At 62.3% G+C, this 56,079-nt stretch carries 56 protein-coding genes and 2 pseudogenes (1 of these 58 only partly in view); 26 read left to right on the top strand and 32 right to left on the bottom strand.

Annotated elements, in window-relative coordinates:
- The 7 genes from trbK-alt to intI1 form a co-directional block, all read right to left on the bottom strand.
- Positions 1–51: the 5' end (the start) of a putative entry exclusion protein TrbK-alt gene (trbK-alt, locus tag MOE34_RS05070; protein ID WP_029074216.1), read on the bottom strand. It extends 216 nt beyond the left edge of the window; only the first 51 of its 267 coding nucleotides appear in the window; the start codon lies at positions 49–51; the stop codon falls past the left edge of the window.
- 14 nt (positions 52–65) lie between these two features.
- Positions 66–842, bottom strand: a complete 777-nt coding sequence (gene trbJ / locus MOE34_RS05065) for a P-type conjugative transfer protein TrbJ (RefSeq protein ID WP_029074215.1) — start codon at positions 840–842, stop codon at positions 66–68.
- Positions 839–3,331 carry a conjugal transfer protein TrbE gene (gene trbE / locus MOE34_RS05060; RefSeq protein WP_029074214.1) on the bottom strand — a complete coding sequence of 831 codons (2,493 nt, stop codon included), beginning with the start codon at positions 3,329–3,331 and terminating at the stop codon, positions 839–841. Before trbE ends, trbJ begins: the two co-directional genes overlap by 4 nt.
- A 13-nt stretch (positions 3,332–3,344) precedes the next feature.
- Positions 3,345–3,626: a VirB3 family type IV secretion system protein gene (locus MOE34_RS05055; protein ID WP_029074213.1), complete on the bottom strand. Its 282-nt coding sequence runs from the start codon at positions 3,624–3,626 to the stop codon at positions 3,345–3,347.
- Complete coding sequence (locus tag MOE34_RS05050) at positions 3,626–3,958, bottom strand: TrbC/VirB2 family protein (protein WP_029074212.1); 333 nt, start codon at positions 3,956–3,958, stop codon at positions 3,626–3,628. The genes MOE34_RS05055 and MOE34_RS05050 overlap by 1 nt, the downstream gene beginning before the upstream one ends.
- Positions 3,955–4,950 carry a P-type conjugative transfer ATPase TrbB gene (trbB, locus tag MOE34_RS05045; RefSeq protein ID WP_242221577.1) on the bottom strand — a complete coding sequence of 332 codons (996 nt, stop codon included), beginning with the start codon at positions 4,948–4,950 and terminating at the stop codon, positions 3,955–3,957. Before trbB ends, MOE34_RS05050 begins: the two co-directional genes overlap by 4 nt.
- Before the next feature lie 581 nt (positions 4,951–5,531).
- Entirely contained in the window at positions 5,532–6,545 is a 1,014-nt protein-coding gene (intI1, locus tag MOE34_RS05040; protein WP_000845048.1) for a class 1 integron integrase IntI1, read from the bottom strand.
- Positions 6,546–6,795: 250 nt separating this feature from the next.
- Between intI1 and qac the strand changes: the two genes are divergently transcribed.
- The 8 genes and pseudogenes from qac to MOE34_RS04995 all read left to right on the top strand — a co-directional run bounded on the left by qac (position 6,796) and on the right by MOE34_RS04995 (position 13,219).
- Positions 6,796–7,128: a quaternary ammonium compound efflux SMR transporter QacL gene (gene qac / locus MOE34_RS05035; protein ID WP_015059047.1), complete on the top strand. Its 333-nt coding sequence runs from the start codon at positions 6,796–6,798 to the stop codon at positions 7,126–7,128.
- A gap of 85 nt (positions 7,129–7,213) precedes the next feature.
- Complete coding sequence (gene dfrA32 / locus MOE34_RS05030; protein WP_032084013.1) at positions 7,214–7,687, top strand: trimethoprim-resistant dihydrofolate reductase DfrA32; 474 nt, start codon at positions 7,214–7,216, stop codon at positions 7,685–7,687.
- A 192-nt stretch (positions 7,688–7,879) separates the two neighbouring features.
- Complete coding sequence (gene ere(A), locus MOE34_RS05025; protein ID WP_032084014.1) at positions 7,880–9,100, top strand: EreA family erythromycin esterase; 1,221 nt, start codon at positions 7,880–7,882, stop codon at positions 9,098–9,100.
- Between the two features lie 84 nt (positions 9,101–9,184).
- A pseudogene (locus tag MOE34_RS05020) lies at positions 9,185–10,023 on the top strand (AadA family aminoglycoside 3''-O-nucleotidyltransferase).
- Positions 10,024–10,139: 116 nt separating this feature from the next.
- The gene (locus MOE34_RS05015; RefSeq protein ID WP_000679427.1) at positions 10,140–10,487 is read left to right on the top strand and encodes a quaternary ammonium compound efflux SMR transporter QacE delta 1; all 348 of its coding nucleotides are present in this window, start codon (positions 10,140–10,142) and stop codon (positions 10,485–10,487) included.
- On the top strand, positions 10,481–11,320 hold the full coding sequence (gene sul1, locus MOE34_RS05010) for a sulfonamide-resistant dihydropteroate synthase Sul1 (protein WP_000259031.1): 840 nt from the start codon (positions 10,481–10,483) through the stop codon (positions 11,318–11,320). Before MOE34_RS05015 ends, sul1 begins: the two co-directional genes overlap by 7 nt.
- Positions 11,321–11,447: 127 nt before the next feature.
- Entirely contained in the window at positions 11,448–11,948 is a 501-nt protein-coding gene (locus MOE34_RS05005) for a GNAT family N-acetyltransferase (protein ID WP_000376623.1), read from the top strand.
- A gap of 506 nt (positions 11,949–12,454) precedes the next feature.
- Complete coding sequence (locus MOE34_RS04995; RefSeq protein ID WP_001389365.1) at positions 12,455–13,219, top strand: IS6-like element IS6100 family transposase; 765 nt, start codon at positions 12,455–12,457, stop codon at positions 13,217–13,219.
- Between the two features lie 281 nt (positions 13,220–13,500).
- Here MOE34_RS04995 and MOE34_RS04990 read toward each other — a convergent pair whose 3' ends face one another.
- The 14 genes and pseudogenes from MOE34_RS04990 to MOE34_RS04930 all read right to left on the bottom strand — a co-directional run bounded on the left by MOE34_RS04990 (position 13,501) and on the right by MOE34_RS04930 (position 26,430).
- Complete coding sequence (locus tag MOE34_RS04990; RefSeq protein ID WP_242221574.1) at positions 13,501–13,968, bottom strand: CopG family transcriptional regulator; 468 nt, start codon at positions 13,966–13,968, stop codon at positions 13,501–13,503.
- A 10-nt stretch (positions 13,969–13,978) separates the two neighbouring features.
- On the bottom strand, positions 13,979–15,967 hold the full coding sequence (locus MOE34_RS04985) for a conjugal transfer protein TraG (RefSeq protein WP_029074209.1): 1,989 nt from the start codon (positions 15,965–15,967) through the stop codon (positions 13,979–13,981).
- A 131-nt stretch (positions 15,968–16,098) separates the two neighbouring features.
- Positions 16,099–17,055 (bottom strand): LysR family transcriptional regulator, encoded by a 957-nt coding sequence (locus MOE34_RS04980; RefSeq protein ID WP_035830405.1) that lies wholly within the window; start codon positions 17,053–17,055, stop codon positions 16,099–16,101.
- Between the two features lie 54 nt (positions 17,056–17,109).
- Complete coding sequence (floR, locus tag MOE34_RS04975; RefSeq protein WP_029074208.1) at positions 17,110–18,324, bottom strand: chloramphenicol/florfenicol efflux MFS transporter FloR; 1,215 nt, start codon at positions 18,322–18,324, stop codon at positions 17,110–17,112.
- A 315-nt stretch (positions 18,325–18,639) separates the two neighbouring features.
- Positions 18,640–19,602 carry a LysR family transcriptional regulator gene (locus tag MOE34_RS04970; protein WP_029074207.1) on the bottom strand — a complete coding sequence of 321 codons (963 nt, stop codon included), beginning with the start codon at positions 19,600–19,602 and terminating at the stop codon, positions 18,640–18,642.
- A gap of 12 nt (positions 19,603–19,614) precedes the next feature.
- The gene (rlmN, locus tag MOE34_RS04965; protein ID WP_207896397.1) at positions 19,615–20,610 is read right to left on the bottom strand and encodes a 23S rRNA (adenine(2503)-C(2))-methyltransferase RlmN; all 996 of its coding nucleotides are present in this window, start codon (positions 20,608–20,610) and stop codon (positions 19,615–19,617) included.
- A 369-nt stretch (positions 20,611–20,979) separates the two neighbouring features.
- On the bottom strand, positions 20,980–21,351 hold the full coding sequence (locus MOE34_RS04960; protein WP_242221572.1) for a TetR/AcrR family transcriptional regulator: 372 nt from the start codon (positions 21,349–21,351) through the stop codon (positions 20,980–20,982).
- A gap of 104 nt (positions 21,352–21,455) precedes the next feature.
- Entirely contained in the window at positions 21,456–22,577 is a 1,122-nt protein-coding gene (locus tag MOE34_RS04955; protein WP_230999696.1) for a DUF3363 domain-containing protein, read from the bottom strand.
- Positions 22,578–22,910: 333 nt separating this feature from the next.
- Positions 22,911–23,363 (bottom strand): annotated as a pseudogene (locus MOE34_RS25555) (hypothetical protein); the annotation flags it as partial.
- Positions 23,364–23,823: 460 nt separating this feature from the next.
- On the bottom strand, positions 23,824–24,756 hold the full coding sequence (locus MOE34_RS04950) for a lytic transglycosylase domain-containing protein (protein WP_242221570.1): 933 nt from the start codon (positions 24,754–24,756) through the stop codon (positions 23,824–23,826).
- Positions 24,753–25,088 (bottom strand): DUF736 domain-containing protein, encoded by a 336-nt coding sequence (locus tag MOE34_RS04945; RefSeq protein ID WP_242221569.1) that lies wholly within the window; start codon positions 25,086–25,088, stop codon positions 24,753–24,755. The genes MOE34_RS04950 and MOE34_RS04945 overlap by 4 nt, the downstream gene beginning before the upstream one ends.
- 33 nt (positions 25,089–25,121) lie before the next feature.
- Positions 25,122–25,667, bottom strand: a complete 546-nt coding sequence (locus tag MOE34_RS04940; RefSeq protein ID WP_242221567.1) for a S26 family signal peptidase — start codon at positions 25,665–25,667, stop codon at positions 25,122–25,124.
- The gene (locus MOE34_RS04935; protein ID WP_242221564.1) at positions 25,664–26,164 is read right to left on the bottom strand and encodes a DUF2840 domain-containing protein; all 501 of its coding nucleotides are present in this window, start codon (positions 26,162–26,164) and stop codon (positions 25,664–25,666) included. Before MOE34_RS04935 ends, MOE34_RS04940 begins: the two co-directional genes overlap by 4 nt.
- Positions 26,161–26,430 carry a helix-turn-helix transcriptional regulator gene (locus MOE34_RS04930; protein ID WP_242221562.1) on the bottom strand — a complete coding sequence of 90 codons (270 nt, stop codon included), beginning with the start codon at positions 26,428–26,430 and terminating at the stop codon, positions 26,161–26,163. Before MOE34_RS04930 ends, MOE34_RS04935 begins: the two co-directional genes overlap by 4 nt.
- A 467-nt stretch (positions 26,431–26,897) precedes the next feature.
- Between MOE34_RS04930 and MOE34_RS04925 the strand changes: the two genes are divergently transcribed.
- Entirely contained in the window at positions 26,898–27,185 is a 288-nt protein-coding gene (locus tag MOE34_RS04925; RefSeq protein WP_242223825.1) for a DNA -binding domain-containing protein, read from the top strand.
- A gap of 140 nt (positions 27,186–27,325) precedes the next feature.
- On the opposite strand, the gene MOE34_RS04920 is transcribed toward MOE34_RS04925, so the two are convergent.
- The 5 genes from MOE34_RS04920 to MOE34_RS04900 form a co-directional block, all read right to left on the bottom strand.
- Positions 27,326–27,955, bottom strand: a complete 630-nt coding sequence (locus MOE34_RS04920) for a DUF2285 domain-containing protein (RefSeq protein WP_431522414.1) — start codon at positions 27,953–27,955, stop codon at positions 27,326–27,328.
- Positions 27,894–28,112 (bottom strand): transcriptional regulator domain-containing protein, encoded by a 219-nt coding sequence (locus tag MOE34_RS04915; protein ID WP_242221560.1) that lies wholly within the window; start codon positions 28,110–28,112, stop codon positions 27,894–27,896. The genes MOE34_RS04920 and MOE34_RS04915 overlap by 62 nt, the downstream gene beginning before the upstream one ends.
- 253 nt (positions 28,113–28,365) lie before the next feature.
- Positions 28,366–29,037: a DNA methyltransferase gene (locus MOE34_RS04910; RefSeq protein WP_258124732.1), complete on the bottom strand. Its 672-nt coding sequence runs from the start codon at positions 29,035–29,037 to the stop codon at positions 28,366–28,368.
- A gap of 331 nt (positions 29,038–29,368) precedes the next feature.
- The gene (locus MOE34_RS04905; protein ID WP_242221558.1) at positions 29,369–29,782 is read right to left on the bottom strand and encodes a TetR/AcrR family transcriptional regulator; all 414 of its coding nucleotides are present in this window, start codon (positions 29,780–29,782) and stop codon (positions 29,369–29,371) included.
- A complete protein-coding gene (locus MOE34_RS04900; RefSeq protein ID WP_242221556.1) occupies positions 29,712–29,906 on the bottom strand; it encodes a helix-turn-helix domain-containing protein in 195 nt (64 codons plus the stop codon). The genes MOE34_RS04905 and MOE34_RS04900 overlap by 71 nt, the downstream gene beginning before the upstream one ends.
- A 21-nt stretch (positions 29,907–29,927) precedes the next feature.
- Between MOE34_RS04900 and MOE34_RS04895 the strand changes: the two genes are divergently transcribed.
- Together MOE34_RS04895 and MOE34_RS04890 are read left to right on the top strand one after the other, a co-directional pair.
- A complete protein-coding gene (locus MOE34_RS04895; RefSeq protein WP_347342750.1) occupies positions 29,928–30,689 on the top strand; it encodes a pentapeptide repeat-containing protein in 762 nt (253 codons plus the stop codon).
- Between the two features lie 2 nt (positions 30,690–30,691).
- Positions 30,692–31,414 (top strand): pentapeptide repeat-containing protein, encoded by a 723-nt coding sequence (locus MOE34_RS04890; RefSeq protein WP_242221554.1) that lies wholly within the window; start codon positions 30,692–30,694, stop codon positions 31,412–31,414.
- 109 nt (positions 31,415–31,523) lie between these two features.
- Here the strand turns inward: MOE34_RS04890 and MOE34_RS04885 are convergent, their stop codons facing one another.
- The 3 genes from MOE34_RS04885 to MOE34_RS04875 all read right to left on the bottom strand — a co-directional run bounded on the left by MOE34_RS04885 (position 31,524) and on the right by MOE34_RS04875 (position 35,379).
- The gene (locus tag MOE34_RS04885) at positions 31,524–32,048 is read right to left on the bottom strand and encodes a VOC family protein (protein ID WP_242221552.1); all 525 of its coding nucleotides are present in this window, start codon (positions 32,046–32,048) and stop codon (positions 31,524–31,526) included.
- A 72-nt stretch (positions 32,049–32,120) separates the two neighbouring features.
- Positions 32,121–34,574 carry a membrane-bound PQQ-dependent dehydrogenase, glucose/quinate/shikimate family gene (locus MOE34_RS04880; RefSeq protein ID WP_242221551.1) on the bottom strand — a complete coding sequence of 818 codons (2,454 nt, stop codon included), beginning with the start codon at positions 34,572–34,574 and terminating at the stop codon, positions 32,121–32,123.
- Positions 34,575–34,659: 85 nt separating this feature from the next.
- Positions 34,660–35,379, bottom strand: a complete 720-nt coding sequence (locus MOE34_RS04875; protein ID WP_242221550.1) for a TetR/AcrR family transcriptional regulator — start codon at positions 35,377–35,379, stop codon at positions 34,660–34,662.
- A gap of 512 nt (positions 35,380–35,891) precedes the next feature.
- Between MOE34_RS04875 and MOE34_RS04870 the strand changes: the two genes are divergently transcribed.
- The gene (locus MOE34_RS04870; RefSeq protein ID WP_242221549.1) at positions 35,892–37,091 is read left to right on the top strand and encodes a succinylglutamate desuccinylase/aspartoacylase family protein; all 1,200 of its coding nucleotides are present in this window, start codon (positions 35,892–35,894) and stop codon (positions 37,089–37,091) included.
- A gap of 83 nt (positions 37,092–37,174) precedes the next feature.
- Here the strand turns inward: MOE34_RS04870 and MOE34_RS04865 are convergent, their stop codons facing one another.
- Entirely contained in the window at positions 37,175–40,513 is a 3,339-nt protein-coding gene (locus MOE34_RS04865; RefSeq protein ID WP_242221547.1) for a caspase family protein, read from the bottom strand.
- Between the two features lie 202 nt (positions 40,514–40,715).
- Between MOE34_RS04865 and MOE34_RS04860 the strand changes: the two genes are divergently transcribed.
- The 5 genes from MOE34_RS04860 to iolB all read left to right on the top strand — a co-directional run bounded on the left by MOE34_RS04860 (position 40,716) and on the right by iolB (position 47,288).
- Positions 40,716–41,579 carry a MurR/RpiR family transcriptional regulator gene (locus MOE34_RS04860; protein WP_242221545.1) on the top strand — a complete coding sequence of 288 codons (864 nt, stop codon included), beginning with the start codon at positions 40,716–40,718 and terminating at the stop codon, positions 41,577–41,579.
- 75 nt (positions 41,580–41,654) lie between these two features.
- On the top strand, positions 41,655–43,577 hold the full coding sequence (locus MOE34_RS04855; protein ID WP_242221543.1) for a bifunctional 5-dehydro-2-deoxygluconokinase/5-dehydro-2-deoxyphosphogluconate aldolase: 1,923 nt from the start codon (positions 41,655–41,657) through the stop codon (positions 43,575–43,577).
- 24 nt (positions 43,578–43,601) lie between these two features.
- On the top strand, positions 43,602–45,452 hold the full coding sequence (iolD, locus tag MOE34_RS04850) for a 3D-(3,5/4)-trihydroxycyclohexane-1,2-dione acylhydrolase (decyclizing) (protein WP_242221541.1): 1,851 nt from the start codon (positions 43,602–43,604) through the stop codon (positions 45,450–45,452).
- Positions 45,453–45,566: 114 nt separating this feature from the next.
- The gene (gene iolE, locus MOE34_RS04845) at positions 45,567–46,484 is read left to right on the top strand and encodes a myo-inosose-2 dehydratase (RefSeq protein ID WP_242221539.1); all 918 of its coding nucleotides are present in this window, start codon (positions 45,567–45,569) and stop codon (positions 46,482–46,484) included.
- Between the two features lie 9 nt (positions 46,485–46,493).
- Positions 46,494–47,288 (top strand): 5-deoxy-glucuronate isomerase, encoded by a 795-nt coding sequence (gene iolB, locus MOE34_RS04840; RefSeq protein ID WP_242221537.1) that lies wholly within the window; start codon positions 46,494–46,496, stop codon positions 47,286–47,288.
- A gap of 227 nt (positions 47,289–47,515) precedes the next feature.
- Here the strand turns inward: iolB and MOE34_RS04835 are convergent, their stop codons facing one another.
- Positions 47,516–48,544, bottom strand: a complete 1,029-nt coding sequence (locus MOE34_RS04835; RefSeq protein ID WP_242221535.1) for an extracellular catalytic domain type 1 short-chain-length polyhydroxyalkanoate depolymerase — start codon at positions 48,542–48,544, stop codon at positions 47,516–47,518.
- A 230-nt stretch (positions 48,545–48,774) separates the two neighbouring features.
- Here MOE34_RS04835 and MOE34_RS04830 point away from each other — a divergent pair, with 230 nt between their 5' ends.
- The 4 genes from MOE34_RS04830 to MOE34_RS04815 all read left to right on the top strand — a co-directional run bounded on the left by MOE34_RS04830 (position 48,775) and on the right by MOE34_RS04815 (position 52,256).
- Entirely contained in the window at positions 48,775–49,998 is a 1,224-nt protein-coding gene (locus MOE34_RS04830) for an acyl-CoA dehydrogenase (RefSeq protein ID WP_242221533.1), read from the top strand.
- Between the two features lie 119 nt (positions 49,999–50,117).
- The gene (locus MOE34_RS04825) at positions 50,118–50,474 is read left to right on the top strand and encodes a hypothetical protein (RefSeq protein WP_242221531.1); all 357 of its coding nucleotides are present in this window, start codon (positions 50,118–50,120) and stop codon (positions 50,472–50,474) included.
- 120 nt (positions 50,475–50,594) lie between these two features.
- The gene (locus MOE34_RS04820; RefSeq protein ID WP_242221529.1) at positions 50,595–51,023 is read left to right on the top strand and encodes a PilZ domain-containing protein; all 429 of its coding nucleotides are present in this window, start codon (positions 50,595–50,597) and stop codon (positions 51,021–51,023) included.
- Positions 51,024–51,134: 111 nt separating this feature from the next.
- On the top strand, positions 51,135–52,256 hold the full coding sequence (locus MOE34_RS04815; protein WP_242221526.1) for a pyridoxal phosphate-dependent aminotransferase: 1,122 nt from the start codon (positions 51,135–51,137) through the stop codon (positions 52,254–52,256).
- A gap of 63 nt (positions 52,257–52,319) precedes the next feature.
- Here the strand turns inward: MOE34_RS04815 and MOE34_RS04810 are convergent, their stop codons facing one another.
- Entirely contained in the window at positions 52,320–52,589 is a 270-nt protein-coding gene (locus MOE34_RS04810; protein ID WP_242221524.1) for an SEL1-like repeat protein, read from the bottom strand.
- Positions 52,590–53,032: 443 nt separating this feature from the next.
- On the opposite strand from MOE34_RS04810, the gene MOE34_RS04805 reads away from it, so the two are divergent.
- From MOE34_RS04805 to MOE34_RS04785, 5 genes are all read left to right on the top strand, one after another.
- Positions 53,033–53,371: a DUF2147 domain-containing protein gene (locus MOE34_RS04805; RefSeq protein ID WP_242221522.1), complete on the top strand. Its 339-nt coding sequence runs from the start codon at positions 53,033–53,035 to the stop codon at positions 53,369–53,371.
- A gap of 286 nt (positions 53,372–53,657) precedes the next feature.
- Positions 53,658–53,822, top strand: a complete 165-nt coding sequence (locus MOE34_RS04800) for a hypothetical protein (protein ID WP_170299440.1) — start codon at positions 53,658–53,660, stop codon at positions 53,820–53,822.
- 31 nt (positions 53,823–53,853) lie between these two features.
- Complete coding sequence (locus tag MOE34_RS04795) at positions 53,854–54,030, top strand: hypothetical protein (RefSeq protein ID WP_170299454.1); 177 nt, start codon at positions 53,854–53,856, stop codon at positions 54,028–54,030.
- Positions 54,031–54,151: 121 nt separating this feature from the next.
- Positions 54,152–54,472 carry a YnfA family protein gene (locus MOE34_RS04790; protein WP_242221520.1) on the top strand — a complete coding sequence of 107 codons (321 nt, stop codon included), beginning with the start codon at positions 54,152–54,154 and terminating at the stop codon, positions 54,470–54,472.
- Positions 54,473–54,532: 60 nt separating this feature from the next.
- Positions 54,533–56,035 carry an AMP nucleosidase gene (locus tag MOE34_RS04785; protein WP_242221518.1) on the top strand — a complete coding sequence of 501 codons (1,503 nt, stop codon included), beginning with the start codon at positions 54,533–54,535 and terminating at the stop codon, positions 56,033–56,035.
- Positions 56,036–56,079: the final 44 nt, after the last annotated feature.

Below are 56,079 nucleotides of genomic sequence, written 5' to 3'. Positions count from 1 at the left end.
AATCGCAACGAACACCACGGCCCCGAGCCGGGCCAGCATCTTGCCGTCCATGGCGAGCCTCCCGGTCAGTTGTTGCCGTTGTTGAACATCTGCGCGTTGCCCGGCAGGTAGCCGGTGCCGGGTGTCAGGAACCGCTCGCGCTGGATGCGGCCCTGTTCAGCAGCGGTCGCGCGCTCGGCCTCGGTCAGCGCGTCGGCCCGGCCATTGGCCGAGATGACCGCGATCAGGTCGGAAAGCTGCTGCGACTGGAGGGCGAGAAGCTGGTTGCCGGCCTGCGTGGCTTGCAGCGCGCCGGTCGCGCCTTGGCTCTGGCCGACCAGCGCGGCCATTTCGGCGCGGTTGCTGTCGATATTGCCGACCGCTCCCGCCTGCACGCGCATGGCGTCCTGCAAGCTGCCGACCGTGTTCTCCCACCGGCTGCGCGCATCGGCGACAAGCTGGGCGTCGGTCGCCGAAAGCGAGACATTGCCATATTGCTTCTGGAACGCTTGGTCGATCTGGCCGACCTCGAAGGCGATGTTCTGTGCCTGCCCGAGAAGCTGCTGCGTGCGCTGGACGCTCTGCTGGAGCTGCTGGAGCGAGGAATATGGCAGGCTCGCCAGATTGCGGGCCTGATTGATGAGCATCTGCGCCTCGTTCTGGAGGCTCTGAATCTGGTTGTTGATCTGCTCCAGCGTGCGCGCGGCGGTAAGCAGGTTTTGCGCATAGTTGGTCGGGTCATAGACGATCCGGCCGAAGCCGAATTGTGCATGGGCCGGGCTTGCCAGCATGGGCGAAAGCGCGACGGGCATGGCGAGCGCCAGCGCGAGGGCCGAGGCCCCAACGATCTTGGGATAGGTCATGGAAGAATCTCCTGTGTGGGGTGGCTATCGAGCGGGGCCGGCGCGGCGGATTCCGGCCGGTCGGCAAGATTGGTGAGGTTCGGGATCAGGTCGGCCGCCCAATCGACGCCGCGCTCGCGCAGCCATGCGGCGAGGAAGCCGTCGCGGCCGCGTTCGGCGACGATCTGCGCAATGAGGGTCTGGTCGGATTTGGCGGATGCGGCGCAGAGGGCGAGGCCGACTTCGGACAGGCCAAGCTCGAACAGGCGATTGCCGCGCCGTGACTGGCAGTAATAATCCCGCTTGGGCGTGGCCCGTGCGAGGATTTCGATCTGCCTGTCATTGAGGCCGAAGCGGCGATAGATGGCCGTGATCTGCGGCTCGATGGCGCGCTCGTTCGGCAGCAAGAGTCGCGTCGGGCAGCTCTCGATAATCGCGGGCGCGATGTTGCTGCCGTCAATGTCGGACAGGCTTTGTGTGGCGAAGATGACGCTGGCGTTCTTCTTGCGCAGCGTTTTCAGCCACTCACGGAGCTGGCCGGCGAAACCCTCGTCGTCCAGCGCAAGCCAGCCTTCATCTATGATGAGCAGCGTGGGGCGGCCATCGAGCCGGTCGCCGATACGATGGAACAGATAAGCAAGCACGGCAGGGGCCGCGCCGGTCCCGACAAGGCCCTCGATCTCGAAGGCTTGCACGTCCGCCGATCCCAAATGCTCTGTCTCGGCGTCGAGCAGCCGGCCATAGGCACCGCCGACGCAGAACGGACGGAGCGCCTGTTTCAGATCGTTGGATTGCAACAGCACCGCAAGGCCGGTGATGGTCCGTTCCTCGACCGGCGCGGAAGCGAGCGAAGTCAGCGCCGTCCAAAGGTGTTCCTTGACCTCGGGCGTGATCGCCAGCCCCTCGCGCATGAGGATGGCCGCAATCCAGTCCGCCGCCCATGCGCGTTCATAGGTGTCGTGGATGCGGGCAAGTGGCTGGAGCGAAACGGACGCCTCATCTCCTTCCGTGAGGCCACCGCCCAAATCGTGCCAATCCCCGCCCATGGCGAGCGCGGCGGCGCGGATGCTGCCGCCGAAGTCGAAGGCGAAAACCTGCGATCCCGCATAGCGCCGGAACTGCAAGGCCATGAGCGCCAGCAGCACGGATTTGCCCGCGCCGGTCGGGCCAACGACAAGGGTGTGTCCTACGTCGCCGACATGGAGACTTAGCCGGAACGGGGTTGAGCCTTCAGTCTTTCCAAAGAGCAAAGGGGGTGCACCGAAATGCTCGTCCCGTTCCGGCCCCGCCCACACCGCTGAAAGCGGGATCATGTGGGCGAGATTCAAAGTGCTGATGGGCGGCTGGCGGACATTGGCGTAGGCGTGTCCGGGCAGACTGCCGAGCCATGCGTCAACCGCGTTGACGCTCTCGGGCATGACGGTGAAGTCACGGCCCTGAACGATCTTCTCGACCAGGCGCAGCTTCTCTTGCGCCACGCGCGGGTCGGCATCCCATACGGTGACGGTCGCCGTGACGTAGGCCATGCCCGCCACGTCTGCCCCAAGCTCCTGCAACGCCATGTCGGCGTCGAGCGCCTTGTTCGCCGCGTCGGTGTCCACAAGGGCGGACGCCTCGTTGGTCATCACCTCTTTCAAGATCGCCGCGATGCTCTTGCGCTTAGCGAACCATTGGCGACGGATGCGGGTCAGCAACCGGGTCGCATCGGTCTTGTCGAGCAGGATCGCGCGCGTGCCCCACCTGTAGGGGAACGGCAGCCGGTTCATCTCGTCGAGCAGGCCCGGCATCGTTGCGGTCGGGAATCCCACGATGGTCAGGACGCGCAGATGTGTGTCGCCAAGGCGCGGCTCCAGCCCGCCAGTCAACGGCTGGTCGGCGAGCAGCGCGTCGAGGTGCATCGGCACCTCGGGCACGCGCACGCGATGGCGGTTGGTTGAGATGGTGGAATGGAGGTAGGTCAGCGTTGCGCCGTCATCCATCCAACGGCACTCGGGCATGAAGCCGTCGAGCAGCGCCAGCACGCGGTCGGTGCGGTCGATGAAGCCGCGCATCAGCTCCCACGGGTCCACGCCGGTTTTCTCGCGGCCCTCATAGAGCCATGCCTCAGTGCGGGCGGCTTCCTCGGCCGGGGGCAGCCAGAGGAAGGTGAGGAAGTAGCCGGACACGAAATGCGCGTCCGCTTCCTCGAAACCAGCCTTCCGTTCCGCATCGACCAGCGCCGACGCGGCATCGGGAAAGCGACTATCGGGATAGGTCGCCGCCTCGCTGCGCTGTGCCTCGACGAAGATGCTCCAGCCGGAGCCGAGACGGCGCACGGCGTTGTTGATGCGGCCGGCGACGGCGACCAGCTCGGCCGCGACGGCGGAATCCAGATCGGGGCCGCGAAACTTCGCGGTCCTCTGAAAACTCCCATCCTTGTTCAAGACGACGCCGGAGCCGACCAGTGCCGCCCATGGCAGATAGTCGGCGAGTCGGGTGGCGGTGCTGCGGTATTCGGCAAGGTTCATCATCGACGCGCCTCCCTCACACCGCCAGATGGCCGGGGATGCGCAGATGCCGCCGCCCGACCTCGACAAAGAGGGGATCGCGCTTTGCCGCCCACACGGCCGCGAAATGACCGATGGCCCAGATGGCGATGCCGACCAGCCAGAGGCGCAGGCCGAGGCCCACGGCCCCGGCCAGCGTGCCGTTCAGAATCGCGATGGAGCGCGGTGCGCCGCCGAGCAAAATATGCTCGGTCAGCGCCCGATGGACCGGGACCGTGAACCCCGGCACCGCGTCGAGCTGTTCGAGGCCGCCCGCCATCAGATGAGCGCCCCGCCGCCGAACGAGAAGAACGACAGGAAGAAGCTCGACGCCGCGAAGGCGATGGACAGGCCGAACACGATCTGGATCAGCTTGCGAAAGCCGCCGCCCGTATCGCCGAAGGCCAAAGTCAGGCCGGTCACGATGATGATGATGACGGCGATGATCTTGGCGACCGGCCCTTCGATGGACTGGAGGATGCTTTGGAGCGGTGCTTCCCACGGCATCGACGAACCGGACGCATGGGCGGCCGGGGCGAGCATGAAGCTGATGACAAGGGTGGATGCGGCGGTCGCGGCGAAGCGATAGCCGCGCGAAATCGTGCGGATCATGAAGATTCTCCTGTGCTGGTGGGGATTGCCAAAGGGATGGGATGCGTGATGCGGTAGTCGCCGTCCGGTCCCAGCCCTTCGACGCGGGCGAGTTCGGCCAGCCGGCGCGCGGAACCGCGCCCGGAAAGGACGGCAACGAGGTCGATTGTCTCGGCGATCAGGGCGCGCGGGACGGTGACGACAGCCTCTTGGATGAGCTGTTCAAGGCGGCGCAGCGCGCCGATGCCGGTGCCTGCATGAATGGTGCCGATCCCGCCCGGATGGCCCGTGCCCCATGCTTTGAGCAGGTCGAGGGCTTCCGATCCGCGCACCTCGCCGATAGGGATGCGGTCGGGGCGCAGGCGCAGCGAGGACCGGACCAGATCGGAAAGCGTCGCCACGCCGTCTTTCGTCCGCATGGCGACAAGGTTGGGCGCGGCGCATTGCAGCTCGCGCGTGTCCTCGATGATGACGACGCGATCCGCCGTCTTCGCCACCTCGGCGAGCAGCGCATTGGTCAGCGTGGTTTTGCCGGTGCTGGTGCCGCCCGCTACCAAGATATTGGCGCGGGATGCGACGGCTTCGCGCAGCGTTTCCGCCTGATCGGTGGACATGATGCCCGCCGCCACATAGTCGTCGAGCGTGAACACCGCGACGGCGGGCTTGCGGATGGCGAAGGTCGGGGCAGCGACCACGGGCGGCAATAGCCCTTCAAACCGCTCCCCGCTCTCGGGCAGTTCGGCCGAGACGCGGGGGCTGCGGGCATGAACCTCCGCGCCGACATGATGCGCGACTAGCCGAACGATGCGTTCGCCATCGGCGGCGGACAGTCGCTCGCCCGTGTCGGAAAGCCCTTCGGATAGCCGGTCCACCCAAAGGCGACCATCCGGGTTCAGCATCACCTCGACCACGGCCGGGTCTTCGAGCAGCCGGGCAATGGCTGGGCCGAGCGCGGTGCGCAACATGCGCGCGCCGCGCGCAATGGCTTCCGGCTTTTGGTGATTGGTGGTCATGTCGGCCCCGTTTCTTCATGGGGCGCGACAGGCGATCCCCGGATCGGGGTCGATTAAGAGAGGCCGAAATCCGGCCGGTTCAACAAGTATCTAGCTGCGTGCGGTGATCGGCGGCGAACGGCGGTAAATAGGATGGGTGGCATCTAAGATGGGGTGGAGAATGGAATGGCAGCTTCCGGGCCGACAGAGGGTGAAGCGGTCGTTCAGTGTCGCAAAAATCTGTCGCGCAAGTTAGATTTTCATGCCTGATTGTCGCGACAGCTTTTTCCCTACAAAATCAGCGCCGGCGATTTTGTCGCAAAACTTAGGATATATGCGACGAAGCGGACAAGTACCGTGCCCTGTATGACGTGGCAAAGATCGCGTTTGACGACGATTTTGTCGTTTTCAGAAGACGGCTGCACTGAACGTCAGAAGCCGACTGCACTATAGCAGCGGAGGGGTTGGATCCATCAGGCAACGACGGGCTGCTGCCGGCCATCAGCGGACGCAGGGAGGACTTTCCGCAACCGGCCGTTCGATGCGGCACCGATGGCCTTCGCGCAGGGGTAGTGAATCCGCCAGGATTGACTTGCGCTGCCCTACCTCTCACTAGTGAGGGGCGGCAGCGCATCAAGCGGTGAGCGCACTCCGGCACCGCCAACTTTCAGCACATGCGTGTAAATCATCGTCGTAGAGACGTCGGAATGGCCGAGCAGATCCTGCACGGTTCGAATGTCGTAACCGCTGCGGAGCAAGGCCGTCGCGAACGAGTGGCGGAGGGTGTGCGGTGTGGCGGGCTTCGTGATGCCTGCTTGTTCTACGGCACGTTTGAAGGCGCGCTGAAAGGTCTGGTCATACATGTGATGGCGACGCACGACACCGCTCCGTGGATCGGTCGAATGCGTGTGCTGCGCAAAAACCCAGAACCACGGCCAGGAATGCCCGGCGCGCGGATACTTCCGCTCAAGGGCGTCGGGAAGCGCAACGCCGCTGCGGCCCTCGGCCTGGTCCTTCAGCCACCATGCCCGTGCACGCGACAGCTGCTCGCGCAGGCTGGGTGCCAAGCTCTCGGGTAACATCAAGGCCCGATCCTTGGAGCCCTTGCCCTCCCGCACGATGATCGTGCCGTGATCGAAATCCAGATCCTTGACCCGCAGTTGCAAACCCTCACTGATCCGCATGCCCGTTCCATACAGAAGCTGGGCGAACAAACGATGCTCGCCTTCCAGAAAACCGAGGATGCGAACCACTTCATCCGGGGTCAGCACCACCGGCAAGCGCCGCGACGGCCGAGGTCTTCCGATCTCCTGAAGCCAGGGCAGATCCGTGCACAGCACCTTGCCGTAGAAGAACAGCAAGGCCGCCAATGCCTGACGATGCGTGGAGACCGAAACCTTGCGCTCGTTCGCCAGCCAGGACAGAAATGCCTCGACTTCGCTGCTGCCCAAGGTTGCCGGGTGACGCACACCGTGGAAACGGATGAAGGCACGAACCCAGTGGACATAAGCCTGTTCGGTTCGTAAACTGTAATGCAAGTAGCGTATGCGCTCACGCAACTGGTCCAGAACCTTGACCGAACGCAGCGGTGGTAACGGCGCAGTGGCGGTTTTCATGGCTTGTTATGACTGTTTTTTTGTACAGTCTATGCCTCGGGCATCCAAGCAGCAAGCGCGTTACGCCGTGGGTCGATGTTTGATGTTATGGAGCAGCAACGATGTTACGCAGCAGGGCAGTCGCCCTAAAACAAAGTTAGATGCCAGATTTGGCGTTGCGTATGCTCACAGAAAATCGACAGCCGCAAGACTGTTTTTGGCAACTCATAGCCACCACTATTTATCCTTCATACCGTAGAGGAGATTGCACGTGAAGAACTGGCTCTTTCTGGCTATTGCAATATTTGGTGAGGTCGTCGCAACTTCCGCACTGAAGTCCAGCCATGGATTCACCAAGTTAGTTCCTTCTGTTGTAGTTGTGGCTGGCTACGGGCTTGCGTTCTATTTCCTCTCTCTCGCAATCAAGTCCATCCCGGTCGGCATTGCTTATGCTGTTTGGGCTGGCCTCGGCATCGTACTTGTGGCAGCTATCGCTTGGATCTTCCATGGCCAGAAACTAGACTTGTGGGCGTTCGTTGGCATGGGACTTATCGTTAGTGGCGTCGCCGTTCTAAATCTGCTATCCAAGGTCAGCGCACATTGATCGGGCTGGCATCTAACAATTCATTCAAGCCGACGCCGCTTCGCGGCGCGGCTTAATTCAGGTGTTAGCCATATCGGGAGTTAAATTGAAAATTTCATTGATTTCTGCAGTGTCAGAAAATGGCGTAATCGGTAGTGGTCCTGATATTCCGTGGTCAGCAAAAGGTGAGCAGCTAATCTTTAAGGCGCTCACATACAATCAGTGGCTTCTTGTTGGAAGGAAAACATTTGACTCTATGGGAGTTCTTCCAAATCGCAAATATGCAGTAGTGTCAAAGAATGGAATTTCAGGGTCAAATGAAAACGTCTTGGTTTTTCCTTCAATAGAAAATGCTTTGCAAGAACTATCTAAAATTACAGATCATGTATATATTTCGGGTGGGGGGCAAATCTATGAAAGCCTTATTGAAAAAGCAGATATAATTCATCTATCTACTATTCATGTTGAGGTTGAAGGTGATATTAAATTCCCTATATTACCTGAAGGTTTCAACTTGGTTTTTGAACAGTTTTTTGTGTCTAATATAAATTATACATATCAAATTTGGAAAAAAGGCTAACAAGTCGTTGCAGCACCAGTCGCTCCGCTCCTTGGACAGTTTTTAAGTTGTGGTTTTATGGTTTTGCTGCGCAAAAATATTCCATAAAACCACAACTTAAAAACTGCCGCTGAACTCGGCGTTATGCTGTGACCCGGGTTGTTGGCGAAGCGAACGTATGGCGATTAAAGTAATAAACGCAAAGGTAAAATAATGACGTGGAGAACGACCAGAACACTTTTACAGCCTCAAAATCTGGACTTCAATGAGTTTGAGATTCTTACTTCCGTAATTGAGGGCGCCCGAATTGTCGGCATTGGCGAGGGCGCTCATTTTGTCGCGGAGTTTTCACTGGCTAGAGCAAGTCTTATCCGCTATTTGGTCGAAAGGCATGATTTTAATGCGATTGGTTTGGAATGTGGGGCGATTCAGGCATCCCGGTTATCTGAATGGCTCAACTCAACAGCCGGTGCTCATGAACTTGAGCGATTTTCGGATACCCTGACCTTTTCTGTGTATGGCTCAGTGCTGATCTGGCTGAAATCATATCTCCGCGAATCAGGAAGAAAACTGCAGTTAGTCGGAATCGACTTACCCAACACCCTGAACCCAAGGGACGACCTAGCGCAATTGGCCGAAATTATCCAGCTCATCGATCACCTCATGAAACCGCACGTTGATATGCTGACTCACTTGTTGGCGTCCATTGATGGCCAGTCGGCGGTTATTTCATCGGCAAAATGGGGGGAGCTAGAAACGGCTCGGCAGGAGAAAGCTATCTCAGGGGTAACCAGATTGAAGCTCCGCTTGGCGTCGCTTGCCCCTGTACTGAAAAAACACGTCAACAGCGATTTGTTCCGAAAAGCCTCTGATCGAATAGAATCGATAGAGTATACGTTGGAAACCTTGCGTATAATGAAAACTTTCTTCGATGGTACCTCTCTTGAGGGAGATACTTCCGTACGTGACTCGTATATGGCGGGCGTAGTAGATGGAATGGTTCGAGCGAATCCGGATGTGAAGATAATTCTGCTGGCGCACAACAATCATTTACAAAAAACCCCAGTCTCCTTTTCAGGCGAGCTTACGGCTGTTCCCATGGGGCAGCACCTCGCAGAGAGGGTGAATTACCGTGCGATTGCATTCACCCATCTTGGACCCACCGTGCCGGAAATGCATTTCCCATCGCCCGACAGTCCTCTTGGATTCTCTGTTGTGACCACGCCTGCCGATGCAATCCGTGAGGATAGTATGGAACAGTATGTCATCGACGCCTGTGGTACGGAGAATTCATGTCTGACATTGACAGATGCCCCCATGGAAGCAAAGCGAATGCGGTCTCAAAGCGCCTCTGTAAAAACGAAATTGAGCGAGGCATTTGATGCCATCGTCTGTGTTCCAAGCGCCGGCAAGGACAGCCTAGTTGCCCTATAGGAAACCGGAAATGAAAATGAGGGAGCATAACCTGCGAATCCACCGGACGGTTTTCAACCGCCGGTGATCAGCGCGTTAGACATCATGAGGGTAGCGGTGACCATCGAAATTTCGAACCAACTATCAGAGGTGCTAAGCGTCATTGAGCGCCATCTGGAATCAACGTTGCTGGCCGTGCATTTGTACGGCTCCGCAGTGGATGGCGGCCTGAAGCCATACAGCGATATTGATTTGTTGGTTACTGTGGCCGTAAAGCTTGATGAAACGACGCGGCGAGCATTGCTCAATGACCTTATGGAGGCTTCGGCTTTCCCTGGCGAGAGCGAGACGCTCCGCGCTATAGAAGTCACCCTTGTCGTGCATGACGACATCATCCCGTGGCGTTATCCGGCTAAGCGCGAGCTGCAATTTGGAGAATGGCAGCGCAATGACATTCTTGCGGGTATCTTCGAGCCAGCCATGATCGACATTGATCTAGCTATCCTGCTTACAAAAGCAAGAGAACATAGCGTTGCCTTGGTAGGTCCGGCAGCGGAGGAATTCTTTGACCCGGTTCCTGAACAGGATCTATTCGAGGCGCTGAGGGAAACCTTGAAGCTATGGAACTCGCAGCCCGACTGGGCCGGCGATGAGCGAAATGTAGTGCTTACGTTGTCCCGCATTTGGTACAGCGCAATAACCGGCAAAATCGCGCCGAAGGATGTCGCTGCCGACTGGGCAATAAAACGCCTACCTGCCCAGTATCAGCCCGTCTTACTTGAAGCTAAGCAAGCTTATCTGGGACAAAAAGAAGATCACTTGGCCTCACGCGCAGATCACTTGGAAGAATTTATTCGCTTTGTGAAAGGCGAGATCATCAAGTCAGTTGGTAAATGATGTCTAACAATTCGTTCAAGCCGACCGCGCTACGCGCGGCGGCTTAACTCCGGCGTTAGATGCACTAAGCACATAATTGCTCACAGCCAAACTATCAGGTCAAGTCTGCTTTTATTATTTTTAAGCGTGCATAATAAGCCCTACACAAATTGGGAGATATATCATGAAAGGCTGGCTTTTTCTTGTTATCGCAATAGTTGGCGAAGTAATCGCAACATCCGCATTAAAATCTAGCGAGGGCTTTACTAAGCTTGCCCCTTCCGCCGTTGTCATAATCGGTTATGGCATCGCATTTTATTTTCTTTCTCTGGTTCTGAAATCCATCCCTGTCGGTGTTGCTTATGCAGTCTGGTCGGGACTCGGCGTCGTCATAATTACAGCCATTGCCTGGTTGCTTCATGGGCAAAAGCTTGATGCGTGGGGCTTTGTAGGTATGGGGCTCATAATTGCTGCCTTTTTGCTCGCCCGATCCCCATCGTGGAAGTCGCTGCGGAGGCCGACGCCATGGTGACGGTGTTCGGCATTCTGAATCTCACCGAGGACTCCTTCTTCGATGAGAGCCGGCGGCTAGACCCCGCCGGCGCTGTCACCGCGGCGATCGAAATGCTGCGAGTCGGATCAGACGTCGTGGATGTCGGACCGGCCGCCAGCCATCCGGACGCGAGGCCTGTATCGCCGGCCGATGAGATCAGACGTATTGCGCCGCTCTTAGACGCCCTGTCCGATCAGATGCACCGTGTTTCAATCGACAGCTTCCAACCGGAAACCCAGCGCTATGCGCTCAAGCGCGGCGTGGGCTACCTGAACGATATCCAAGGATTTCCTGACCCTGCGCTCTATCCCGATATTGCTGAGGCGGACTGCAGGCTGGTGGTTATGCACTCAGCGCAGCGGGATGGCATCGCCACCCGCACCGGTCACCTTCGACCCGAAGACGCGCTCGACGAGATTGTGCGGTTCTTCGAGGCGCGGGTTTCCGCCTTGCGACGGAGCGGGGTCGCTGCCGACCGGCTCATCCTCGATCCGGGGATGGGATTTTTCTTGAGCCCCGCACCGGAAACATCGCTGCACGTGCTGTCGAACCTTCAAAAGCTGAAGTCGGCGTTGGGGCTTCCGCTATTGGTCTCGGTGTCGCGGAAATCCTTCTTGGGCGCCACCGTTGGCCTTCCTGTAAAGGATCTGGGTCCAGCGAGCCTTGCGGCGGAACTTCACGCGATCGGCAATGGCGCTGACTACGTCCGCACCCACGCGCCTGGAGATCTGCGAAGCGCAATCACCTTCTCGGAAACCCTCGCGAAATTTCGCAGTCGCGACGCCAGAGACCGAGGGTTAGATCATGCCTAGCATTCACCTTCCGGCCGCCCGCTAGCGGACCCTGGTCAGGTTCCGCGAAGGTGGGCGCAGACATGCTGGGCTCGTCAGGATCAAACTGCACTATGAGGCGGCGGTTCATACCGCGCCAGGGGAGCGAATGGACAGCGAGGAGCCTCCGAACGTTCGGGTCGCCTGCTCGGGTGATATCGACGAGGTTGTGCGGCTGATGCACGACGCTGCGGCGTGGATGTCCGCCAAGGGAACGCCCGCCTGGGACGTCGCGCGGATCGACCGGACATTCGCGGAGACCTTCGTCCTGAGATCCGAGCTCCTAGTCGCGAGTTGCAGCGACGGCATCGTCGGCTGTTGCACCTTGTCGGCCGAGGATCCCGAGTTCTGGCCCGACGCCCTCAAGGGGGAGGCCGCATATCTGCACAAGCTCGCGGTGCGACGGACACATGCGGGCCGGGGTGTCAGCTCCGCGCTGATCGAGGCTTGCCGCCATGCCGCGCGAACGCAGGGGTGCGCCAAGCTGCGGCTCGACTGCCACCCGAACCTGCGTGGCCTATACGAGCGGCTCGGATTCACCCACGTCGACACTTTCAATCCCGGCTGGGATCCAACCTTCATCGCAGAACGCCTAGAACTCGAAATCTAACGTCCGTTCGGGCATCGAGGTCCATGTCGGGGTGGGACGGGCCCGTGGCTTCAAGATCACTTGCAGTCCGACCGCGATGTCTTGGTTGCGCGAGAGGTTGTCGATATCCTCCACTTCCATCATCAACCCTGGATAATGCCGCCGCCGTCATCGCCGCCGACGCCCGTGCCGGGCTTTTCGGGCCTGTCAGGCTTGCTCGGCCTTCAGCCTGCCTGGGCGAGATCTCCGGCGGACGGATTAACGGCGGAGCTTCGCCGCCTTTCGTGCGTGTGAAGGCCGAAGATAGTTCTCTCAAAAACATCCGTTTATGAGAGATACCAAATGTCATTTTCAGAAGACGACTGCACCAGTTGATTGGGCGTAATGGCTGTTGTGCAGCCAGCTCCTGACAGTTCAATATCAGAAGTGATCTGCACCAATCTCGACTATGCTCAATACTCGTGTGGGCTCTGTTGCAAAAATCGTGAAGCTTGAGCATGCTTGGCGGAGATTGGACGGACGGAACGATGACGGATTTCAAGTGGCGCCATTTCCAGGGTGATGTGATCCTGTGGGCGGTGCGCTGGTATTGTCGCTATCCGATCAGCTATCGCGACCTTGAGGAAATGCTGGCGGAACGCGGCATTTCGGTCGACCATACGACGATCTATCGCTGGGTCCAGTGCTACGCCCCGGAGATGGAGAAGCGGCTGCGCTGGTTCTGGCGGCGTGGCTTTGATCCGAGCTGGCGCCTGGATGAAACCTACGTCAAGGTGCGGGGCAAGTGGACCTACCTGTACCGGGCAGTCGACAAGCGGGGCGACACGATCGATTTCTACCTGTCGCCGACCCGCAGCGCCAAGGCAGCGAAGCGGTTCCTGGGCAAGGCCCTGCGAGGCCTGAAGCACTGGGAAAAGCCTGCCACGCTCAATACCGACAAAGCGCCGAGCTATGGTGCAGCGATCACCGAATTGAAGCGCGAAGGAAAGCTGGACCGGGAGACGGCCCACCGGCAGGTGAAGTATCTCAATAACGTGATCGAGGCCGATCACGGAAAGCTCAAGATACTGATCAAGCCGGTGCGCGGTTTCAAATCGATCCCCACGGCCTATGCCACGATCAAGGGATTCGAAGTCATGCGAGCCCTGCGCAAAGGACAGGCTCGCCCCTGGTGCCTGCAGCCCGGCATCAGGGGCGAGGTGCGCCTTGTGGAGAGAGCTTTTGGCATTGGGCCCTCGGCGCTGACGGAGGCCATGGGCATGCTCAACCACCATTTCGCAGCAGCCGCCTGATCGGCGCAGAGCGACAGCCTACCTCTGACTGCCGCCAATCTTTGCAACAGAGCCCGTAGGCCAGATCATCGTGACGGCGATAGAGGAAATCACCGGATTCCCCGCTCCTGATGGGAACCCATGCACGAGAATCTTCAAGCAATCCGTATTCCAAATTTAAATACACACCTTCGTCGCGAAAATCCCAAAATCTGCGGCACATTTTTTTCTGCCATTCTATACTCGGTTTGGGGCGCTGCGATCAAGCCAATGAACGACAGCAGTAGGGTCGAAACCCAACACTAATCCCTGTCGGTTTCATCAAAGTCGGTTGGGATCTGATCGGGAACGATATCGCGCGACAGCTCCTTGAGGAACCTGTCCCCCGTCGCCAGACGCCGGCCGAGGTTCTGCATGAAGCCCTCGAACCGTTCCGCGCCTTTCGCGCGAGCAGCGGATTGTGCAGCTCCCGTTAGTGGTGGAGTGATGGTCATCCAGAAAAGGATGAACTGCGCGACCGTCTCGCCAAGCACGGCGAGATCCAGGTCGAGCGTGTCGATCTGGCGGCCGAGCTTGTCCATGCGGCGCGACATGGCGGCTTCAAGCTGGTCGTCGGCATCGCCGGACAGGTAAGATATGACCGCCGCCTCCACGATGGCGGATTTTGAGACATTACGGCGCAGCGCCACCGAGCGGCGCAGCGCCATCGCTTCGATCTGCGGAATGAGCGCGGGGTCGAAATAGAGATTCAGGCGGGTTCTGGTTGCCATGGTCGTGTCCTCAAAGGTCGATTCCGTCATCGGGGTTCAATGCGACCTGCCGCGCGACCATCCTCATACGTTGGCGCATGGCGCGGGCCTTGGCCGCGTCAACGTCCGGCTCGTCGTCCACAAACTCGAACTCCTGTTCGGGTGATGGCGGCGGGGCGACGATTTCCTCATGCTCAGGCAGCTCCGGCTCGCGGCGGATGCCAGCATTGGCCGGATCGCCCTCGGCCCCGTGTGCGGCGTCGGTCGCGGAATGGCTTTCCGCCGCGACCACACGGCCGGACCAATCATCGGCGGATGGACTGGGCGCCAGCGGAGCGGCGACCAGATCGGGCGGGGTCAGGATGCGTTCCTGCAACCGCGCGTCCTCGAAATAGCGGGCCTTGGTCGCGCGGATCGGCGGTGTGCCCGCGACCATCACGATTTCGTCGGTGGGCGGAAGCTGCATGATTTCGCCCGGCGTGAGTAGCGGGCGGGCCGTCTCCTGCCGTGAAACCATGAGATGCCCAAGCCACGGGGCCAATCTGTGCCCGGCGTAGTTGGTGGAGTCGCGCAGTTCGGTCGCGGTGCCGAGTGCGTCGCTCACCCGCTTGGCCGTCCTTTCGTCGTTCGTGGCGAAGCTGACGCGCACATGGCAGTTGTCGAGGATCGCGTTGTTCGGGCCATAGGCGCGCTCGATCTGGTTGAGGCTCTGCGCGATCAGGAAGCCTTTGATTCCATACCCCGCCATGAAGGCGAGCGCCGATTCAAAGAAGTCGAGCCGGCCGAGCGCCGGAAACTCGTCCAGCATCAACAGCAGCCGATGGCGCTTGCCGGAGGTGGTCAGTTCCTCGGTCAACCGCCTGCCGATCTGGTTGAGGATCAGGCGAATGAGCGGCTTGGTGCGGTTTATGTCGGATGGCGGCACGACCAGATAGAGCGTGACGGGCTGGCGGCTGCCGACCAGGTCGGCAATGCGCCAGTCGCACCGCGCCGTCACCCGCGCCACCACGGGATCGCGGTAGAGGCCGAGAAACGACATGGCGGTGGAGAGCACGCCCGACCGCTCGTTCTCGGATTTGTTCAACAGTTCGCGGGCGGACGACGCGATGACGGGATGAGCGCCTGCTTCGCCGAGATGCGGCGTGTCCATCATCGCGCGCAAGGTTGCCTCGACCGGGCGGCGGGGATCGGACAGGAAGTTGGCGACGCCCGCCAAGGTCTTGTCCTTCTCCGCATAGAGAACATGCAGGATCGCGCCGACCAGCAAGCTATGGCTGGTCTTTTCCCAATGGTTGCGCTTGTCGAGACTGCCTTCGGGATCGACCAGAATATCCGCGATATTCTGCACGTCGCGGACTTCCCATTCCCCTTGCCGGACCTCCAGCAGCGGGTTGTAGGCCGACGATCTGGCGTTGGTCGGATCGAACAGCAGCACGCGGCCATGCTTCGCGCGGAAGCCCGCTGTCAGCGTCCAGTTCTCGCCTTTTATGTCGTGAACGATGGCGGATGCCGGCCATGTCAGCAGCGTCGGCACCACCAGCCCGACGCCTTTGCCGCTACGCGTCGGGGCAAAGCATAGGACATGCTCGGGACCGTCATGGCGCAGATAGTCCCGGTCGTATCGGCCGAGCAAGACGCCATCGGGGCCGAGCAATCCGGCCGCACGGATTTCCCGGTCCTCAGCCCATCGCGCCGATCCGTAGGTGGCGACGTTGCGCGCCTCCCGCGCCCGGATGATCGACATGAAGATGGCGGCGGCGATGGCGAGGAAGCCGCCCGATACCGCGATGATGCCGCCCTCGACGAAGATCGCGGGCGCGTAGGCGTCGAACGAAAACCACCACCAGAAGAAGGCGGGCGGATAATAGACCGGCAGGCCCGCCAGCTCGAACCATGGTGCTCCAAGCTGCGGCTGGAAGCCGAGGCGGAACGCCGTCCATTGCGTCGCTGCCCACACCATCACCAGAACGATGGTGAAGACGGCACCAATCTGCCCCCAAAGGATTCGGCCTCCGCGCATACAGGCTCCAGTCGGCAAAAAAAGACGGAGCCGATCAGAGAGTAGGCAAAATCGGGACGGGCAACAGGAAAGAGGATGCCGGAGGGCTGCCGGATACTATCGGCGGCAAATAGGACGGGTCGCCTTTGCCGTTATCGTGCCGGTCGAGTGCCATCGAGGAAACGATTGGGCGAATCGCCGTCACGCTTCATTTTGCCTGCGAGGTTGAGTAGATTTTTCAGTGCGGAGCTGCGATTGAACGGCGACCAGACGGCTGTAAAGGCAACCGGCTCCGGTTCATCGAGGAAGGGCAGGAAGACGATGCCGGTCGTCGGCAATAATGACGTGGCCTCGCCGACGATAGTGATGCCGAAGCCTTGTCCGACCATAGATAGCAGCGTGCCGCGCCCCACATCAAAGCGCAGGATCGACGGTGCGGGCCAACGCCCGGCAAGGCGCAGCACGATATGGTCATGGACCTGCGGGCCGGTGCCACCATAGCGAACAATGAAAGTCTCGCCGACCAGATCGGACCAAGTGATTGCGGACTGCCCGGCGAGGCGATGCCCATCCGATAGCACCACCACCAGCGGTTCGGTCCAGATCGGTCGGGTATGGCAGTCGGGCATCTCGGGCTTGCCCGCGACGAACGCCACGTCGAGCTGGTCAGCACGAAGCTGCATCACCGCATCGCGGGCCGTGCCTTCGGTTATCTCGACCTCAATGCCGGTATGGGCTTCCCGATAATGACGGATCAGCTCCGTGAGAAAGCTGCGTGGGATCAAGGCATGGATGCCGATGCGAAGCCGGCCACATTCTCCTTGAGCTGTCATGCCGGCGGTCTTCACCGCGTGATCGAGTTGATCGACACCCGCCGTGACACGCTCCATGAAGTGCCTGCCTGCGTCTGTTAGCCGAACGCCCCGCGCATGGCGCTCAAACAGCAGGATACCAAGGTTATCCTCCAGCGCTTTCACACGCGCGCTGACGCTCGACTGGCTGACGCCGAGTGCCTTGGCCGCATGCCGAAAATTCAGATGCTCGGCGACGGCGATGAACTGAACAAGGGAAATGAGCGGTATCCTGCCAGACAGGATACCGCCATTCACGAGGTTTCGATGGTTAGTGCGCCGCATCGGAGCGGGCCTGCCACCAGTCGTCGGTTAGACGACTGGCGACTTCTCGGTGGCAGTCCCACGGAGCCGAAGGAGCGCCAGCCCCAACGACACCAGCACTGCCATCGCCGTGGCGTAACAGATCACCGGCCACGCTGTGTCACCGTTTAACAGCGTCACCGCCAATGTCCCGACAATGCTGACTATCAGGCTTTGAACGCAGAAGTAGAACGCGACCGCTGATCCTGCGATGTCGTCGAACTCTGCCAAAGCGCCGTTCGCGGTAACGGACACAGTGAAGACAATGGCGACCGCCATGACCCACATCGGCACGATGAAGGTGAGGAATGACGGCGAACCGAAGAGTTCGCCGATCCCCAACAGGACCGCCCCGAAAACGAGCAACGCCATTCCACGCGCTACGCATCCCGCGATGCCCCATCTGGTGACAAAGGACTTCGCGAAACGAGTTGTCACGATCATTACAAGCGCGACAGTGGCGAAGGCAAAGCTGAATCCGATCTCGGAATATTCCGCTTGGCCTATGAGCACACGGGGAGCCGTCGAGAAGAAGACGAAGAAGGTGCCCATACCGGCGCTAAAGCCGATGGTGTAAACCCAAAAAGCCGGACTCGCGAAGATCGGCAAAACAGATCGGCGCGTCTTCGCTTGATCCAGAGGGCGGGTTTCGTGCCACCTGAAACCCGCATTTAGGAGTGCGAGCATCGCCAGTATAGCCAAAGCAATGAATATCGCCTGCCATCCCAAGAACTCGCCGATCAACGCTCCGGCGATAGGGCCGAGCGCAGGTACGAACGCCAGCATCGAACTGAAAAGGCCGTAGATGACGACACCCTCAGGACGACTGGCATAAACGTCGCGAACCGTCGCGAACGTCGCCACCAGCATGGCCGACGCGCCGACTGCTTGAAGCAGACGGAAAGCGACAAAGGCTGGTGCAGTTGAAGACCAAGCTGCTCCCAGAGACGCAATGACGAAAGCCGTTGCGCCCGCAAGTAGAATTGGCCGTCGCCCGATGCGGTCTGAGAGCGGACCAAAAATCACCTGGCCCACACCGAGCATCACAATATAGAGGCTCAACGTGAGTTGGATCATGGCGGGCGTCGTGTTCAGGATGCCGGGCATCGCTGGAACGACGGGGAGATAAATATCCATCGCCAGTGAAGCGAGGATGTCGAAGGGAGCCATCAGCAGTAGGGCTGCCGGCAGCGTATAGGCCCATGCAGGGCGTGTGATGGTCATGATAAGTCAACCGCTCGATTAAGAAATCTCGGGCGGCGTCTGCACATCAGCAATCACATGGGATTGGTCTCACAGAGCGCCGCAACAACAATTTTGCTGTTGCGGCTTACTTGTCTGCTGACTTTGGATTTCCCATGCTGACCACTCCACGATCACAAATTTGACTAGCTATCACTTATACGATCAGCTGTTGCCTCGCAATGCCGTATCGCTGGCTCGTAGCCACCCAATCCCCCGCTGTTGACGTTCCCGTCATTCTTGGCCGTATGAAACCCCTATGCCTTGCTTTGGCGGTTGGCTGGAACGGGCAGAGGTTCAGTCGACGCGGATCAGCCGACCCATTTCTTTTGCGAGAGAGAGCAGATCACGGAGCGCGGCGCTTCGATTGAACGGCGACCAGACGGCGGTAAAGGCAACCGGCTCTGGCTCATCGGCGAAAGGCAGGAAGGTGATGCCGGCAGTCGGCAGCAGTGCCGTCGCTGCCCCGACGATGGTAATGCCGAATCCCTGTCCGACCATGGATAGTAGCGTGCCACGTCCTACGTCGAAGCGCAGTATCGAAGGCGCGGGCCAGCGCCCGGCAAGGCGCAGCACGATATGGTCATGAACCTGCGGGCCAGTGCCACCATAGCGGACAAGGAAGGTTTCGCCGACCAGATCGGCCCAAGTGATTGCCGGCTGCCCGGCAAGACGATGCCTATCCGGTAGCACCGCTACCAGCGATTCAGTCCAGACCGGCCGTGTATGGCAGTCGGGCAGCTCTGGTGTGCCAGCGACGAACGCCACGTCCAGCCGGTCGGCACGAAGCTGCATGACCGCATCGCGGGCCGTGCCTTCGGTGATTTCGACCTCGATGCCGGGATGGTTTTCCCGATACTGCCCGATCAGATCGGCGAGGAAGCTGCGCGGAATCAAGGCATGGACGCCGATGCGCAGGCGGCCCCATTCCCCCGTCGCCGCCATGCCTGCGGTCTTCACCGCATGGTCGAGTTGATCGACGCCGGCTGCGATCCGCTCGACGAAGTGGCGTCCGGCTTCGGTCAACCGAACGCCACGCGCACGACGCTCGAACAGGAGGATGCCAAGGTCTTCTTCCAGCGCCTTCACGCGGGCGCTGACGCTGGATTGTGCAACCCCGAGTGCGTTCGCTGCGTGGCGGAAGTTGAGATATTCAGCGACCGCAAGCGTCTGGATCAGCGACAAGAGAGGTATGCGCGACCCGAGCAGCGTTTCACTTGATCGGAAGGCATCGTTCGCATGTCTTTTCGAACGCCGCATCCTAAGCTCCCGCTAGGCGGCCTTTTTTGTGGCTCCGCGTTTTTCGACCGGGATTCCGCGCAGATCGCGCAACCAGAGCTGACCGCATGCCGCCGAAATATCCCGCCCCTGTGTATCCCGCACCACGACCGGCACACCGGCGCGATCCAGCACTTCACGGAAAAGTCCGAGGCTGCGGTCGCCGGTTCGATCAAGCGCGATGCCATCGACAGGATTCCAGCGCATAAGGTTCACACGCGCCCTTCGCTTGTTCATGAGACCGGCAAGCCGTTTCGCATCAGCAAGCGTGTCGTTGATGCCGGGGAGGACCAGATAGACAAAGGTGACGATCCGGTTGTGCCGTTCCGCCCATGACGAAGCGCGCGCGATGACTTCCTTGATGTCGTGCTTACGCGATCCGGGGATGAGACGGTCGCGAACTTCCTGCGTCGTCGCATGCAGCGATATAGTCAGATTGATCGCCAGATGCTCTTCTCGCAATTGCGCTAGAGCCTTCGGTATGCCGATGGTCGAAAGCGTGATTCCCGTGGTGGGAAAATTCATCCCTCGCCGGTCGCGCAGGATACGAATCGCCTTCATCACCTGCTCGTAGTTGTTCAAAGGCTCGCCGATGCCCATGAACACGATCCGGTTGACCTTCGGCCCGAGTTGAACGACCTGTTCGACAATCTCGCCCGCCGAAAGGTTGCGCTTGAGGCCGGCTTGGCCGGAAGCGCAGAACTGGCAGGCGAAGGCACATCCAACCTGTGACGAAATACAGGCGGTGTGTCCGTCGTGACGACGGATCAGAACGCTTTCAACGGCATAACCGTCATGAAGGCCGAAAAGCACCTTCTGCGACCGACCGCCGCGCTCATGCGTGATTTTGCGAAGGCTCCGCAACTGGACGCCCCGAGCCTCTGACCAGTTCCGCAAGGCGCGCGGCAGGTCCATGTGTGGGCAGAACAGGTCGCGATAAGCGATTTGCGGCCCGCTGCTCGCGTTCAACGCATCGAACTCGTCGGCCATGAGGTTCAGCGCCAAGGTTGGCGCAGGCAGTGCTTTTTGTCGTTCGCCCCCCAACGGGCTGGGTTCTTGTATAGGCATGATAGTCGTTCCGGGTTTCCGTGCCCGGCGATACCGTGGCGCACGCCTTATAAATAACCGACACGACTGTTATAAACAACCCTCCAGATGGTGTTACCCGAACACATGGTCGGGATAGAGGACGGACAGAAGCATGTGGGTGCGCTTGGTCATGAAAGCCGCTAGCTCGCCTTCCGGCTCAACGAGCCATTGCATGCAAGACCCCTGAATGACCGTCTGAATCAAGCCGGCGGTATGCTCGGGTGGGCGCGGCCCGGCGGGCAGTCGTGCCTCGATAGCTTTCAGGACCAGTCAGTTCCGCTCCGCCGCAAGGGCGCGAAGCGACGGCTCCTGAACGTCTCCCCACAATAGAAGAAGGTAGCCTTCCGTTCCGGCACCGTCACCCATACCGGCGATGAGGTCCTTGAGCATCGCCCACAGCGGATCGAGGCCCTTTTCGGGACTCGCACCCGCGAAATAGTCGCGCACCTCCTGCGTGTTGCGCTCCATGACCTTTAGATGCAGCGTCGCCTTGTCTTTGAACCGCTGGATCAGTGCAGCCCGCGAGATGCCGACCGCTTCCGCAACATCGGAGAGGGTGAAGGCCGATGGACCTTTCTGAAGAAGGATGCCTAGCGCGGTATCTAGAATGAACTCATCGCTATGAAGTTTCGGTCTCGGCATATCTTCTTTTCTACTGCTCGCTTGAATGATGGCCCCTACAATAGCCGGCATCCAGCGTGAGATACACGGGGCATGATAGATACCGGATGAAACACGCGTATGTGCTAAAGGCCAAGGTCATGCCTTCGCCCCAACTGCCACGACACCGATCCGCCCTGCACGACGCCAGTGATCTCGCGGCCGAGCTGGCGGTCGATCACCGGCCGCCACGGGACAAGCGTGAACTCATGGCTCTTTTCCACCACGGCGAACTTGCCGCTCGATAGCTGAACGGTCCCGGTGAACTTGCCGCTGACGTTCTCGCCGTCCGTGGCGGCACGGAACGGCAACCCCTTGCCCTCGGCCATCTCCGCGCCAATGCGGGCAACCTCCCGCTCGCGCAAGGTGGCGAGAAGGCTGCGCCGGTAGAAGATGCGGCCGTTCCGTGCTCGGGTGGCATCGCCCTGTTCGATGTGATGCTCGCGCCGCTGGTCCATCGCCTCACGCACCTGCTGGCCGAAGCCGGCCGGCGCAAGGTCGGCCGTTTCGCCATGGACCAATCGCCGGTCCAGCCATGTCGTGCCGTCCGATCCGATCTGCTTGCCTAGATCGACCGGGGAAAGGATGCGAACGCTGGCCTGCCGGTCACGGCCGGCGTCATAGGCGGCGGCGCGGCTGACCAGATCATCGGGGATGCGCCATTGGTCGGCGTCGATCCTCTCGACGATCCCGGCGCGGCGCAATGCCTCCAGTCGCCGGACATGGGCATCGACATAGCCCTCATAATCGCCGCCCGGAACGCGGCCCTCGAACTTCGCCTGCTCCAGATGGCGGCTCGGACGATAGATGCCGTCCTCGGTGATGGCGGCAATGGCGCGTTCGGACGGTCGGGCGGTCGCCTCGGCCGGGCCGATCTGGACGACGCTGCAAACGCGGGCGTCCTCCAGCCGCTCGGGCGCGATGCCTGCGATGTGGTGCGTCCTGCCGTCGATCCCGTCCACCACAATGGTCAGGTTCTCGCCCAGCTCGTCCGACAGGTGCTTGTCCACGACGCGGCCGACGATGGGTGTCTCTGGCGCTCCGTCATGGATTTGAAAGCTCATGGGATCGCGTTCGCCTCCCTGCGGGCCGAGCGCCTTCTGCATGGTGCGGATAATGTCGCCGCGCTCGCCCAACTCGCGCAGGGCCGGCTCCATGTCCTTGCTCAACTCCCAAACGCCGGGCGCGTGCTCGGTCGCCAGTCCCATCTTCTCCAGCTTGGCGAGACGGCGCAGGCGTAAGGTGCGCTCGAACTGGCGGCGCGGTGCGGCCGGTTCATGGCGCAGGTCGAGGAACCGGGCATCGGCTTCCTCGGCCATGGCGCGGTCAATCTGGGTGAAACGGTCCTGGTCTATCTCGGCCGACAGCTTGCGGGTCTGCTCGATTTCGGTGACGGGGCCGAGTTCCAGACTGGCAAGCTCGCTGGCGCGCTCCCGTAGGCCGTTGGCGAGGTAGTCGCCATTGATGATTAGATCCTCGCCCATCTCGTCGCGGCCGTTGACGATGACATGCACATGGGGATGGCCGGTGTTGTAGTGGTTGACGGCGACCCAATCGAGTTTCGTGCCGAGGTCGGCTTCCACCTGCTTCATGAAATCGCGGGTGTAGGCCGTGAGGTCCGATAGCTCCGCGCCATCCTCGGGCGAGACGATGAATCTGAACTGGTGGCGGTCGTCCTTGCCGCGATCAAGGAAGGCGTCGCCATCGGCGCGGTCCTCGGTCGCCGAATAGAGCCGGCCCCGCTCGCCGTCGCGTGACGTGCCGTCGCGCTGGACATAGCGCAGATGCGCGCGGGCGCGTGCGCCCTTCCACGCGGCCCGAACGCTGCGCTGCTTGACGATCACGCGGCGGCTGCCGGGCTGGCGATGATGCCATTGGCCGGAGATGTTCCGAGCGCGCACGAAGCTCGCGCCCCGGCCGCGCTTCACGCCCTTGCCGCTGGCGACCACGGCACGGGACCGCCCCGGCGATGACGGGCGAGCGGATGACGGCATGGAAGGATCGCGGGAGGCTGCTGCCTGATGCTGCCGGGTGATCTTCTTGACCTGCGTGAAAAAGCTCTTGGTCTTGCCGGCCTTCGGTGTGTCGGATCGGATACGGCCCGGCTTCGGACGGAAGCGGTTTTCGTCGTCGGCGCTCAAGGGCGCGACTCCAGCCAAAACCGCCGACAACAGGCCGATATGGGCCTATGGTGCCGCTCGAAACCCTGCAAAGCCAAGGCTTTGCGCGAAATCGCGGCACGCGGCCCCTCAAAACCATGGTGCCGGAACCGGCCACCTAACCAGTGTGCAGACAACAACAATTTCCAGAAGCGGCCCGATATGGTGCCGTCTTCTTTAATCTTGCCCTCCGCCCTTTCTGCCTTTTCTGCCCCTCCTGCCGGGAATCCAGCCGGACAAAAACCTGTCTGACTGGACACCGGAATGAGCGCCGCCGAGCGCGGGAACGCCGCCCTCATGGCGTTCCCGAACCGCTCGCGTCGGCGACGAAAATGCTGTCGCCCTGCGACTCTGCATCGACGGGATCGCGCGCCGGAACGGTCGCGCGGCCGTCGCCAGATTGTGCGTCGGACGGCGGCGCGGCGACAGCCCGCGCGTCGCCCGGACGCATGACGAACAGCGGTGCCTCGCGCCAATCTGGCGGCGGTGGCGGTGCCGATGACGGCGGTTCGGTTGCAGCCGCGCCGCCGAGGATCGGCGCGAGCGCGGCGACATAGGCCCGCGTCTCGGCCGGCAGGGTGCGGCCGGTCGCAAGGTATTCGTCATAGCGGCTGGGACCGGCATTGTAGGCCGCCAGCATCGCCGCGACATTGCCGTAGCGGTCGAACATTTCGCGCAGGTAGGCCGTGCCTGCGAGGATGTTGTCGCGCGGGTCATAGGGATCGCGGCCGAGGCCGTAGCGGACGCGCAGGCCCGCCCATGTGTCGGGCATCACCTGCATCAATCCCATCGCGCCGGCCGACGAAACCGCGCGCACGTCGCCCGCGCTTTCGGCGCGCAGCACGGCGCGAATCCAGTGCTCGGGGATGCCGAACCGCTGCGACGCCTCGGCGATGTGGGCCGCATAGGGATGGGTTGCGGCCGGGCGCTCGATGGGCGCGGATTGCGCGACAGCGACGCCCGATCCGATGCAGACGGAAAGCGCGCCGGCCAGCAGCAGGACGGCACAACGCCATGCCTGCCTGTCTCCGCTTCGCCGCCAGCCTGCCAGCGTGCTCGCTGCGGTCAAGGGCAAGGCGCGAGCGCCGGCCGATGGCCGCCCCTGACCAACGCTGCGCGCGCCGGCCGTCTGGTCGCCGAGCGGGACGAAGGGATGAGACGGCTTTTCCGCGAACAAAGGGATGCCGATCTTGGACCGGATGGTGGGCCGGACGCGCGCGGCCTTCATTCCTCATCCTCGATCTTCCGGGCGTGCTTCCAACGTAGGGTCCAGACCGAAGGATCGTCGTTGGACTGGAACAGTTTGGCGCGGATCGGGGACGGAAAGATTGGTCCCTCCAATCGCATCGATACGAACTCGCCAGCGTTCTCGCTGGAGTCTTTCCATGCGGGTCCGGCGTCCGGGCCGTCCTCGCTATCGAGGCGCACGCGATAGTCGGGGGCGTTTTTTGCGTCGCTCGGTTTGGCCGGGACGATGAACAGCTTTTCGTGGAGTCCGAACGAATGAAGCTCCCCGGCATAGCCGGTTTCGGTGCGGGTGAAGGTGCCTATCTCTGCCATGGAAATCTCCTGCGGTTGGTTTCGGGGGTGGTTTCAGTGCGTCGGCGCGCGCCACTCGTAGCGGCCGACGCCTTCCTCGTCGGTCCAGAGCGGGACCGCTCGGCCAATGACGGAAGCTGCGGGGACGGGTCCGAAGTAACGGCCGTCGAGGCTGTCGCGGACTTCCCAATTCATGAGGAAAAGCTGGTCGCCGCCGATGACGCGGCAGCCCTGCCAGACGGGCAGATCGCGGCCGAGGCTGTCGCGCTCCAGCGCCTCGCCCATCTCGATCCCGTCAACCGTGATCGTGGATCGCAAGCGACAAACCCGCTGTCCCGGCAGGCCGAGCACGCGCTTCAAGAGCGGGACGCCTTGCGCGATATAGCCGCGCTCGACCATGAAGCCGGCGAGCGGTTCGGGCGGCATGACGGCGACCAGCTCGGGCACGTCGAGCCGGTCGGCTGACTCGACGGTATAGAACCCGACTGGCGCGCTGGCGGTGGCGTTCCATATGAGTTTCGTCGGCGTCTCGACCGCGCTGGCAGCCGCGATGCCGAGCACCGCCAACGCCGTCGCTTTAAGGGTGCGGCGGCGCGTCATGGCTCAATCCTTCGGCGATGAAGCCAAGCGGCATGTCGCTCGGGCGTGTAGGCGTGCGGCTCCAGATTGGCGGTCAAACGGTTGTGGACGTGCCGCCAGTGATCCGGCGAGGCGTCGGCCGGATCGAGGCCGAGCGCATCCACGGCGTCGATGGCTGCAAGCGCGCGCTGCACCTTCGGCCAGCCGTCGAGCCGCAACAGGATTTCGCCGCCGGGGCGGACGAAGGGCAATGTCTGGAACGGTTCTCCCCGTCCACTGGCGCGCACAATGTCGATGCGCGAAACAACCGTGCCGTGCTCGCCCGACTCCCAACGGACGAAGGCGAAGATGCTGTTCGGAGCAAAGCCGACGACACTTCGGCGACGGTCGATGATCTGTTCGTAGCTCTTACGGCCGAAGCGTATCCAATGCTCGACCTTGCGTTTCTCGAAGGTTAGCTCGACCAATGTGGTGAAAGGCGCGGGTCCATTCTCACCGCGATGCGCACGACGACTCACTGTTCGCCTCGCTCATCGGGGGTCAGCGGACGGGCCGGAAAGACGCGGCCGGCGGTCTCGTCGCGGGTGGATTTCCGCGCGCCGATTGCAGTCCAGGCTTGCAAGTCCTCAACCGCATAGAGGACGCGCCCGCCGATCTTGCGATAGGTCGGGCCGGTCCCGTAGGTGCGATGTTTCTCAAGGGTGCGGATGGAAATGCCAAGGAAGCGCGCGGCCTCCTTCGTGCGCAAAAGTCGTGGCGGCAGGCCCGCCAGCGGGTTGGCCATGGATCACCTCCGGTTCGTCAGGATGCGGCTGTCGGTGACGACAGCGGGCTGTGGCGAACCATGGCGAGGGATCGGCGGCGCGTAGCGTGCCGCATTTGCGCCTATGCGCTGGCGGCACCCCATAGGCACCGGCAGCAAGCTGAAAAGATGAAGAGTTTCAGCACGTCATTGCTTGTTGCGCCGAATTGGCGAAGACATTCATGCGCGGGTCGGGTAAGACTGGACGCGGAGCAGACGCGCTGCTCTGGGGCGTCGAAACCCCTCACGAATGGCTGGTGCTGGCCATGACGGCACCACACTCCTTGACCTTATGGTCGGGGAGCCCGTGGCGCATGTCCAGGGCTACCCGCCTAAAGGCCACGGGGCCGTTTCGTGACGGTTTCGAACTCCCCGATCACCAAGAGTCAGAGAGAATCGTTTGCGGGGGCGCACCGCAGACAAACCTTCTCGGAAACCGGGGAATGGCCATGCGAGTGCCAGTCGAACTTGATCCTGGCGTGGATGATGAGGCGCCGACAGGCGACGACATCACAACCTATGACGAGCGGCACTTCGTGACGTATTTGCGTTTACTGGATGCCAAGGCGGAAGGCGCGGACTGGAAGGAAGTCGCGCTTATCGTCCTGCACCGCGATCCGGCCGCCGAGGAACTTCGAACGCGCCGGTGCTGGCAAAGCCACCTCGAACGTGCGCAATGGCTTTCGCGTGAGGGCTATCGGAAGATTTTGGAACAGGCCGCTGCCAACAGGCGATAGTCTTCGCAAAGCGCGGCGCAGGCTTGGAAACTCGGCCTGACCGAAAGCCTACAAAGCGGCTATCGGCTTTCTGAGCGCGGGCGGGCAGTTTACAAGTGGCTTTCGCGGAAATCCTAGAGGTTTCCCGATACGCAGTTGCATCACCGCTTGCCGGGCTTGATCGGATAGTGGAGCAGCAAGCGATAGCCGCCCCGCATCATCTTGATGCCATGCGCGACCAGGCGGCGGGCCTTGTTCTTGCGCGGGTCGTTCTCGAAATCCTCCTTGGAGCCGCGAAAGGCAAGCAGGACTTCGGCGATGATGCGATAGCTCTCGCCGCGCAGCCGCGCGTCGAGCGCGCGCAACGACAGGATATGCCATTGCCGGAGCTGGGCGGGGACCGCTCGAAAATCGGGACCGGGCACACGGCCGTCGAGTGATCGCCAAAAACGGCGGGCGGCGTGAGCGCGAAGCTCCAGAAAGGAGTCCATCGGCAGCGTGACGGCGTAAAACGCGGCTGCGTCCGGCACCGTCTCGGGCAGCCAGAATTGATGCGCGACGCCATCCGCCCGCCAGATACCATGCCAGCCATCGGCTGCGCGGCGCAGATCGAGGCCGTCGAGATGCGCTAGCGTCAATGTCGGTTCGGTGTCGCTGTCGTTGTGATCGACCGGCGACAGCATCACCGCTTGCGGTTGAAGGCTCGGACTCCAGAACGGCGGTTGCCGGTCATGCGGCGCGTCGGGGTCGCACGGGAAATCGCAAGCCCCAGCGATGCGCGAACGCTTCAAGCGCGCGGTCGCTCGGCCGCCCGGTCAGCGCGATGGTGTGGAAGTCATGACGATACTCGTCATTGCGGCGTAGATATTCCCAGGCGAAACCGGCGGCCGGAATGTGCTTCGCATGCCTGTATGCCGCCGGTGAACGCCAATCGATGCTTGGTAGCATGGCGTCACCTCCCAAAGCCGGACGTGCAGGGCAACGCCCGGACTAGAGAGGTTCAAAGATTGGTAGAAGTAATAGAAGCCGCTCAAGACAGATATGTTGAGCGGCTAAACCGATCATTATTGGTTGTTTTCTTCTTAACATAGTCTCTGTGATTCCGCGAGCCGCGCAAAGAACGGCGAGCGCGCGACACTAGCGAGTCCTGCCGCCGGCTGGCGTTCCGGTCGGCAGTCTCATCGCGTAGGATGTGTGTGGCCTATGCAGCCGCACGTTGATGTTGCTGCGCGGCAAGCCGCTTGCCAGCGGTGCGATAGTGTCCGTTTTCTAGTTCGATGCCGGTCCAATCCCGGCCAAGCTGGTGAGCTGCCGCGAGTGTCGAACCGCTGCCGCAAAACGGGTCCAGCACAAGGTCGCCCGGCCGTGTGAAAGCCTCGATCAACGGGGCCAGCGCCTCGACCGGCTTCTGCGTCGGATGCAGCCGGTTCCCGGTATAGGGGAAGTCAAGCACATCGGGGATAGGACGCGCGGGCCGGGCCGGATTACCCTTCGCCAGCAAATAGGCTTGCTCGTGCTCATAGCGAAGGAAGCGGGCCGACGACGCATAACGCTTGCGGAACACAAGATGCCCGACGACGCGGAAGCCTGCCGCCTTCCATGCGTCCATGAACAAATCGACCTTGTTCCAACCGTAGAAGGAAACCGCAAAGCCGCCGTCCTTCAAAACGCGGTGCATCTGCCGGAAGGCAGGGCGGAGCCAACGGCCGTTATCGTCATTGGCGACGGTGCGGCCCCGCCGATCGCGGAAGCGTGTCACATAGGGCGGATCGGTCAGGATGAAATCTACCGTGCCGGTGTCAAAAGCCTGCATTACGTTGATGCAATCGGCATTGAAAATCACGTTGCGGGGGGCTTTGGCGTTGCCGGTCATGTCTCTATTCCTTTGGGTCTGAAGGTCAGCGAAGCGGTGTGCCGCGCCTGACCTTCTGGCCGTCGCCGAGACCGGGGGGTGCAAGGAGCAAGAGACCAGGCCGGAGGGGGATCACCCAGCCTGCACGGAGCGAGGAACGAAGTGGAGGAAGGCCGGGGAAACCGGCTTGGTCTCTTGCGCCGCGCCGGGGGGCAGCGCTCCCAAGCCAATCGGCCGAAGCAGAGCGGGCGGGCAGAATGACAACCGAATGGAATGCTGGGATGATTCAAACCGACTTTGGGTTCGAAGTCAGGAAAACTCAGAAAGCAAGTTTTCTTCGTCGCTGCGGCATTTATTCCAGCAGCGCCAATACGTCATCCATTATTTCTTGCCACTCCGTGTCCTGAATTTCGCGCAGCCCCATAAACCGAAGCATGAACGCGCCTTCGGCTGCCAGAAAAGCCAGACGTGCTTTCCTGCCTTCCTCCGTAGCCATGTCGATCCCGCTCAGGCGGCTTTGATACCATCTTTTCACGGGGGCCAAATGCTCAGGTGAGCGCAGAAGCGCCGCAATGATGCTGGCCGCTTTCTTCTTCGCGGTTACGCTTTGCTTGAAGCCGACCACGATATCCCGGCGCGCTTCATCAAGGGCATTGACAGGTTTGGGATAGAGGGAAGTCAGGTCGGCTTCATACTCACGGCCCCATCGTTCGAACATGCCGGCGATGAGAGCGTCTTTCGAGCGGAACGAGTAATTGCAGCCCACCGACCGATACGCCGGCTTTCCTTGCCACCGCCTCGATGGTCAGGCCCGCCGCTCCGTCTTCCCGAATGACTGCCTCTGCCGCGTCGAGGATCGTGTTCTCGTCAATTGTCTTGGCCCGGCTCACGCTTGCCTCGTTTCAATAAATATGTTCGTATTGATTAGCATATCGAATCCTCACCGACATCTCCAGCGGGTCTTTCTCATGACGACACATTCAGCGCCCGACGCGACGCTCAAGACGGTTGACGGCGGCGCGCCTTCCCGCGCCGAGATCGCGGCCCTGGCTGCCGAGAGGCGACCAATACGTCTCGTGAACTGCGAGTTGGAAGAGGCCGACCTTTCCAACATCGACATGACGGGTTGGCACTTTGCGGATTGCATCCTGAAGCGCGCCAATTTCACCAGCGCCACGCTTGAAGAGGCCAAGTTCGTCAGTTGCCGGGGAGCGTTCGTCGATTTCACGGCGGCGAGGCTCGCTGAGGCGACCATCGAGAAGTGCGATTTCAACAATGGCAAGTTCGGAGGGGCGACCGTCACCCAGGCGAACTTCATCGGGTGCAAACTCACTGGCGCCGACTTCACCAGAGCGCGCACCACCGCCGTCGTCTTCAAGGAAACCACTCTGTCGGCGGCACGCCTTCCGGGTGTTTCGTTCCGCAAGGTGGAGATCGAGCGGGTGGATTTCAGTTTGGCCGACCTCGCCAAATGCGATTTCCGGGAGGCCATCTTTTTCGATTCAAGTCTCAGGGAAGCCAATCTCGTGGATGCCCGTTTCGAGGGCGCGGATTTGCGCGGCGCGGACCTGGGCGGCATTCGGCTCGATGATGCTCGCAAGTTCAAGGGAGCGACGATCTCGCGCGACCAGGCCGGGGCTCTCCTTGCCGAAATGGGCTTGCGGGTTCACTGACCATGGAGTTCGAAGAGGCGATACGGCGAACCGAGCCGACAGAGGATGTCACGTTCGAAGGCGTCGATATTTCCGAGTATCATCTTCACGAGGTGAACTTCAGTAAGTGCTCGTTCATCGATTGCAATTTCAACGCCGCCCGCATCTCGAATTCGAGTTTCGTCAATTGCAGTTTCCGTGGATGCAGCTTTCAGGATGCCGTGTTCACCGACTGCGCCTTTTGCGGCGACGCGGAAGACAGCGGCAGCCGATGGGTGCAAGCGAACCTGGCGGATGTCGAATTCAAGAAGTGCAATCTCAGCCACAACACCATGGCCGGCGGAGCCGCGTTTCGAGCGCGGTTCGTCGAATGCAAGGCTGTCGGGATTAAGTTTTCGGCCGAAGTCTATCGCCCCGCTAGGCGGCGTATCGGAGCTGTGACCTTCTCTCATTGCGCCATGATGTTCAGCGCGTTCGGTCCCGGCGACTATCGCGACTGCATATTCGAGCACTGCGATCTGCGCGACTGCGATTTCTCGGAAAGCAACTGCGCGAATGCGAGCTTCTTTTCCTCCAACCTCAACAATGCGCGGTTTCTCCGCTCCAATCTGGACGGGGCCAATCTCGCGAGGGCGCAGATCGAAGGTTTCCAGTTGACCGATCTTTCCTCCTACACCGACATCACGCTCAGCCGGGACCAGCACGAACAGGTGCTCAAATCCCTTTCCATCCAGACCTTCGATTGAGACCCGCGTTTGCTGGGGTTGGTATACCCGACGAAGCTGGTGCTGAGCGGCCGATATCGAAGTCCGATCTCTCAGGTCCAAACACGCCAAAACGGCCGGGAAGCCGGTTCTATAGGAACCGGATAGGGTCCGATCCGTCCCACGCACGGCTCGCGTCCCGTATCATCGCCATCAACGCGGCCGACTGTTGCGATTGACGCGAAACCTCGACCATCGTGCCGGGACCGCCGCCAGTGTCGGCATAGAACCATGCGGCGCCGATGGCAGAGCCTTCGAAGATGATCTCCGCTCCCGCCGCCGTCATGATCGTCCTGGCGCGGTCCATGTCGTCGGTCAGCACGCAAATGTGGTGCAAGCCCTGGCCATCGGCCTCCCGCCACTCCCGATAGAGGCTGGGGGTGTCGTCATTCTGCCGCACGATCTCGATCTGCATGTCGTCCCAATAGCCGAGCGCGATCGTCAGGTCCGGGTTCGAGTCCTTGCCGCGATGGCTGGATGTCTCGGCGAGTCGTCCCTGCATCACATAGAATGGGCCGGCTCCCATCGTCTTTATCCAGAATTCGAGCGTGGCATCGAAATCAGCCGGCACGTAGCCCAACTGCATGATCTCGCCGATTTCCCGTATCACCGACATCGCAAAGCTCCCGATAGGTTGTTCGAGTGGTGTGAACTGCTCGGGGAACCGCTTGCCGCTCCCCGGAACGTCTCATGAGCGGCGCAGCCTGTAAGCGACGACATAATCACCCGTCTGCGCGATCCCCATCGCACCGCCCGCTGTGACGACGATGAACTGCTCACCGCTTTCCGGCGAGATGTAGCTCATCGGCGTCGCCTGAGAGCCGACCGGCAACGCCGAGCGCCATACCTCGTCGCCCGTCTCGGTATTGAAGGCGCGCAGGTAGCCGTCCTGCGAACCGGCATGGAAAGTGAGGCCGCTGGCCGTCACCAGCGAGCCACCGTTGACGGGGACGCCCATTTCCAGCGGCAGGCCGATGGCCAAGCCGAATGGTCCACTGTTGCGGGTGGTGCCGAGTGGCCTTTCCCAAAGCACGGTGCGCGTGTCGAGGTCGATCGCCGTCATCATGCCATAGGGCGGTCGCTGGCAGGGAACGCCGATCGGCGACATGAAGCCCCCATTGGTCGCTACGTAGGGCACGCCATGTTGCGGCGATGCTTCCCCCTGGTGGATCAGGGGGCGACCATCCGGACCCGTCGCCTCGATTCCGGCAGCGATCGGATGGTCGCGCGGATAGAGAGTGACGAGTTGGGCGAGGCGTTGGCTCGATGCCAGCATGATGTTGCGTTTGGTGTCGATGGAGACGCTTCCCCAATTCGAACCGCCGAAGAAGCCCGGATAGAGGATGGACCCTTGCAAGGACGGCGGTGTGAATTCGCCTTCGTATCGGGATTGTTTGAACACGATGCGGCACATCAACTGGTCGAGCGGGGTAAGGCCCCACATGTCGGCCTCGCGCAGCCGTTCGCCAGCGACGTGTGGCATGCCGCTCGGATAGGGCTGCGTGGGTGCGGTGAAGTCGCCTTCGACCGCGCCCTGCGGCACCGGCCGTTCCTCGACATCGATCAGCGGCTCGCCCGTCGCGCGATTGAACACGAAGAACTGACCGCGTTTGGTCGCCTGGAGGACGGCGGGCACCGGCCCGTTTTCGGTGGGGAAATCGATCAGCACCGGCTGAGAGGCTACGTCGAGGTCCCAAATGTCGTGGTGAACCGTCTGGAAATACCAGGCGACGGACCCGTCCGCGACCCGTAGCGCGACGACGGACGATGCGTATTTCTCCATCTCTGGTGTGCGATGGCCGCCGTAATAGTCAGGCGTGGCATTGCCGAGCGGCAGATAGATCATCCCCAGGTCGGGATCGGCGCTCATCAGGCTCCAGACATTGGGTGTGCCGCGCGTGTAGGTCTCGCCGGGACCGGGCTCGGTATTGACGCCGGGGCGGCCCATGTCCCACGCCCACAGAAAGGCCCCGCTGACGGCGTTGTAGGCGCGAATCACGCCAGAAGGCTCATCCACCGACTGACCGTCATGGATCGCCGAGCCGACGACGGCCACGTTGCCGACCACGAGAGCGGGCGACGTGTTGTGTTGGTAGCCCAACACGTCCTCACCCATCCCTGACCGCAGGTCGATCTCGCCATCCACCCCGAAGCCGACGCAGGGCCGACCATCGCGAGCATCGACGGCGATCAGGCGAGCGTCGCGTGTCGTCGTGATGATCCGTGACTGGCATTGTCCATCGGCGGGCGTCGTGTCCTGACGATGGAAGGAGACGCCCCGGCAGCCGCCGCCATTCGCGAGCGGACCCAGCACCGGATTATATTGCCAGCGTTCGGAGCCGGTCTCGGCGTCGAGCGCCACGACGATGTTGTCGCGGGTGCAGAAATAGAGCGTGTCGTTGATCTGCAAGGGTGTGGCCTGGTTCGGCCCCGCGCCCCCGGTTCGATAGGTCCATGCGATTTCGAGGTTCGCAACGTTGGCCGTCGTGATCTGCTCAAATGGAATGAAACGGTCGCCGCTGGCTGTTCGGCCCCAATCGCTCCAATCGTCGGCGCCCGGCACTGGATTCGCGACCTCCGCGCCATCAGGCGTGTTCAGGCCCGCCGGCCTGTCCGTCGAGACAGCACCAGACGCATGAACATCCGTAGCGGATGGCGCCAGCAAGGTCCGGCTGACCATCACGCCTGCGCCGGCCAGCACGACCGCCAAGCTGCCTAGAACCGCGAGCCGTGTCGGTCGGGAAAAGCGTCCCCGCTTCGCCACCGCGAACGCGCGCGTGCCTGCGGCGCGGGTCAACAACGGGCGCCAGACCATCGGCAGCGCGAGCCACAACCCCAACACGGCAGGCCCCGCAATGCGCGGGAACACGCCCCAAAAATCGAGGCCGACTTCAAGAAAGGACCACATAAGAGTCCACAGCAGCATGGCCGTATAGAGCCAGATGCCCAGCATCCTGCCGCGATAGAGCAGATAGCCGGAACCCAGGCAGGCAAGTCCGGTCGCGAGATAATACCAGGAGCCACCAAGCGCGATGAGCCATACGCCCCCGACGAGAAGAAAAAGCCCGATCGGCACCATGAGGATGGCAAAGACGATATGTGGCCAGCCGGCATTCGCGGCGGGCGCAACAGGTGACGACATCGTAAAACCTCCCCTACGGCGCGATTTGCGCGCCATTTTATGCGGGGAGGAAGCGAAGTCCATTAAAAAGCACGGTGCCGTGCTTTTATGGTGACAGACGGTTGGCTGGCTTGCCGAAGGCGGCGATGAACATTGCCCAATTGTCGTTGAAGATGGTCTCGCGTGTCGTCTCGTCGTCTGCCTGCTCGCTGCCCAAAAGAGCGTGAAGCCAAACCTCACCGATCGTTGCGTAATAGAGCTGGCGAGTGAGGCGGCGGGAGTCGCCCTCGATCAGAAGTTTCTCGTCCTGGGCCTGCTGGACCAGAGGCTCAATCACATCCTGAATGCGCCGCTCGCTTTCCCGGAAATGAGCGCCGATCTCGGGATGCCTGGGCGCCGCGCCGATACAGGCGCGATAAAGATCGGTGTTGCCGGGCGAGACGACGAGTTCGAACAGTTCGAGACAGGTGCGCCGCAGTCGCTCCAAAGTGCTCTCGGTCTCGATCTCCAGCCCGTTCAAGCGGGCGAGGAAGCCCTGTCGATCATAGTCGAGGGCCGCCACAAAGAGGTCGCGTTTGGTCGGAAACCGGCGATAGATCGTATGCTTGGAAACCCGGCAGGCGATGGCGACATGATCGATCGTCGTCGCTTCGAAGCCGGCACGTCGGAAGCTCTTTAGGGCTTGAACGACGATCTGTTCGGCAATCGCGCCTGCAAGAGCCGTTGTCGGCCTTCCTCGGGTTCGTGTTTTTGCCAACTTGTTTTCGGTCTCCCTATGCCGCCACGTCTCTCTATCCAAGCAGCGGGCCTTCACAATCACTTTCACTCTACGCCATCCTACATTTCATTGTTCAAGCTGCTGGCGTGTGAGCGATCTATCGAACAAGAGAACGAGAGGGCATCGGATGAGGATGGTGGGGAGGATCGGTATGCCGCGCATCTCGTTCTCCCGTATCCCCCCTGACAGGAGGTGTCGCACTACGCGGCGATAGCCGCACCGGCCCGGAGGCGAACGCGCTCCCCCATTGCGCCGTAGTGAGCCGGAGGGCCGCCCGCAAAAGTCCCGGCGCTCTCGCGCCGGGTCCGCTTTCATCAATCATTTTGGAGGGCTATAGCGTAGACGTAGTTCTCAGTTTCATCGTCTTCGGCCCGCCAGTTTCCACCAATTATCGCACGAACTCATGTCGGCTGGCCTGCCTCAGGGCAGCCCCATTGATGGCGTCTATAAAGTTGGGCAATGTCCAGGTCTCGGAAACAGGCCGGGCGAATATGCGCGGTGCTCGACACCGAAGCGCCCACCATCGCACGCCCCGCGCCTCATAGTGACAGAGGCCCATCATGTCGGAGGAAACCATGGACCGTCTCGATCGCCGCGACTTCATGATCGCATCCATTGCAACCGTGGGCGCATCGGCGGCCCTTCTCGGCAGCGCCGGCGCCGCGAATGCGCAGGAGGAGGCGACCGCCTCCGCAAGCCCGGGATCGGGAACCGTCTATACCGGCGACGTCATCGACGGGAAAAAAGTCGTCAGCGCGCTCGACGTGAACGATCTGGAGCCGGGCAGGACGCATCGTCTCTATTTCCAGGGCGTGGAAACGCCCACGGGGCACCACTGGAATGTATCGGTAATCGTCGCCAGGGGTGCGAAGCCGGGCAAACGGGTCGTCCTGACAAGCGGAGTGCATGGCGACGAGATGAGTTCCATCCAAACGGTCCTGACCGTGATGAATCAGCTCGATCCGTCAGAGATGTCGGGTACGGTCATGGCGGTCACCGACATTTCCCGCCCGGCCCTGGAAGGCATGCAGCGCCGATGGCCCAATCAGGGCAGAGGCATCGACCTGATCGACATGAACCGGGAATGGCCCGGGAACGAGAACGGCCTGACGGCGACGAGCCGTCATGCCGGTCTGCTGTTCAACCGGCTGCTACGGCCGAATGCCGACGCCGCAATCGATTTCCACACCGGCACGACCGGGGTCGAGGTCACCGCCTTCAACATCGGCGAGGTCGACCGGCCCGAGGTCAAGGCGATGCTGGACCTCTATCCCGTCGGCCAGATCTTCAACATGCCGAAACAGGCCTATCCGACCGTGCTGCACAATGCCTTCATCGACGTGGGCATCCCTGCCATAACGCCGGAGGTCGGCGCGGCCCGCGTGCTCGATACCGGGATGATCCCGTTGTTCGTGGAAGGCACGATGAACGTCCTCAAGCACTATGGCATCGTTGCCGGCCCGATGGGTCGCACGGCCAAGGACGTCACCGTCTTCATCGGCAACAGCGGGTTTCCCGTCCTGGCGACGAAGGGCGGGATCGTCGAGTATCTGGTCAAACTCAACGACAAGGTCGAGGCTGGACAGAAGGTCGCCATCCAGCGCAACGGCTTCGGTGACGTGGTCGCCGAGTATACATGCGAGATAGCCGGAGAGGTCATGGGGTTGCGCACCGATGCAATGGCCGAGCCGGGCAATCCCCTGATCATGGTCCTCTTCAACAGTCCGACGCCGGACAGCGTCGAAACCTACCCCGAATAGCAGGACCGCGCCGCACGCCCGGAGCAAAATGAAACCGCCGGAAACGAGATCGTTTCCGGCGGTTTCGCTTTCGTGTTCCCGACTCAGGTGCGGGAGGCGAGACGGTCGATCGCGTTTTGCGTCGAGGCGCCGAAGTCGCCGTCGATGGGGCCGTCGTAGTAGCCGCGGGACTTGAGAAGCTGCTGGAACTCCTTGCGGAACTGCGGCGTGAAGTTCGCCGGCGCGCCCTTGAGCTCCTGCAGCTTGGCCTGATCGCCGCCCTCGATGCTGGCGGCGGCCCAGCGGGCGGCCTCCCGGGCGTTGGCGCGGGTGCCGAGGCCCTGGTCGTAGAGGCGGGAGAGGTTACCCATGGCGTAGGTGTTGCCGCCATTGGCCGCCTTCTCGTACCAGTCGCGGGCCTGGGCATAGTCCTGCTTCACGCCGTTGCCGGCGTCGTAGAGCCAGCCGATGGAGGCCATCGAATAGTAATCGTTCTGCGCGGCGGCCATCTCGTACCATTTGCGCGCCTCGGCGTAATCGACCGCGACGCCGAGGCCGGACTGATAGGCGTAGCCGACCGAGGACATGGCGTTGATATCGCCGCCTGCCGCGCCCTTCTTGTACCAGTCGAGCGAGAGGTTGTAGTCGCGCGCCGTGCCGAGGCCCTCGCGGTAGAGCCAGCCCACGCTGGCCTGGGCATTGGCATAGCCCTGCTCGGCCGCCTTGCTGTACCACTTGAAGGCTTCGCCATAGTCCTTGCGCGTGCCGTTGTAGCCTTCGCGGTAGAGCCAGGCGAGCGAGGCCTGGGCATAGGCGTTGCCGGCATTGGCGGCCTGCTCGAACATGCGGGTGCCCTTGGCCATGTCGGCCGCGCCGTCCGTGCCGTAGATCGAGTACCAGGCCAGGTTCGTCAGGGCGTAGAGGTTCCCCTCGTCAGCAGCCTTCTGGTAGTTCTCGCGCGCCTTCGGATAATTGCGCGCGGCGTCATGGGCACGGCCCAGCATGTTGCGGATCGAATTGTCCGACGGGCTGGCGGCGAGCGCCGCTTCGCAAACCGGAATCGCGCGACCGTAATCGATTTGCGCGAAGAGCTTGCCGACGAAGCCCGGGCGCACATTCGGTTCTCCGGCAAGCTCGTAGCATTGCTCGGCATCCGAACCGCTGAGGACGACCGCGGACTGGCCGGTGGTGGTCGTCGTCGTCGACAGCGACGCGCTATCGTTGCGGCCGGTGGCGAGCTTGTCGATTGCCGCCAGCGTCGCCGCACCGAATTCGCCATCCGACGCGCCGCTGTAATAGCCGCGCTCGCGCAGGAGGTTCTGCATTTCCTGACGGAAGGCAACGGTGAAGTTGCCGGGCGTGTCCTTCAGCTCCTTCAGCTTGTTGGGATCGCCGCTCTCGATGCTGGCGGCGGCCCAGCGGACGGCCTCCTTCGCGTCGGCCGGCGTGCCGAGGCCCTGATCGTAGAGGCGGGAGAGGTTGCCCATGGCATAGGCGCTGCCGGCATTGGCGGCCTTTTCATACCAGTAGCGGGCTTCCACATAATCCTGCTTCACGCCGTTGCCGACGTCATAGAGCCAGGCGAGCGAGGCCATGGAGTAGGAATCGCCGATATTGGCGGCCTTCTCGTACCAGACCTTGGCCTCGGCATAGTTCTGCGGCGTGCCGAGACCATTCTGGTAGGCCCAGCCGAGCGAGGACATGGCGTTGGCGTCACCCGCATCGGCCGCCTTGCGATACCAGGCGAGCGACTGGACATAATCCTGCGAGACGCCGAGGCCTTCGCGATGGAACCAGCCCATCGTCGCCATGGCATTGGCATAGCCCTGGTTGGCCGACTGCTGATACCACTTCACCGCCTCGTCATAGTCCTGGCGCGTGCCGCCATAGCCTTCGCGGTAGATCCAGCCGAGCGAAGCCTGGGCATAGGAGTTGCCGGCAATCGCGCCCTTCTCGAACATCGACAGGCCCTTCGCCACGTCGACGGGACTGTCCGTGCCATAGATCGAGAACCAGGCGAGGTTGGTGAGCGCATACATGTTGCCCAGCTCGATCGCCTTCTCATAGGTGCGGCGGGCTTCGACATAGTTGCGGTCGGCATCGTGCGCGCGGCCGAGCAGGTTCACGAGCATGCCGTCGGAGGGGTTCTCGTTGACGGCCTGCGCGCAGGCGGTGAGCGCCCGCTTGGCGTCGATCTTCAGGAAATTGACGCCCATGAAGCCGGGCAGCGACTGCGGTTCGCCGGCAAGCAGGAAGCAATCACGCGAGGCGGCCGTTTCCTTGGAGGCGACATCGACGCTGAGGCCCTTCTTCGGCTCCAGCGCGGCGATGAGGTGTTCGGCGTCGCTGCGGTGCCGGCTGTCCGGATAGCGCTCGATGAAGCGCTGGAGGGCGGCGGCATCGGTCGATTCCTTCAGGGCCTCCCAGGCGATGCTTGCCGCATCCTGTCCCTCGTTCTGCGTGGCTTCCTTGAGGCTGGCGAGCTTCTTTTCCGCCAGCATCTTGTAGACCGGGTCCTTGCCGTGCTTGACGATGAAGGCGTTGATCAGGTCCTCGTCGGCGAGGTCGCGGATGTTCTGCCAGTCGGCCGCCGCTTCCGACTGGCCGTTCGGCGAGACTTCCTGCGTGTTGCCGCTGTTGGTGATGTTGATGTTCACTTCCTTGATGTTCAGGAAGATCTGCGCGCCGCCGAGCGAACCGTAGACGAAGGGCTCCTGCTCACGGTTGGTGGCTTCCACCACCTCGTCGCGCACCTTGCCGAGCGCAATGCGCACATCGAGGCCGGGTTCGGTGAGGTATTTGGAGAGCGCGGTGGCGAAGGGACTGTTCCTGCCCTCCCCGTCCAGCGCCACCGTGCCGGCCTTGGAGGCGAAGGCGATCAGCGTATCGGCCGATTCCGGCTCGACGCGGGCAAGGCCGCGCGCGACGGCGCGGGTGCCGATCGAGCGCGTCATCGACTGGGCGAAGGGATTGTTGCGGCAGGCATCGAGAATGAAGAGCTTCAGCTTCTTGGCGCCCTCCAGCGAGCGCTGCACGCGGTCGATGGCGACGCTCTCGTCCTCCACGTCGCGGTCGCTCTTCAGCGCCGCATCGACGGGGATGAGGTAATTGATCCCGTTCATCTCCATGGCGTGGCCGGAATAGTAGACCACCGCCATTTCCGCATCCACCGCCTCGTCCTCGAACTCGCGCAGCGCCCGCACCATGGCGCCGCGGTCGAGATCGAACACGGTCTTGACGCTGTCGAAACCCGCCTCCTTGAACGAGGCGCGCATCAGCTCCACGTCGTTCGCAGGATTATTGAGCTGGGCCGTCTCTTCGTATTTCTGGTTGCCGATCAGCAGCGCAACGCGTTTCGCCTCAGCGGCGCCCGCATTGAACACGACGACAGCGACAGACACGAAGAAGACCGGCGCCCAACGTTTCTGCATTCGCTTGAACATGCCCTTCCCTCCGGCATTATTGCCGAGAGTATTACGTATGGCATGGGGCGTTTCAATGTAGGACCGGCCGGATTTTTTGGTCAGCGCACCACCCTCCCCGCTGCCCCGTGGAGGAAAGATCTGGAACCGAAACTATCTTTTCCTGAAATTTGGAATATTCATTTCGCCACGCGAGATCGGCCGCAACAGGGAGGACAGGTCCATGAGCAGCAGCGAAGCCGCCCCGGCGCGCGGTCCCCGTGATTTCGACAGCCTGCGCGGCGTGATCATCGAGCGCAAGGAGACGATGCCGAAACGGCTGGCGCAGGTCGCGGCCTATGCGCTCTCCAACCCGGACGAGATGGCCTTCGGAACCGCCGCGAGCATTGCGACGGCGGCCGATGTGCAGCCCTCCACGCTGGTGCGTCTTGCCCATCACCTCGGCTATGAGGGGTTTTCCGACCTGCAGAGCGTTTTTCGCGCCCGGCTGCGGGATCGCACGCTTTCCTACGAGGAGCGCCTGCTTTCGCTGGAAGCGGGACCGGCGGCCAACAGCGATACGGAGTTGCTGTCCGGCTTCCTGGCCGCCGCCAGCCAGTCCGTCGCACGGCTCGCCAGCGCCATCGACGGTGAAGCCTTCTCCAGATCCGTCGACTTGCTTGCCCGCGCTGAGACCATCTATCTCGTGGCCAAGCGCCGCTCCTATCCGCTGACCGCGCATATCGCCTATGCCTTCGGCAAGCTCGGCATCCGCCACCAGATCATCGCCTCGCCGAACGGCATCGACCCGGAGATCGCGCAATTCGCGACGGACAGGGACGCCGTGATCGCCGCCAGCTTCGCGCCCTATGCTGCCGAAAGCCTGGCGCAGGCGCAGGAACTGGCCGGGCGGGGCGTGCCGATCGTCGCCATCACCGATTCGGTCTTCTCTCCCCTCGCCGCCACCGCCACCCACTGGATCGAGGTGTCCGAGGCCGATTACGCCGGCTTCCGCTCCCTCTCCGCCTCCATGGCGCTCGCCATGGCCCTGCCTGTCGCCATAGCGGAGCGCCGCCGCAGCCTGAAGCGCACAACCAAAACGGAATGAATATTCCGAATTGACAGAATAATGGAATTCATGTTTCATTTTCCCGCCATGACGCCACACGACCGGGAGGAAGACATGCCCCATGACGAACAGACGAAGACGCTCGACGTCATCACCATCGGCCGTTCGTCCGTCGATCTTTACGGCCAGCAGCTCGGCACGCGCCTGGAAGACACGGCGTCCTTCGCCAAGTCCGTCGGTGGCTGCCCGGCCAATATCGCCATCGGCACCGCGCGCCTCGGCCTGAAGTCCGCGCTCATCACGCGCGTCGGCAACGAACAGATGGGTCGCTTCATCCGCGAGCAATCGGCGCGCGAGGGCGTGAATGTCGAGGGAATCGGCACCGACAGGGAACGGCTGACGGCGCTCGTGCTGCTCGCCATCGAATCCGAGGGCGTCTCGCCGATGATCTTCGTGCGCACGGACTGCGCCGACATGGCGCTCGACGAGAGCGACGTGGACGAGACCTTCGTGCGCTCCTCGCGCGCCGTGCTCGTGTCAGGCACGCATTTCTCCCGCCCCAACACCGAGGCCGCGCAGCGCAAGGCGATCCGTGTCGCGAAGCAGAGCGGCGGCAAGGTGATCTTCGACATCGACTATCGCCCGAACCTCTGGGGCCTTGCCGGCCATGCCGAGGGTTTCGAGCGCTATGTAAAGTCCGACCGTGTCTCCGCCATCCTGAAATCCGTGCTGCCGGATTGCGACCTCATCGTCGGCACCGAGGAGGAGATCATGATCGCCTCGGGTGCGGACGACGTGCTGTCCTCGCTGAAGGCGATCCGCGCGGTTTCCGCCGCCACCATCGTTCTCAAGCGCGGCGCGATGGGCTGCATCGTCTATGACGGGCCGATCTCCGACGATCTGGAAGACGGCGTGGTCGGACAGGGCTTTCCCATCGAGGTCTATAATGTGCTCGGCGCGGGCGACGCCTTCATGTCCGGCTTCCTGCGCGGCTGGCTGACGGGCAAGGATCACGCGACCTCCGCCACCTGGGCCAATGCCTGCGGCGCGTTCGCCGTCTCGCGCCTGCTCTGCTCGCCGGAATATCCGAGCTGGGAGGAGCTGCAATTCTTCCTGAAGAACGGCAGCAAACACCGGGCGCTGCGCAAGGACGAGGCGATCAACCACATTCACTGGGCGACGAACCGCAAGGCGGGCGGCATTCCGCTGCTGATGGCGCTCGCCTGCGACCACCGCATGCAGCTTGTCGACGTCGCGGACGAACTCGGCGTGCCGCATGAGCGGATTTCGCAGTTCAAGCGCCTCACTGTAGAAGCGGCCGCGCGCGTCGCCGAGGGGCGGCCGGGCTATGGCATGCTGATCGACGAGCGCTTCGGCCGCGAGGCCTTCTTCGATGCCGCCACCAAGAATTTCTCGTGGCTCGGCCGGCCGGTCGAGCTGCCCGGCTCCAAGCCGCTGCGCTTCGAGTTCAGCCAGGATATCGGCTCGCAGCTCGTGGAATGGCCGCTCGACCATTGCATCAAGTGCCTTTGCTTCTACCATCCCGATGATCCGGCCGCGCTCAAGCAGGAGCAGCAGGAGAAGCTGCGCACACTTTTCGAGGCCGCGCGCCGCGTCGGGCGCGAACTGCTGGTCGAGATCATCACCGGCAAGAACGGGCCGCTGAAGGACGATACGGTCTCGACGGCGTTGCAGGAGCTTTACGACCTCGGCATCAGGCCGGACTGGTGGAAGCTGGAGCCGCAGGCTTCCGCCGAGGCATGGCGGAACATCGAGGCGGTGATTGCGAAAAACGATGCCTATTGCCGTGGTATCGTGCTGCTCGGCCTCGAAGCGCCGGCGGAGGAACTGGTCAGGGCTTTTGAAGCGACGAAGGTGGCTCCGGCTGTCAAAGGTTTTGCCGTGGGCCGCACGATCTTCGCCGATGCGGCGCGGGCGTGGATGGCCGGCAGGATGGACGACGAGGCGGCGATCGTCGACATGGCCGGCCGTTTCCGCACGCTCACCGATGCGTGGCTGCGCACGCGCGGGCTTTAAAGAAAGACATTTGGGAGGAAGACGATGGGCAAGACGATCCGGCTGACGATGGCGCAGGCCGTCGCGCATTTCCTGAAGGCGCAGATGACCGTCGTGGACGGCAGGAAGATGCCGATCTTCGCCGGTGTCTGGGCCATTTTCGGCCATGGCAACGTCGCGGGCATGGGCGAAGCGCTCTACCAAGTGCGCGAGGCACTGCCGACGCTGCGCGCCCATAACGAACAGGGCATGGCCCACGCCGCCGTCGCCTTCGCCAAGGCGAGTTTTCGCCAGCGCGTGATGGCCTGCACGACCTCCATCGGCCCCGGCGCGCTCAACATGGTGACGGCGGCCGGCGTCGCGCATGTCAACCGCCTGCCCGTCCTGTTCCTGCCCGGCGACGTCTTCGCCAACCGCATTCCCGACCCGGTGCTCCAGCAGATCGAGGATTTCGGCGACGGCACCGTTTCCGTCAACGACGCCTTCCGTTGCGTCTCGCGCTATTTCGACCGCATCACCCGCCCCGAGCAGATCATCCCGGCGCTGAAGCGGGCCATGCAGGTACTGACCGATCCCGTCGATTGCGGTCCGGTGACGCTCTCGCTCTGCCAGGATGTACAGGCGGAAGCCTACGACTATCCGGCGAGCCTCTTTGCGGAGAAGGTCTGGACGCAGCGCCGTCCGCGCCCGGACAGCGATGAGCTGGCCGCCGCCATCGAGACCCTGCGCAAGGCGGAAAAGCCGCTGATCATCGCCGGCGGCGGCGTGCTCTATTCGCAGGCGACCGCCGAGCTGAAGGCCTTTGCCGGCCTGCATGGCATTCCGGTCGCCGTCACCCAGGCGGGCAAGTCGGCGCTGCCGGACGACCATCCGCTCTGCATGGGGTCCATCGGCGTCACCGGCACCTCGGCCGCCAATGCCTTTGCCGAGGAGGCGGACGTCATCCTCGCCGTCGGCACGCGCATGCAGGATTTCACGACCGGCTCCTGGGCGCTCTTCAAGAATGAAAACGTGAAGATGATCGGCCTCAACACCGCCCTCTTCGACGCGGCGAAACATGACAGCCAGCCGCTCGTCGCCGATGCGCGCGAGGGGCTGACGCTGCTTTCCGAGGCGCTTGGTGGCTGGAAGGCCCCCGCTTCGGTGGAGGTTGCGGCGAAGGCCCGCAAGGAGGCGTGGATAGCGGCGGCAAACAGGGCGACTGCCGCGAGCAATGCCGCCCTTCCCTCCGATGCACAGGTCATCGGCGCGGTTCAGCGCACGATCGGCGGGGAGAATTCCGTGCTCGTCTGTGCGGCCGGCGGGCTTCCGGGCGAATTGCACAAGCTCTGGCAGGCCCGGAAGCCGGGCGGCTACCATATGGAATACGGCTTCTCCTGCATGGGCTACGAGATCGCCGGGGCGCTCGGCGTCAAGCTGGCGCGGCCGGAGGCGGATGTCGTCGTCATGGTCGGCGACGGCTCCTACATGATGATGAATTCCGAGCTTTCGACCTCGATCATGCTCGGCAAGAAGCTGACGGTCGTCGTGCTCGACAATCGCGGCTACGGCTGCATCAACCGCCTGCAGATGGGCACCGGCGGTGCGAACTTCAACAACCTGCTCAAGGACGCGATGATCGAGACCATGCCGGATATCGATTTCCGCGCCCACGCCGAGAGCATGGGAGCCGTCGCCGTCAAGGTTTCCTCCATCGCGGACCTCGAAACGGCGATCCAGCAAAGCAAGGGCAACGACCGGACCTCGGTCATCGTCATCGACACCGACCCGCTGGTGACGACGCAGGAGGGCGGCCACTGGTGGGACGTCGCCGTGCCGGAGGTCAGCCCGCGGGCCGAGGTCAACAAGGCGCGCGAGACCTATGTGAAGGCACGCTCGGCGCAGAGCCTCGGTTAGGGATCGCCAACGCCCCCTCCTCTCCGTCATCCTCGGGCTTGTCCCGAGGATGACGGAGAGGAGGAAAGGAGAAACAATCTATCGGAAGGCCGGCGCCTTCCCAAGGAGACCCAGATGAAAGCCAAACTCGGCATGTCGCCCATCGCCTGGTGGAACGACGACCTTCCCGAACTCAGCGACGACGTCTCGCTCGAGGAGTGCCTTCGCCAGTCGCGCAGCGCCGGCTTCACCGGCATGGAACAGGGCCGCCGTTTCCCGGGCACCCCCGAGGAGATGCTGCCGATCCTGCGCGCGGCCGACGTGACGCTGTGCGGCGGGTGGTTCTCCGGGACGCTGGTCGACGAGGAGCTTGCCGTCAACAAGGACCGCATCGCGCCGATGATCGAACTGTTCAAGGCCGTCGATGCGCCCTGCATCGTCTATGGCGAGGTCGGCCGTTCCATCCAGGGCGACCGTTCCCGGCCGCTCGCCACCAAGCCGCGCCTTTCCGACGATGAAATGAAGGCCTATGGCCGGAAGCTGACGGAATTCGGCGAATGGTGCGCAGAACAGGGCATGCCCCTCTCCTACCACCATCACATGGCTGCCGTGGTGGAGACCGAGCCGGAACTCGACGCCTTCATGAGGGCCTCCGGCGAAGGCATTCCGCTGCTGCTCGATGCCGGACACCTCGCCTTTGCCGGCGGCGATGTGCTGCGCGCCATCGACAATCACCATGCCCGCATCAACCATGTGCATGTGAAGGATATCCGCCGCTCCGTGGTCGACGGGCTCGACCGCAACCGGCAATCCTTCCTCGACGCCGTGGCGCTCGGCGCCTTCACCGTGCCGGGCGACGGCTCGCTGGATTTCGGCGCCATCGTGCAGCGCTTCGCGGATTACGGCTACGAGGGCTGGTTCGTCGTGGAGGCCGAGCAGGATCCGCGCAAGGCCCCGCCTCAGAGGATGGCGGAGGTCGGCCATGCCGAATTGATGCGCGTGATGACCGCGGCGGGCTATACTGTCGAAACGCAAGGCTTTGCGAAAGGATAGGAGAAACCCATGCCGAAGCTCCTCGTCAAACCCGAAGGCAGGCACGGCCGCGTCAGTCATGTGACGCCGGAAAGCGCCGGCTGGACCTATGTCGGCTTCGACCTGCACCGCATGAAGCCCGGCGAGATCGTCGCGGCGGAGACCGGAAGCCGCGAAGTCTGCCTCGTGTGGATTTCCGGCAAGGGCAAGGCGACGGCGGGCGGTGAGGATTTCGGCGTCCTCGGCGAGCGCATGACGCCCTTCGAGGGCGCGCCGCACGCGCTCTATGTTCCGGCCGATGCCAACTGGTCGGTGACGGCGGAAACCGATCTGGAGCTTGCCGTCTGCTCGGCCCCGGGCGGCGGCGATTATAGGGCGAAAGCCATTCCGCCGGGCACCCATCCAAAGCTTTCACGCGGCAAGGGTTCTAATGTCCGTCACGTGCACAACATCATGCCGGAGGACGACAATTCGGCCCATTCCCTGCTCGTGGTGGAGGTAATCACCCCAAGCGGCAACACGTCGTCCTATCCCTCGCACAAGCACGACCGGGACGACCTGCCCAACGAAAGCCTGCTGGAAGAGACCTATTACCACCGACTCAACCCGCCCCAGGGCTTTGCCTTCCAGCGCGTCTATACGGACGACCGCTCGCTGGACGAGGCAATGGCGGTGGAGGACGGCGACGTGACGCTGGTGCCGAAGGGGTATCACCCCTGCGCGACCATCCACGGCTACGATCTCTATTATCTCAATGTGATGGCCGGGCCGAAGCGGGTGTGGAAATTCCACAATGCGAAGGAGCATGAGTGGCTGCTGGGGTGAACTCTCGCGAGATCGCCTCCCTTTGGACGGACCAGCCCCATGCTGTCACTCCGCCTATGCCGGCGGCCCCTCATCCGGCCTGCCGGCCACCTTCTCCCCGCAAGCGGGGAGAAGGAATATGCCGCACCCTTTTCCCAAACCAATGGGCATGCTCAGGGCAAGTCCCCTCTCCCCGCTTGCGGGGAGAGGGTTAGGGTGAGGGGCAACCGGAAAGGAAGGCGTAGGTTCTATCGCTTCCACTTCCGCGTCAAACCCCACGCCTTGGCAATCTCCAGCGTCGAGGAAAACCCTGCCTCCAGCATGAACGGTTCGGTGGAGAGGGCATAACCGCCGCCCTCGCCGGAAAGCACCGGCGTGCCGTGGCCCATGCCGTCGACCTCGTGGAAGGTGACGAGCGGCTTGCCGTCCTTGTCGGGCCAGATGCGGGTGCGGCGGCCCTTCATGCGTTTCTCCACGAAGGCGTCCTTCGGCAGGCGGTAGAGGTCGCGCCATTGCTCGACGAGGGCGATGCCGTTGGAGAGGGAAACGGTGTCGTCGGCCGTGCCGTGCCAGATGGAGATGGCCGGCTTGCGCGCGATACGGGGGGAAACCGTGCGGACGAGATCGGACCATTCGCGCGCGGTGCGCTCCGGGGCCTCCCCCATGGCGTCGAAGGCGCGGGTGGCGTCGCGGGCGGCAGCGAAGGGCAGGCCCGCAATGATTGCGCCGGCGGAAAAGAGTTCCGGGTAGTTCGCCAGCATGGCGGCGGTCATGGCACCGCCGGCGGAAAGACCAGTGACGAAAATGCGCTCCGGGTCGCTGCCGGCCTGCGCCGCCGCATGGGCGATCATCTGGCGGATCGACATCAGCTCGCCGCGGTCACGCGTCACCTCGCTCGGGCGGAACCAGGTGAAACAGAGGCGCGGATTGTTCGCCTCGCGTTGCTGGGCATAGACGACGGTAAAGCCGCGTTCCTCGGCAAGCGACGCCCAGCCGGCCGCACGATCGTAGCTTTCGGCGTCCTGCCGGCAGCCATGCAACACCAGAACCAGCGGACGGCCGGCGGGAAGGCCCTCCGGCTTATGCCAGAACATGCGCAGGCTGCCGGGATTGCTGCCGAAATCCGCGACCTCGACAAGGGGCGACGTGTCCGCCGGGCGACGGCGGGCGGCGGGAGCCTTGCGCTCGGATGGGCGGTGGAATGGCCAGAGCAGGTCGCCCAGCCGTATCTCGGTCGGCGCCAGCCGCTCGACCGACCTCTTGAAGCGGTCCCGCATGCTTGGCCTCTCTTTCTCGGAATTGCTCATTGTCAGACTACATGCGCGTTGCGAAGGGCACGAACAAGGCAAAAAGGCGGTTTCACACGGCAAGCGCTCATTCTGCCGGCTCATGAGGGCATTCATAAATAGCCAAAGCGTTCGTCGCTCGCTTTCGTTCCCGCTCTTTCGGAGAACAAGAAGCTGATGTAGCACTTCTGCAACGACAAACCCGCGACAGGACGGAAACAATGAGCGAGCATCACAGCGCCACTCCGGAACAGGCCCGCGCCAAGATGGCGCCCTTCGACTGGGCCGATCCCTTCCTCCTCGAGGATCAGCTGACCGACGAAGAGCGCATGATCCGCGATACGGCCCGCGCCTATTGCCAGGACAAGCTCGCCTCGCGCGTCACCGAAGCCAACCGCCATGAAGTGTTCCACCGTGAAATCATGAGCGAGATGGGCGAACTCGGCCTGCTCGGCCCGACCGTGCCGGAGGAATACGGCGGCGTCGGCGCCAACTACGTCTCCTACGGCCTCGTCGCCCGCGAAGTCGAGCGCGTCGATTCCGGTTACCGCTCGGCCATGTCCGTGCAGTCCTCGCTGGTCATGCATCCGATCTTCGCCTACGGCACGGAAGAGACCCGCAAGAAGTATCTCCCCAAGCTCGCCTCCGGCGAATGGGTCGGCTGCTTCGGCCTGACCGAGCCGGACCATGGCTCGGACCCCTCCTCCATGATCACCCGCGCCAAGAAGGTCGACGGCGGCTACCTGATCTCGGGCGCCAAGAACTGGATCACCAATTCGCCGATCGCCGACGTCGCGGTCGTCTGGGCCAAGTCCGACGCGCATGACGGCAAGATCAAGGGCTTCGTGCTGGAACGCGGCATGAAGGGCTTCGAGACGCCGAAGATCGAGGGCAAGTTCTCGCTGCGCGCCTCCGTCACCGGCATGATCATGATGCAGGACGTCTTCGTTCCCGAAGAGAACCTGCTGCCGGAAGTCGCCGGCCTTGCCGGTCCGTTCGGCTGCCTTAACCGCGCCCGCTACGGCATCGCCTGGGGCGCGATGGGCGCCGCCGAGTTCTGCTGGCACGCTGCCCGCCAGTACACGCTCGATCGCAAGCAGTTCGGCAAGCCGCTCGCCGCCACCCAGCTCATCCAGAAGAAGCTGGCCGACATGGAGACGGAAATCTCGCTCGGCCTGCAGGGCGCGCTGCGCCTCGGCCGTCTGTTCGACGAGCACCGCGCCCCGGCCGAGCTGATCTCGCTGATGAAGCGCAACAATTGCGGCAAGGCGCTCGACATCGCCCGCGTTTCCCGCGACATGCACGGCGGCAACGGCGTTTCCGACGAATACGGCGTCATCCGCCACGTCATGAACCTGGAAGCCGTCAACACCTACGAGGGCACGCACGACATCCACGCGCTGATCCTCGGCCGTGCCCAGACGGGCCTGCAGGCCTTCCAGTAAGCCATTCCAAACTTCACGGTTTCCAGCGGCCGCTCGTTAAAATACGAGCGGCCGTTTTCATGTCTTATCAATCCCGTTTCGATACAGTTGAAACCCGGCAACATAAGCGGGAGGGAACCATGCCCCTCGAAACCGTCCACGAGCAGCTTCACCTGCGTCACCCCAAGCGCAGCTTCGTCCAGTATCGCCTCGACAAGCCCGGCTTCGTCACTCCGATCGGCCATCACCTCAGCACGTCGCTGCGCTATACCTGTCTCATCCGCAGCATTTCGAGCGCGGGCGCGGTGTTGTCGATCAACAAGACGCTGACGCTGCCGGAAAATTTCTACCTGGAGATCCAGGGCATTCGCGACGAGATCCCCTGCACGGAGTTCAAGCGCGACGGCGAGGAGATGGTCGTGCGCTTCAACATGTTCCTCGACCAGGACTTCCTGAACATGGTGCTCGGCCGCCAGGCCGAAACGCAGGATGCCTGAGGCCGCCGCAAGAAAATCCGGCCCGTTAAACTTTTAAGGATTTGCTTCAACGAAACAAAATACTCGCCTGCGACACTCCGTCCATCTGTCGGACATGATGTCCCAAGCGGGAGTGTGGCAATGAGCATCGGTACCGACCAGCGGTCCGCCGCAGGACTTTACGAGCGTAAATGGGAACGCTTTGCCGTCAACCGGCAGGGCATGCTGATGACGGTGGGCTTCGACCTTGCCGCTCCCAAGATGCGGAGCTGCAAGCTCATGGACATTTCGCGGGGCGGCGCGAGCTTCACCGTCACCACGACCATCGGCCTGCCGCTGCACTATTACCTCTCCATCGTGGGCGTCGCCTCGCGCATCGGCTGTGCAGAGGTCTACCGCAACGACAGCCGCATCGGCGTGCAGTTCATCAAGGAGATCGACGAGGAGCTGCTGCATACCATCGTGCGCTCCGACTATTTCACGGGCGGCGTCAATGGCGGCCCGAAGAAGGACGAGCGGCGTTACATGGTGGGCGTGGAAAAAGGCCGTCTCGGCTCTGCCGTCACCTGAACGTTTCGCCTTCCCGCTTTATTGGATAGGGTGCCCGCGGAAGATCGATTCCGCGGGCATTTCCGTCCGGCGGGCGCTTCCCCACCGTTCCACCCGTTTCCAGGCGCTTCCATGTCCGCATTCTCCCGCTTCACCGCCCTCGCCCAGACCCTGCCCTCCACGGTGCCTTTCGTCGGGCCGGAGGCCATAGAGCGAAATCGCGGCCTTGCCGTGCAGGCGCGCATCGGCGCGAACGAAAGCGGCTTCGGCCCCGCGCCCTCCGTGCTGGAGGCCATGCGCGCGGCGGCGGAAACGACGTGGATGTACAGCGATCCGGAGAATTTCGAGCTGCGCGAGGCGCTTGCGCTGGCCCATGGCATCTCGCGCGACAATATCGCCATAGGCGGTGGCATCGACGGGCTGCTCGGCGAGATCGCGCGGCTCATCATCGAGCCGGGCACGCCGGTCGTCACCTCGCTCGGCGGGTATCCGACCTTCAACTATCATGTGAACGGGTTTGGCGGGCGGCTCGTCACCGTGCCTTATATCGGCGACAGGGAGGACCTGGGCGGTCTTCTGGACGCCGTGCGCCTCGAGAATGCGCCGCTCGTCTACTTCGCCAATCCGGACAATCCGATGGGAAGCTGGTGGGACGCCGACAGCGTCGTCTCCTTCGCGCGGGCGCTACCGGAAACGACGCTGCTCATTCTCGACGAAGCCTATGGCGAGACCGCGCCGGCCGGCACCATTCCGGCGATAAGCGCGCTTATCGGCCAGCCGAACGTGCTGCGCATGCGCACATTCTCGAAGGCCTACGGCCTGGCCGGCGCGCGGGTCGGCTATGCGATCGGCACGCTCGGCAATGCCGAGGCTTTCGACAAGATCCGAAATCATTTCGGCATGGCCCGGGTTTCGGTTCAGGCGGCGCTCGCCGCGCTGAAGGACCAGGCCTATCTTGCGGATGTCATCGCCCGCATCGGCGCATCCCGCGACCGCATCTCGGGGATCGCCCGTTCCAATGGCCTGCTGCCGCTCGCCTCCGCCACCAATTTCGTCACCGTCGATTGTGGCCGGGACGGCATTCGCGCCAAGGCCATCGTCGATGGATTGATGGAACACGGCGTCTTCATCCGCATGCCGGGCATCGCCCCCCTCAACCGATGCATCCGCATCAGCGTCGGACCGGAAAAGGATATGGCGTTGCTGGAGGCGGCATTGCCGGGGGTTCTGAAGGCAGTAGGCAGTAGGCAGTAGGCAGTAGGCAGTAGGAAAAATACTCCCCTATTGCCTACTGGCTAATTCCTAATTCCCCATTTCTCAGTGAACCGTCATCCACTCGCGGGCGGCGCGCAGCGCCAGGGCGAGATCGGTCTTGGTCATCGTCGCGGCAAGGTCGGCGCGCAGCTCGGCTGCACGTTCACAACCCTTGATAGCGGCGATATTGAGCCACTTGTGCGCCTGGATGACATCGATATCGCAGCCGCGGCCCGTGGCATACATCAGGCCCATGTCGCAGAAGATTTCGGCGCGGTTCTCGCCGCCCATCATGGCGGCCGTTTCGGTGTTCTGAAAATCAAAGCGTGCCATTTCGATTGTCCCTGTCTGACTTGGTTTACTGCTTTAGTATCCTGTTTTACCTGCCCTTTCGGGCCTCCTCGGGAGCCTGCCGTCTTGTGCGGCCTTGGTCTTCCTTCAGAGTTTTGCGGCGCGGTTTTCCGTGCTCGTCTTATGGCTCCACTATGCCGTGGGCCTTTCAAAATGCGCTTAAAATGCATGCTTAATTTGAAACGAACAAAATCCAAACGCTTGGTAAAATTGGACTTTCGTTAAACATCGCACCCCTTGGAAACCGCCGCATTCGCTTAAAAATTTACGGATTGTTCAACCGGCGATTTCAACCTTTCGCTAACCACGGCAAGCGAGGGCCGTTTTCCGGCACACCGATTTTCACCGCAAACCGGTCTTCCGGCGTATTTACCTTTACGTGTGCGTAAGATATATTCCGGCTCTCATTCTGGAGGAGGAAGAGAATGAAACTGAGGACATGGATTGCCGCCGCCCTTCTGACCGTGCCGGGCGTCGCTCTTGCCGCCGAGCCGATCGAGGGCAACTGGAAGACGGCAAGCGGCGCGACCGCCGCTATCGCGAAATGCGGCGGCAGCTTCTGCATCACCCTGAAGACGGGCAAGCACGCCGGCAAGAGCATCGGCAAGCTGGCAGGCGCTGGCGCCGACTACAGCGGTTCGATCACCGATCCCGAAACGGACAAGACCTATAGCGGCTCCGGTACGGTCAACGGCAATTCCCTGCGCATGAAGGGCTGCGTGCTCGCGGTGCTCTGCAAGTCGCAGACCTGGACGCGGCTCTGACGGGAGAAACCGGGGCGCAATCTCCGGGAAACGCATCATTTTGAAGCCGGTGCGATGCGCCGGCTTTTTTTATTTCGGCACAGATTTCCGCCGAGATCGACGCCACACTTTTAAAACAATTTAAGCCACTGTTTTTTCAGTATTTTGCAAACTGCATAAATCCACCGATCCTCGAAAATCCGGATCACAACTTTCCTGAACGGGAGATGAACCGGCCTCTCAGGGATCGTTCAGTCCCGGAGTGCGACAACGGGTACACCGAAACACATGGATGAGGGACAACACCATGGACATCCTCGCACGCCGCCTCACGATCATTACCCTCCTGATGGCCGTCTTCGCCATCATGCTGGCCGCCGCCGTCGAGACCGACTATCGCCGCAACACGCACAACGACGCCGGCAAGCTCGTCGCCTGCTCGGCGCCCGGCATGTGCCGCGCCGCGCTCTGATCCCGACGCCCTGACGCCCGGAGCCACGACGATGACCGCCACCCTGCTGCGCACCTCCGCCACCGCCCTGCGCATCCTCGCCCTTTCGGCCATGATGATCGGTCCCGTCGGCGCACTTGCCTGGAGCAATGCAGGCAGCCTCGGCATCACGAAGAAAGGCGCCGGCCTCGTGCTCTTCGTCACCCTCCAGCGCCAGTCGATGAGCTGATATCCCGCGCAGGCGCTTTCGCGCATTCCCGCAGGCATGCCGCGCCCCGCACTTTTACCGGCAACGCGCGGGCGATCCGTGCTAGACCGGGCAGGCTCCCCGCCAATGCCCGGAACGCCGAATGAAATCCCTTCTCGTCTTTTCCATAGCCGCCCTTGCAGAAATTGCCGGATGCTTCGCCTTCTGGGCCTGGTGGCGGCTCGACAAATCCGCTCTCTGGCTGCTACCCGGCATGGTCTCGCTCGCCCTCTTCGGCTGGCTGCTGACCCAGGCCGACAGCGCCTTTGCCGGCCGCGCCTATGCGGCCTATGGCGGGGTCTATATCGCCGCCTCCCTGCTATGGCTGTGGTTTGCCGAAGGCATGCGTCCCGACCGCTTCGACGTGGCGGGCGCCGCGCTGGCACTGGCGGGCGCGGGCGTCATCCTGGCGGCCCCGCGATAGGGCTTGCGGGCGCGCGCGACTTGTCGTTTGCTTGTCAAATAACAACACCTATAGTGATTCATGAGCAAACGAATCTTCTCTCCCAAGCCGCTTTCCTTCGCCACGCCGGAACCCTACGAAGCCCGATCCTTCGACGATCCGGTCGCTGCCGTCGATGCCCTCGAGGACCTCTATAATCGCAACACGACGTTCCTGACCGCGGCCTTCACCGCACTCGGCGAGAACGGCACGCCCGACAAGCGTTTCCGCGCCTGCTATCCGCAGGTCAGCATCGAGACGACCAGCTTCGGCCATGTCGATTCCCGCCTCTCCTACGGCTATGTCGCCTCGCCGGGCATCTACACGACCACGATCACCCGTCCCAAGCTCTTCCGCCATTACCTCAAGGAACAGCTCGGCCTGCTGATGCGCAATCACGGCGTCCGGGTCTTCGTCTCCGAATCGACGACGCCGATCCCGCTGCACTTCGCCTTCGGGGAAGGCGCCCATGTGGAGGCGCAGGTCGCCGAGAGCATCGAGCTGCCGCTGCGCGACCTCTTCGACGCGCCGGACCTCACCAACACCGACGACGAGATCGCCAACGGCGCCTATGAGCCCGGCCCGGGCGAGCCTTCGCCGCTCGCCCCCTTCACCGCCCAGCGCATCGACTATTCGCTGGCCCGCCTCAGCCACTACACGGCCACCAGCGCCAACCACTTCCAGAATTTCGTGCTCTTCACGAACTACCAGTTCTATGTCGACGAATTCTGCGAGTGGGCGCGCCAGCAGATGGCCGAGGGCGGCAATGGCTACACGGCCTTCATCGAGCCGGGCAACATCATCACGCCCGCCGGCTCCGACCGGCCCGAGCCGAACATCACGCCCGGCCGCCTGCCGCAGATGCCGGCCTACCACATCAAGAAGAAGGGCCATGGCGGCATCACGCTCGTCAATATCGGCGTCGGCCCCTCCAACGCCAAGACGATCACCGACCACATCGCCGTGCTGCGCCCGCATGCCTGGCTGATGCTCGGCCATTGCGCCGGCCTTCGCAACAGCCAGACGCTCGGCGACTACGTGCTCGCCCACGCCTATGTGCGCGAGGACCACGTCCTCGACGACGATCTGCCGGTCTGGGTGCCGATTCCGGCGCTTGCCGAGGTGCAGGTGGCGCTGGAAAGCGCGGTGGAGGAGGTGACGGGCCTCGAAGGCTACGACCTCAAGCGCATCATGCGCACCGGCACCGTGGCCACCATCGACAACCGCAACTGGGAACTGCGCGACCAGCGCGGCCCGGTGAAGCGCCTCTCCCAGTCCCGCGCCATCGCGCTCGACATGGAATCGGCCACCATCGCCGCCAACGGCTTCCGCTTCCGCGTGCCCTACGGCACGCTGCTGTGCGTTTCCGACAAGCCGCTGCACGGCGAACTGAAGCTGCCGGGCATGGCGACGGCCTTCTACCGCACGCAGGTCAACCAGCACCTGCGCATCGGCATCCGTGCCCTGGAAAAACTCGCCGGCATGCCGCCGGAGAAGCTGCATTCACGCAAGCTGAGGAGCTTCTTCGAGACGGCGTTCCAGTGACGGCCGCAAGATGCTTGAGGATATGAAAAAGGGGCGGAAATTCC

This window comes from Shinella zoogloeoides, from assembly GCF_022682305.1.
Lineage (GTDB): Bacteria > Pseudomonadota > Alphaproteobacteria > Rhizobiales > Rhizobiaceae > Shinella > Shinella zoogloeoides_B.
The sequence above is the reverse complement of the archived record's forward strand: the minus strand, read 5'-3'. Positions and strand labels throughout refer to the sequence as shown.

Bases quoted from the DNA above. Each gene is read 5' to 3' on its own strand.
- MOE34_RS04790 (WP_242221520.1), top strand. From the start codon at position 54,152: ATGAAATCCCTTCTCGTCTTTTCCATAGCCGCCCTTGCAGAAATTGCC.
- MOE34_RS04990 (WP_242221574.1), bottom strand. From the start codon at position 13,968: ATGGCAACCAGAACCCGCCTGAATCTCTATTTCGACCCCGCGCTCATT.
- MOE34_RS04925 (WP_242223825.1), top strand. From the start codon at position 26,898: ATGCGAGTGCCAGTCGAACTTGATCCTGGCGTGGATGATGAGGCGCCG.
- rlmN (WP_207896397.1), bottom strand. From the start codon at position 20,610: ATGGCCGACGAGTTCGATGCGTTGAACGCGAGCAGCGGGCCGCAAATC.
- MOE34_RS04955 (WP_230999696.1), bottom strand. From the start codon at position 22,577: ATGGGACTGGCGACCGAGCACGCGCCCGGCGTTTGGGAGTTGAGCAAG.
- MOE34_RS04950 (WP_242221570.1), bottom strand. From the start codon at position 24,756: ATGAAGGCCGCGCGCGTCCGGCCCACCATCCGGTCCAAGATCGGCATC.
- MOE34_RS04785 (WP_242221518.1), top strand. From the start codon at position 54,533: ATGAGCAAACGAATCTTCTCTCCCAAGCCGCTTTCCTTCGCCACGCCG.
- MOE34_RS04810 (WP_242221524.1), bottom strand. From the start codon at position 52,589: ATGGCACGCTTTGATTTTCAGAACACCGAAACGGCCGCCATGATGGGC.
- MOE34_RS05050 (WP_029074212.1), bottom strand. From the start codon at position 3,958: ATGATCCGCACGATTTCGCGCGGCTATCGCTTCGCCGCGACCGCCGCA.
- MOE34_RS04860 (WP_242221545.1), top strand. From the start codon at position 40,716: ATGAGCAGCAGCGAAGCCGCCCCGGCGCGCGGTCCCCGTGATTTCGAC.
- MOE34_RS04800 (WP_170299440.1), top strand. From the start codon at position 53,658: ATGGACATCCTCGCACGCCGCCTCACGATCATTACCCTCCTGATGGCC.
- MOE34_RS05015 (WP_000679427.1), top strand. From the start codon at position 10,140: ATGAAAGGCTGGCTTTTTCTTGTTATCGCAATAGTTGGCGAAGTAATC.
- MOE34_RS04870 (WP_242221549.1), top strand. From the start codon at position 35,892: ATGTCGGAGGAAACCATGGACCGTCTCGATCGCCGCGACTTCATGATC.
- trbB (WP_242221577.1), bottom strand. From the start codon at position 4,950: ATGACCACCAATCACCAAAAGCCGGAAGCCATTGCGCGCGGCGCGCGC.
- iolD (WP_242221541.1), top strand. From the start codon at position 43,602: ATGGGCAAGACGATCCGGCTGACGATGGCGCAGGCCGTCGCGCATTTC.
- trbE (WP_029074214.1), bottom strand. From the start codon at position 3,331: ATGATGAACCTTGCCGAATACCGCAGCACCGCCACCCGACTCGCCGAC.
- MOE34_RS05055 (WP_029074213.1), bottom strand. From the start codon at position 3,626: ATGGCGGGCGGCCTCGAACAGCTCGACGCGGTGCCGGGGTTCACGGTC.
- MOE34_RS05005 (WP_000376623.1), top strand. From the start codon at position 11,448: ATGGACAGCGAGGAGCCTCCGAACGTTCGGGTCGCCTGCTCGGGTGAT.
- MOE34_RS04995 (WP_001389365.1), top strand. From the start codon at position 12,455: ATGACGGATTTCAAGTGGCGCCATTTCCAGGGTGATGTGATCCTGTGG.
- MOE34_RS04880 (WP_242221551.1), bottom strand. From the start codon at position 34,574: ATGTCGTCACCTGTTGCGCCCGCCGCGAATGCCGGCTGGCCACATATC.
- MOE34_RS04805 (WP_242221522.1), top strand. From the start codon at position 53,033: ATGAAACTGAGGACATGGATTGCCGCCGCCCTTCTGACCGTGCCGGGC.
- MOE34_RS04930 (WP_242221562.1), bottom strand. From the start codon at position 26,430: ATGGCCAACCCGCTGGCGGGCCTGCCGCCACGACTTTTGCGCACGAAG.
- MOE34_RS04915 (WP_242221560.1), bottom strand. From the start codon at position 28,112: ATGCTACCAAGCATCGATTGGCGTTCACCGGCGGCATACAGGCATGCG.
- MOE34_RS04830 (WP_242221533.1), top strand. From the start codon at position 48,775: ATGAGCGAGCATCACAGCGCCACTCCGGAACAGGCCCGCGCCAAGATG.
- iolB (WP_242221537.1), top strand. From the start codon at position 46,494: ATGCCGAAGCTCCTCGTCAAACCCGAAGGCAGGCACGGCCGCGTCAGT.
- MOE34_RS04865 (WP_242221547.1), bottom strand. From the start codon at position 40,513: ATGTTCAAGCGAATGCAGAAACGTTGGGCGCCGGTCTTCTTCGTGTCT.
- MOE34_RS04910 (WP_258124732.1), bottom strand. From the start codon at position 29,037: ATGACCGGCAACGCCAAAGCCCCCCGCAACGTGATTTTCAATGCCGAT.
- MOE34_RS04835 (WP_242221535.1), bottom strand. From the start codon at position 48,544: ATGCGGGACCGCTTCAAGAGGTCGGTCGAGCGGCTGGCGCCGACCGAG.
- MOE34_RS04815 (WP_242221526.1), top strand. From the start codon at position 51,135: ATGTCCGCATTCTCCCGCTTCACCGCCCTCGCCCAGACCCTGCCCTCC.
- MOE34_RS04795 (WP_170299454.1), top strand. From the start codon at position 53,854: ATGACCGCCACCCTGCTGCGCACCTCCGCCACCGCCCTGCGCATCCTC.
- MOE34_RS04945 (WP_242221569.1), bottom strand. From the start codon at position 25,088: ATGGCAGAGATAGGCACCTTCACCCGCACCGAAACCGGCTATGCCGGG.
- intI1 (WP_000845048.1), bottom strand. From the start codon at position 6,545: ATGAAAACCGCCACTGCGCCGTTACCACCGCTGCGTTCGGTCAAGGTT.
- MOE34_RS04885 (WP_242221552.1), bottom strand. From the start codon at position 32,048: ATGTCGGTGATACGGGAAATCGGCGAGATCATGCAGTTGGGCTACGTG.
- MOE34_RS04890 (WP_242221554.1), top strand. From the start codon at position 30,692: ATGGAGTTCGAAGAGGCGATACGGCGAACCGAGCCGACAGAGGATGTC.
- floR (WP_029074208.1), bottom strand. From the start codon at position 18,324: ATGACCATCACACGCCCTGCATGGGCCTATACGCTGCCGGCAGCCCTA.
- MOE34_RS04895 (WP_347342750.1), top strand. From the start codon at position 29,928: ATGTTCGTATTGATTAGCATATCGAATCCTCACCGACATCTCCAGCGG.
- sul1 (WP_000259031.1), top strand. From the start codon at position 10,481: ATGGTGACGGTGTTCGGCATTCTGAATCTCACCGAGGACTCCTTCTTC.
- iolE (WP_242221539.1), top strand. From the start codon at position 45,567: ATGAAAGCCAAACTCGGCATGTCGCCCATCGCCTGGTGGAACGACGAC.
- MOE34_RS04940 (WP_242221567.1), bottom strand. From the start codon at position 25,667: ATGACGCGCCGCCGCACCCTTAAAGCGACGGCGTTGGCGGTGCTCGGC.
- MOE34_RS04970 (WP_029074207.1), bottom strand. From the start codon at position 19,602: ATGCGGCGTTCGAAAAGACATGCGAACGATGCCTTCCGATCAAGTGAA.
- trbJ (WP_029074215.1), bottom strand. From the start codon at position 842: ATGACCTATCCCAAGATCGTTGGGGCCTCGGCCCTCGCGCTGGCGCTC.
- MOE34_RS04985 (WP_029074209.1), bottom strand. From the start codon at position 15,967: ATGCGCGGAGGCCGAATCCTTTGGGGGCAGATTGGTGCCGTCTTCACC.
- MOE34_RS04820 (WP_242221529.1), top strand. From the start codon at position 50,595: ATGAGCATCGGTACCGACCAGCGGTCCGCCGCAGGACTTTACGAGCGT.
- MOE34_RS04960 (WP_242221572.1), bottom strand. From the start codon at position 21,351: ATGCCGAGACCGAAACTTCATAGCGATGAGTTCATTCTAGATACCGCG.
- MOE34_RS04825 (WP_242221531.1), top strand. From the start codon at position 50,118: ATGCCCCTCGAAACCGTCCACGAGCAGCTTCACCTGCGTCACCCCAAG.
- MOE34_RS04855 (WP_242221543.1), top strand. From the start codon at position 41,655: ATGCCCCATGACGAACAGACGAAGACGCTCGACGTCATCACCATCGGC.